Origin of the sequence: Streptomyces sp. NPDC102451 (assembly GCF_044765485.1) — a bacterium.
Taxonomy (GTDB): domain Bacteria; phylum Actinomycetota; class Actinomycetes; order Streptomycetales; family Streptomycetaceae; genus Streptomyces.
The window spans coordinates 55,141-109,961 of the sequence record NZ_JBIWKD010000023.1; the positions used below are offsets into that span (position 1 = coordinate 55,141).

A 54,821-nucleotide genomic window follows, 5' to 3' on the forward strand; every position below is an offset into this window, starting at 1 on the left:
GTAACGGGTCAAAGTTGAGCATGTCAAATGAATGCGGGTGCGTGGCGGACAGGGCCCGGGCCTCGGGACCACGCGCACCGATCGAAGGATGGCCGACCATGACGACGGAACCGGCACCCCGCGCCGTCCCTACTCCGGACGAACTGCTGGAACCCCTCGCAGTCGTCGTCCGTGGCCACCACGACGACCTCACCGCCGTCGCCGGCCGCCACGGCCTCAGCACCTCGCAGGCCCGGGCGCTGATCGCCCTCAACGAACCCATGCCCATGAGCGCGCTCGCCAGTCATCTGGTGTGCGACGCGTCCAACGCGACCGGACTCATCGGCCGCATGGAGGCCCGCGGCCTGGTGACGCGCACCCCGGCGCCCGGCGACCGCCGCTCCAAGGTGGCCGCCCGCACGGCGGAGGGCACCGAGCTGGCACACCGGATCCGCGCGGAGATGCGCGTGGTGCACGGCGCGCTGGAGGCCCTCACCCCCGAGGAGCGCACCGCCCTGCTGCCCCTGCTCGAACGGCTGGGGCGCCTGCTGTCCTCATGAACTCCCTGAACTCATGAACTCATGAGCTCATGGCCCGTCAGGTGGTGGGCGGGGTCGGGTCCTCGGGGCCGGAGCCGCTCTCGCGGCGCTTCAGCTCCTCCTCGCGGCGGCGCAGGTCGGCCTCCCGCTCGGCGAGGCGCGCCTCGCTGTCCTGCCTGTCGCCGTCCTTCTTGTCGCCGTCCTTGAGCGACTTCAGGAAGTCCGGGTTGTCGTCGGGCGCCACCCACGTCGAGCGGCGTCCGCGGGAGGGCGCGAGGCCCCCGGCGGGCGCGTGGCGCACCTTGCCCGCGGCCAGCCAGACGATCGGTCCGACGATCCAGAACAGCAGGATGATGAAGACCCAGGCGATCTTCGGCAGGTGCTTCGCCTCGTCCTCCGGGGTGTTCAGGCAGTCGATGAACGCGAAGATCGTCAGCGCCAGCGGCAGGATGTAGATCAGGGCCCTGAGCATCGTGGAGATCCCCCGAGGTGAGGTGACGGGGCGCACGGACCGCCCCCGGTGATGGGCCCAGGGTAGCGGGTGTCCGATACTGGGCCTTATGGCTTACGACGATCTTCGCTCCCTGCTCCGGGCTCTGGAGCGCGAGGGCGATCTCAAGCGCATCAAGGCCGAGGTCGACCCGTATCTGGAGGTCGGCGAGATCGTCGACCGGGTGAACAAGGCGGGCGGCCCCGCGCTGCTCTTCGAGAACGTCAAGGGGGCGTCCATGCCCCTGGCCATGAATGTCTTCGGGACCGACCGGCGGCTGCTCAAGGCCCTCGGGCTGAAGTCCTACGCCGAGATCAGCGACAAGATCGGCGGCCTCCTCAAGCCGGAGCTGCCGCAGGGCTTCGTCGGGATCCGGGAGGCGTTCGGGAAGCTCGGCGCGGTGACCCACCTGCCGCCGAAGAAGGTGAAGCCCGACAACGCCCCCGTCCAGGAAGTCGTCCTGACCGGCGACGACGTGGACCTGGAGCAGCTGCCCGCGCTCTTCACCTGGCCCGAGGACGGCGGCTCCTTCTTCAACCTCGGCCTCACCCACACCAAGGACCCCGAGACGGGCATCCGCAACCTCGGGCTCTACCGGCTGCAGCGCCACGACAAGCGCACCATCGGGATGCACTGGCAGATCCACAAGGACAGCCGCAACCACTACCAGGTGGCCGCCAGGCGCGGTGAGAAGCTGCCCGTCGCCATCGCGTTCGGGGCGCCGCCGGCGGTCACGTACGCCTCCACGGCACCGCTGCCCGGGGACATCGACGAGTACCTCTTCGCCGGCTTCGTCCAGGGCAAGCGGATCGAGATGGTCGACTGCAAGACCGTCCCGCTCCAGGTCCCGGCGCAGGCCGAGGTCGTCATCGAGGGGTGGCTGGAGCCGGGCGAGATGCTGCCCGAGGGGCCCTTCGGCGACCACACCGGCTTCTACACCCCGCAGGAGCCCTTCCCCGCGCTGAAGATCGACTGCGTGACGATGCGGAAGCGTCCGCTGCTCCAGTCGATCGTCGTGGGCCGGCCGCCCACCGAGGACGGTCCGCTGGGGCGGGCCACCGAGCGGTTCTTCCTGCCCCTGCTCAAGATCATCATTCCGGACATCGTGGACTACCACCTGCCGGAGGCGGGCGGTTTCCACAACTGTGCGATCGTGTCGATCGACAAGAAGTACCCCAAGCACGCCCAGAAGGTGATGAGTGCCGTCTGGGGGGCGCACATGATGTCGCTGACCAAGCTGATCGTCGTCGTGGACGCCGACTGCGATGTCCACGACCTCCACGAGGTGGCCTGGCGGGCGCTCGGCAACACCGACTACGCCCGTGACCTGCTGCTCACCGAGGGCCCGGTCGACCATCTCGACCACGCCTCCTACCAGCAGTTCTGGGGCGGCAAGGCCGGGATCGACGCGACCCGGAAGCTGCCCGAGGAGGGGTACACCCGGGACGGGGGCTGGCCGGCCATGGTCGAGTCCGACCCGGATACGGCGGCGACGGTCGACCGCCGCTGGAAGGAGTACGGCCTGTGAGTGCCTCCGCCGCCGCGGTGCCCCAGCCGCGCAGCAAGCCCCGCGCGTTCCTGCGGCTGGTGATGATCGAGCACTCGGTCTTCGCGCTGCCCTTCGCCTACATCGCCGCGCTGACCGCGATGTTCCAGCTGGACGGCACGTTCCACTGGGGCACGCTGCTGCTCGTGACCATCGCGATGGTCGGGCTGCGTACGTTCGCGATGGCCGCCAACCGGATCATCGACCGGGAGATCGACGCCCGTAATCCGCGTACGGAGGGCCGGGAGCTGGTGACCGGCGCGGTCACGGTGAAGTCCGCCTGGACCGGTGCGCTCGTGGCCCTCGTGTTCTTCCTGGGCGCCGCGGCGCTGCTGAACCCCCTCTGTCTGGCGCTGGCGCCGGTGGCCGTCGTGCCGATGGTCGTCTATCCGTACGGCAAGCGGTTCACGAACTTCCCCCACGCGATCCTGGGCCTCGCCCAGGCCATCGGGCCGGTCGGCGCCTGGCTGGCGGTGACCGGGAGCTGGTCGTGGGACGCGGTGATCCTGGGGCTGGCCGTCGGCATCTGGATCGGCGGCTTCGACCTGATCTTCGCCTGCCAGGACGTGCGGGCCGACCGGGCCCACGGTGTGCTCTCCTTCCCCGCGCGCTTCGGGATCCCGGCCGCGCTGTGGGGGGCCAGGGTCTGCCACGTGGTGACGACCGGGCTGCTGGTGTGGTTCGGCCTGGCGACCGACGCGGAGATCTTCTACTGGATCGGCATGGTGATCGTCGCCGTCGCCTTCGTGTACGAGCACCGGGTCGTGCGGCCGCACGACCTGTCCCGGCTGAACCGGGCCTTCTTCTCGGTCAACGGCTTCATCGGCATCGCGCTCTTCGCCTGCGCACTGCTCGACCTGCTGGTCCGCGGCCTCACACCGTGACGTAGCCCTGCCCCTGCGGGCGGCGGGGGCGGCGGAAGAAGAACGCCGCCGCCACCCCGCCCATGAGGCCGAAGAGATGGCCCTGCCAGCTGATGCCGGAGTCCGTCGGCAGCACGCCCCAGAGCAGGGAGCCGTAGACCGCGGCGATGATCACGCCTATGACGATGTCCAGCGGGCGCCGGTCCACGAAGCCGCGGACCAGCAGATAGCCGAAGAGGCCGAAGACCACGCCGGACGCGCCGAGCGTCACCGTGTTCGGCGGTGCGGTGAGCCAGACGCCGAGGCCGGCCGTCACGATCACGACGAGGACCACGGCGGCGAACCTGCGTATCCCGCCGAGCGCGGCGATGAAGCCGAGGACCAGCAGCGGGACGCTGTTGGACGCCACGTGCTCCCAGCCGCTGTGCAGGAACGCCGACGGCACGATGTCGGCCAGCTCGGCGGGCTCGCGCGGGCTGACGCCGTAGCTGTCGAGGGCGTTGTCCGTCGCCATGTCGATGCCTTCGAGCAGCCACAGGAGCGCGATCCAGGCGAGCATGACCGCGCCGGCCGTGACGGCCCGTGCGGTGGCGGTCGTCCGTGTGCCCGTCATGGTCACCCCCTGTCCATGGCTGTTCCCTCATCCGGTGCAACGTCCGGAGCCCCTGGCTCAGTTCCTGGAGCGGGGTGCCGGATAGGCTCGGCGGTGTGACAGCCAGGACTTCGATGACTCAGCAGGAACGCAGGCCTTGGATTGTCGGGGTGTCGGGCGCATCGGGCACGCCCTTCGCGGCCTCGGTGCTGCGCGGACTGCTGGCCGCCGGGGAGAGCGTCGATCTGGTGGTCAGCCGCGCCTCGCGGCTGACGCTCCTGGACGAGACGGGGATCGCCTTCCGCGACGCCCACTGGCAGGAGGACCTGGCGAGCTGGCTGGCGCGGGGCGCGGACGGGAAGCCGGACACCTTCCGGCCGGACATCGGCGGCGTACGCCACTGGGCGGCGGGCGACCTGGCGGCCGGGCCGTCCTCGGGGTCGTACCCGGCGAAGGGGATGCTGATCGTCCCGGCATCGACGGCGTGCGTGGCCGGGGTGGCGCTCGGGCTGTCGAAGGATCTGCTCCAGCGGGCCGCGAGCGTGACGCTCAAGGAGCGGCGGAAGCTGGTGGTCGCCGTGCGCGAGACGCCGCTCAGCGGTCAGACGCTGAAGCAGATGGTCGCGCTCGACGAGGCGGGCGCCGTGGTGCTGCCCGCCTCTCCGGCGTTCTACGCGGGCGCGACGCACATCCAGGACCTGGTGGACTTCGTCGCCGGGCGGGTGCTGGACGCGGCGGGGGTGCCGCACCAGCTGTACCGCAGGTGGGAGGGGGAGCTCGGTGGCGCCTCCCGGGGCTGAACCGGTGGGGTCAGCGCTTCTTCCTGCCGATGCGCGGGGCGCGGGCGCGGTCGACGCGGTGGGCGGCGGCGGGCTGGTGGGCACGCGAGCGGTTGGCCAGGTCCTGCAGCTCGCGCATCCGGGCGTAGGCCATCTCGATCGAGTACACGGTGAAGTTCACTCCTGAAGATTCGAAAGCGTTTCTTGGATGATGGAAAAGATTTACAGGGCCTGACCCCTGTTGTGCCTTAGATTCTACACGTAAACTCGCGGTACTGCTGAACAATGGAAGGTTTCAGTCACATGGACGCGGTGGACAGGCAGCTCATCCAGGCCCTCAGAGAGAACGGCAGGGCCTCGTATGCCGAGCTGGGACGGCTCGTAGGGCTCAGCGGGCCCAGCGTCACCGACCGCATCAACCGGCTGGAAACCGCCGGTGTCATCACCGGATACCGCGCGACCGTCGACGCGGCGTCGCTGGGGCTCGGTGTCACCGCGCTGATCGGCATCTCCCTCTCCGACGCCGCCGACCACGAGGACGTCGCGCACCGGCTGAAGGACCTCGCCGAGATCGAGGACTGCTGGTTCATCGCGGGCGACGACTCGTTCATGCTCAAGGTCCGGGTCGGCGACGTGGACGGGCTGGAGAAGACCATCAGGCGGCTCAGCGGCACCCGGGGGGTCTCGCGGACGCGCACGACGGTCGTCCTCTCCACCAAGTGGGAGAACAGGGTCGGGGAGCTCCCCGAGGAGGAGTGACGCGAGCGGCAGTGGGGGTGCCTCCGCCCGGAGGGCGGGGGAGTACCGTGGGCTGCCGGAACGACTGCACGGAGACATGGGAGGGGCACTGGTGGACGCGGGACTCAAGCGCGAGCTGGAGGAGAAGGTCCGGGCCGGCGAGCGGCTGACCCGCGAGGACGGGATCGCGCTCTACGAGTCCGACGACCTCGCATGGCTCGGCGGGCTGGCCCACGAGGTGCGCACGAGGAAGAACGGCGACGTCGTCCACTTCAACGTCAACCGTCACCTCAACATGACCAACGTGTGCACCGCGTCCTGCGCGTACTGCTCGTTCCAGCGCAAGCCGGGCGAGAAGGACGCGTACACGATGCGCATCGAGGAGGCCGTCCGGCTCGCGAAGGCGATGCAGGGCGAGAACCTCACCGAGCTGCACATCGTCAACGGGCTGCACCCCACCCTGCCGTGGCGCTACTACCCGCGCTCGCTCAGCGCGCTGAAGGAAGCCCTGCCGGAGGTGGCGCTCAAGGCGTTCACGGCGACGGAGATCCACCACTTCGAGACGATCTCGGGCCTCTCGGCCTCCGAGATCCTCGACGAGCTGATCGACGCCGGTCTGGAGTCGCTGACCGGCGGCGGCGCGGAGATCTTCGACTGGGAGGTCCGCCAGCACATCGTCGACCACAACACCCACTGGGAGGACTGGTCGCGCATCCACCGTCTCGCGCACGAGAAGGGTCTCAAGACCCCGGCGACGATGCTGTACGGGCACATCGAGGAGCCCCGTCACCGCGTCGACCACGTGCTGCGGCTGCGGGAGATGCAGGACGAGACCGGCGGCTTCCAGGTCTTCATCCCGCTGCGCTACCAGCACGACTTCGTGGACATGAAGGACGGCAAGGTCCGCAACACCCTCCAGGCGCGTACGTCGATGGCGACCGGTGCCGAGGCGCTCAAGACCTTCGCCGTCTCGCGGCTGCTCTTCGACAACGTCCCGCACGTCAAGGTCTTCTGGGTGATGCACGGCGTGCAGACCGCGCAGCTCGCGCTCCAGCACGGCGCCGACGACATGGACGGCTCGGTCGTCGAGTACAAGATCACGCATGACGCCGACGACTACGGCACGCCGAACAAGCTCGGCCGCGAGGACCTGCTGGACCTCATCCGCGACGCCGGCTTCCGGCCGGTGGAGCGCAACACCCGGTACGAGATCCTGCGCGAGTACCCGGGCCCGGACGCCGACCGCCGCGAGACGCCGCAGCCGATGCGCGTCTGAGGCCTTACGCCCGCCCGACGCCCCGCGCCCGTCGCGGGTGCCCCGGGTGCCCCGCTGTCCGAAAGCCCCGGCCTGCCGTCCCCCGGCCGGGGCTTTCTCGCGTGGTGGACGCAAGTTGAAGCACGCATTCCGTAATGGCTAATCTGCGGATATGGCACTTACATTCGAGGTGGATCCCGCATTCGACCGCGAGCTGCGGGACGGCATCACCGCGCTCTGGGTCGATGTCAGCAACGCGGGCGGGGCCGTCGGCTTCGTGCCGCCCGTCACCGGCGACGAGGTCAGGCCCGAGCTGGTCAAGCACCTCGCCGGGATGGCCGAGGGCCGCACCCACCTGGTCGTCGGCCGCGACGAGGACGGCGCCGTGGCCGCCACCGCCTTCCTCACCCACAACACCCACCGGCTCATGCGGCACTGGATCGGCGCCTACACGGTGATGGTGCACCCGCGCCACCAGGGCAGGGGCTTCGGGCGGGCGCTGATGGAGGCCACGGCCGACGCCGCGCTGGAGCTCGACGGCATCGACGCCATCCGGCTCACCTGCCGCGGCGGCACCGGGGCCGACCGCTTCTACTCCTCCTGCGGATACAAGGAGGTGGGCCGGGTCCCGAACGCCATCCGGGTCGCCGAGGACGACTACCGTGACGACGTGATCATGCTGCTCCCGCTCTTCCGCCGGTGACGCCGGGGAGGGGTGCCGGGCGCGCCTGGGACAACCCTGCGAACTGATCGAATTCGGGGCATGCTTCACTGGTCGGGCAGGACCCAGACTGCACGACCGCAGGAACGTCGGACGTAGAGAGAAGGCCAGCCGTGTCCGCTGCCAAGCCGAGCGCAACGATCCGGTACACCGCCATGCGCCTGCTGATTTTCGTCGGCTGCTTCTTCATCGCCGGTGTGGCCGTCCACTTCGGCGTGCTCCCCTCCGGTGTCGGCGGGTCCAACGTCGTCTGGGTCATCCTCCTCGGCCTGCTGCTCTCCGCGCCCCTCAGCTTCATACTGCTGCGGAAGCAGCGCGACGAGATGTCCGAGCAGATCATCACGAAGGTCGACCGGACCAAGGCCAGGCTCGAGGCCAACCGCACCCGCGAGGACAGCGTCACCCTGTAGGCGCCGCGTAAGGTTCCTCACACCCCGCACCCCGTACGCACGAAGCCCCGGACCGGAGCAGTCGCTCCAGTGCCGGGGTTTCCGTGTGTCCGGGGCGGATCCGGAGCGGGTCCGGAGTGGCTCTGGATCGGGTCCGGAGTGGGTCCGTCAAAAATGATCAAGAAGCGTACCTTTGAGGTTCTCAAAGTTGCAGTGTTAACGTATTCGACATGATTACTGCAGTGCGCACCCATCACGCCCTGGGCGTCCCGCTCGTGGTGCGCCTGCATGTCGATCTCTGCCGCTGTATGTCCGCGGTCTGTTGCCGCAACGTCTGAACCGGCATCATGCAGCGGCGCCGCCCCTGACGCGGGCGCCGCACCCCCGTCCCCCTGTTCGACCGCACGACCGTACGTCTGTCCCCGTACGTCCCGATGCGTCACATCTGGAGTGTGTCCGTGTCCGCGAATTCCGCGCCCACCGCAGAGACCGAAGCCGGTAAGCCGTCCGGTTCCGGCTTCCGCCTGCCCAGCATCCCCTTCTGGGTACAGATAGTCGCCGGTCTCGTCCTCGGTGTCCTGCTCGGCTGGATCACCCGCAGCTACGAGATCGCCTGGCTCTACACCACGCTCGACAAGGTCGGCCACATCTTCGTCCAGCTGCTGAAGCTGGCCGTCGCGCCCCTCGTCTTCTTCGCGATCCTGGTGTCGATCACCAACCTGCGGAAGGTCAACAACGCCGCCAGGCTGGCCACCCGCACCCTGCTCTGGTTCATGATCACCTCGCTGATCGCGGTCGCCATCGGCCTCGCGATCGGCCTGATCACCAACCCGGGCTCCGGCACCGGCCTCACCCCGAAGGACGGCGCCAAGCCGGAGCACGCCGGCTCCTGGCTCGACTTCCTCACCGGCATCATCCCGGAGAACGTCATCGCGCCGTTCACCGAGCTGAACGTCCTGCAGATCGTCTTCATGGCCGCCGTCGCCGGTATCGCCGCGCTCCAGCTCGGTGAGAAGGCCAAGCCGATCCTCACCCTCAGCGAGTCGATCCTGGAGCTCCTCCAGAAGGCCCTGTGGTGGGTCATCCGCCTCGCCCCGATCGGCACCGTCGGCCTCATCGGCTACGCCATCGCCGACTACGGCTGGGACCTGATCGGCAAGTACGCCACGTTCACCGCCGACGTCTACATCGGCTGCGCCCTGGTGATGTTCGGCGTCTACCCGCTGCTGCTCGCCACGGTCGCCAAGGTCAGCCCGATCCAGTTCTTCAAGGGCGCCTGGCCCGCGATCCAGCTGGCCTTCGTCTCCCGCTCCTCGGTCGGCACCATGCCGGTCACCCAGAAGGTCACCGAGCGCCTCGGCGTCCCGAAGGAGTACGCCTCCTTCGCCGTCCCGTTCGGCGCCACGACCAAGATGGACGGCTGCGCTGCGATCTACCCGGCGCTGGCCGCGATCTTCATCGCGCAGATCTTCGACGTCCAGCTGGGCATCGGTGACTACATCCTGATCGCGTTCGTCTCGGTCATCGGCTCGGCGGCCACCGCCGGCCTCACCGGCGCCACGGTCATGCTGACCCTCACCCTGTCGACGCTGGGCCTCCCGCTGGAGGGCGTGGGCCTGCTGCTCGCCATCGACCCGATCCTGGACATGATGCGCACCGCCACGAACGTGGCGGGCCAGGCGCTGGTCCCGGTGATCGTCTCGGCCCGCGAGAAGATCCTCGACCACGACGCGTACAACTCGGCGTCGGCCTCCCCGGTCGAGGAGCCCGAGGTGCGCGACGCGGAGCCGAAGGGCGTCCCCGTCACGGTGTGACACCCCCGCATGCACAGGAGCGCCCCCGGACCCCGTGTCCGGGGGCGCTCCTGTGCGCGGGGTGTCAGGGGTGCTGGAAGACGACCTCGGGGTTGCCCGGCGCGGGGCCGTCCAGCAGGTGCTGGTGGCGGCCGCGCAGGTGCTGGTCGAGGAAGGCGGCCACGTAGCCCCGGGTGATCTGCATCGAGCGGGTGCCGGAGAGCGGGGCCTCGGGGTCCACGGGCAGACCCAGCTGTTCGGCGAGTCCCGGGAGGTCCGTGAAGGTGAAGTGGCCCGAGCCCTTGACGGTCAGCCAGCGCTTCCAGCCGTCCAGGTTCTGCCAGCCCTCGGCCCAGGACGTGTCGAGGCTGCCGGGGTGGTGGCCGGTATCGGTTCCGAGCATCAGGAACGGGCGTCCGCCGATGCCCGAGGGGGGAAGCGGCTCGAAGAAGGTGCCGTCCATGTTGATCCCGGCGTCGACGCGTGGGTCGGCGAGCATCGTGGAGGCAGCGGCGCTGCCGCCGATGGAGTGGCCCACGGCGGCGACCCGGCGCCGGTCGATCATGCGGGAGTCCGCCCAGGCGGGGCGGGGGCCGGTCAGCCGGTCGAGCACGAAGGAGAGGTCGGCGGCCCGGCCGGTGGAGACGGCCCTCAGCACGGCCCGCTCGGCCTCCTCGTCCGGTGCGGCGTCAGCCACGTCGCAGGCCGCGCAGGTGAGGACCCGGCCGCCGGGGAAGGCGGTCCCGGTGGACTCGTAGGCGTGGTCGACGCTCGCCACGACGTAGCCGCGGCTCGCCAGGTCCTCCGCGAGGGAGGTCAAGGTGGCGCGGGGCGTGCCGAAGCCGGGGGAGAGCAGCACCAGGGGGAACCGGCCCCGGGCGGCGACCGCGCCCGTACGGGCATGGGTGGAGGTGGCGCTGACGACGGAGGCGGGCACGATGCCGTCCAGCCCGCGCCCCACCAGCATCAGCCGGGCCTCCTCGGTGCTCATGTACGGCGCGCGAGCGCTTCCGCTGCCGACGCGGGCCGGGTAGTGCACCGACACCATCAGCTCGCGGTCCCCGGCCTCCGGCACCCAGGGGTCGGCGCGGCTGTGGTCGGTGAGGTGCAGGACCTCCGTGCCGACGGCGTACGGGCCGGTCGGGCGGGGCAGTTCGGTCGTGGCGGCGGGTGCGGCCTGCGAGGGTGCGGGGCCGGACAATGCCTGGGCGGTGGCGGCGGGCGCGGCCAGCAGGAGTAAGGCCGACAGCGCGGCGACGGCCGTCCGTCTGCGGAGTCTCATCGTCATGCCAGGGACAGTAGGCGGCGGAATCGGACGGAAGCATCGGCCCGAGGGTTGATCCCAGGGGGGACCTGAGTCGTACGTGGTGCACCCCAGGGATGGTGGACGACTACCGGCCATCGTGGCCGGGCCGCTCCCGTTCCGTACGACGGCGGACAGGGGCGCGCCGTACTCTTACCGAGGAGTAGCGCAGAGGGGGCGGGAGGGATGTCTGACGTGAGTGCAGTGAAGAGCAAACGGATGCCGCGCGCGGTGCGCGAGCAGCAGATGATGGACGCGGCCGTGCGGACCTTCGGGCAGCGCGGATACCGGGCCGCCTCGATGGACGAGATCGCGGAACTGGCCGGTGTGTCGAAGCCCTTGGTCTATCTGTATCTGAATTCCAAGGAGGAGCTCTTCACCGCGTGCATTCGCCGCGAGGCAAAAGCGCTGGTGGAAGCTGTGCAGGCGGCGGTGGAGCCGGGGATTCCGGCTGACCGGCAACTATGGGCGGGGCTGCGGGCGTTCTTCACGCACACCGCGGAGAACCCGGACGGCTGGGCGGTGCTGCACCAGCAGGCGAGCTCGCACGGGGAGCCGTTCGTCAGCGAGGTCGGGGCGCTGCGCAAGGAGATCGTTGCGTTCGTGACGGGTCTGATCGGTGCGGCGGCACGTGAGGCGCACAGCGATCCGGCGCTGCCCGACCGGGATGTGGCGGGGCTCGCGCAGGCGCTGGTGGGGGCGGCGGAGGCGCTCGCCGGGTGGGCGAACGTCACCCCCGGCGTCTCGGCCAAGGAGGCCGCCTCCACCCTGATGAACTTCTCGTGGGCGGGCCTGGAGAACCTGATGCACGGGCGCGGCTGGCAGGCCCGGGGGGACTGAGCCGGAGCCGCTCAGCCCTCCCGGGTCATGCTGCCGGTGAGGTGGACGCGGCTGCCGCCGCGCACCTGGAAGGCGGCGCCGTCCGCGGCGTAGGTGACGGTGGAGGGCAGCAGGACGGGCGCCTTGAAGTCGGCCCGTACGGACCGGATCCGGCCGGGTCCGTCGGTGGCGGCCCCGCTGCCGGCCTCCGCCAGACAGCGGGCGACGGTCCACATGCCGTGCGCGATGTGGCGGGGGAAGCCGAAGAGCCGTGCCGTCACGGGGTGGAGGTGGATGGGGTTCCGGTCGCCCGAAGCGGACCCGTACCGCCGTCCGAGGTCGGCGGGCAGCCGCCATTCGGCCACGGCGGGCAGCTCGGGCGGCGGGGTCGGAGAGGGGGCCGAGGCGGTCCGCTCTCCGGTCGCGTGCCGGGACAGATACCCGCTGCGTGATTCCCATACGAGCTCGCCCGCGCGCCGCGCCTCGGTCACCATCGTGACCTCGGTGCCGCGCCGGTGGGCCGTCATCCCATCGGCGTACACGGTGAGTTCGAGCTCGTCCGCCGGGTGCAGCGCCCGGTGGCCGGTGATCTCGATCCAGGTGTGCACCAGGCCCAGCACCGGCAGCGGGAAGTCGCGGCCCGTCATCAGCCGCATGGCCAGGGGGAAGCCCAGGACGTGCGGGTAGGTGAGCGGCAGGGTGTCCGGCCCGGCGAAGCCGCAGATCCTGTTGTACGCGGCGAGGGGGCCGGGGGCGGCGCGGCCGGCCGGGAGCACCTCACGGGTGGCGGGCAGGGTGGCGCCGGGGCGTCCGGCCCGCTTGAACGGTGAGGTGACGGCTCCGCGGACGAGGGACAGGCTCAGGGCGGTCATCGCTCACGCCCCCAGCAGGCTCTGGCCGCAGACCCGGACGACCTGGCCGTTGACGGCGCCGGACGCGGGCTGGGCGAACCAGGCGGTGGTCTCGGCGACGTCGACCGGAAGGCCGCCCTGGGAAAGGGAGTTCATCCGGCGGCCGGCCTCGCGGATGAAGAGCGGCACGGCGGCGGTCATCTTCGTCTCGATGAACCCGGGGGCCACGGCGTTGACGGTGATGCCGTGCTCGGCGGCGGCGCGCGGGGCCAGGGAGCGGACCAGGCCGATGATGCCCGCCTTGCTGGCCGCGTAGTTGGTCTGGCCGTTGTTGCCCGCGATCCCGGCGATGGACGCGGTGGCGACGATCCGGCCGCCGCGGCGCAGGGTGCCCGACCCGATGAGGGCGTCCGTGGTGCGCAGGACGCTGTCGAGGTTGACGTCGATGACCGAGGCCCAGCGGTCGGCCGGCATGTTGGCGAGCCGGCGGTCCCGGGTGATGCCCGCGTTGTGGACGAGGACGTCGAGGCCGTCGGGGACGGCGGCGGCGATCAGCTCGGCGGCGTCGGGCGCCGTGATGTCCAGCGGCAGGGCGGTGGCGCCGAGGCGGTCCGCGGTGCGGACGAGCTCCTCCTGGGCCTGCGGGACGTCCAGGCAGATGACCCGGGCGCCGTCCCTGGCGAGGACGGAGGCGACGGCCGCGCCGATGCCGCGGGCCGAGCCGGTGACCAGGGCGGTGCGCCCGGTCAGCGGCGCCGCCCAGTCGGCGACCTCGCCGGGTGCGTCGGTGGTGAGTTCGACGACCTGGCCGCTGATGTAGGCGGAGCGGGGGGAGAGCAGGAAGCGCAGGGTGGACTCCGCCGAGCCGGCGTCCGCCCCGGGGGCGAGCCGCAGCAGCTGCGCGGTGGCGCCCCGGCCGATCTCCTTGCCGAGCGAGCGTACGAACCCTTCGAGGGCCTGCTGGGCGGCCGCCTGGTGGTGGTCGTCGGGGGACGGAGTGGTGCCGAGGACGACGACGCGGCCGCCGCCGGCCAGCGACCGTACGACGGGGTGGAGCGCCGCGTGTACGTCGGCGAGCCCGGCGGCCGTGGTGACGCCGGTGGCGTCCAGGACGACGGCGGCCGGGCGCTCGGCCCGGTCGGTGACCTTCAGGCCGGTCGCGGCGAGCACCGGGCCGAGCGTGGCCTGGTGGGCGGAGCTGCCCGCGGTGAGGTGGAGCAACGGCCCGTCGAGGGACGGGGTTTCCAGGGTCCAGCGGCGCAGGGGCGCGGGCTGGGGCAGGCCGAGCCTGCGGGTCAGGAAGCGGCCGGATGCCGTGCCGGTGAAGTGCAGATAGCGGTCGGCCATTGTCTGGACTCCTGCTCGGTCGTAGATTTACTCCTGAGTAAGGTTACTCAAGGGTCAGGAGTTGTCGAGATGAGCTGGTCGAGTTGATTCCCCTCGCACTTCCGCAGCCGCGCAGGGTCGCGGTCATCGGTGGCAGTCGTATTCCGTTCGCACGCTCCGACGGCCCGTACGCACGGGCGTCCAACCAGGACATGCTGACCGCCGCGCTGGACGGGCTCGTCGAGCGCTTCGGTCTTCAGGGGCAGCAGGTCGGGGAGTTCGTCGCCGGCGCGGTCCTCAAGCACAGCCGGGACTTCAATCTGGCCCGCGAGACCGTCCTGGGCTCCGCACTTGACCCGCGCACACCGGCGTACGACATCCAGCAGGCGTGCGGCACCGGGCTCCAGGCCGTCATCGCCGCGGCCAACAAGATCGCGCTCGGCGCGGTCGACTCGGCGATCGCGGGCGGCGCGGACACCACGAGCGACGCGCCCCTCGGCGTCAACGACAAGCTGCGCAGGATCCTGCTGGAGGCGCGCCGCGCCAGGTCGACGGGGGCCAGGCTGAAGGCGCTGGCCGCCGTCCGCCCCGGCCACCTCGTCCCGGACATCCCGCGCAACTCCGAGCCCCGCACCGGCCTCTCGATGGGCGAGCACGCCGCGCTCACCGCCCGGAAGTGGGGAGTGGCCCGCGCGGACCAGGACCTGCTGGCCGCCACCAGCCACCAGCGGCTGGCAGCGGCGTACGAACGCGGCTTCCTTGACGACCTCGTCGTCCCCTACCTCGGCCTGGACCGGGACCAGAACCTGCGCCCCGGCTCCACGGTGGAGAAACTCGCCACGCTGAAGCCGGTGTTCGGCGCGGACCACCCCGACGCGACGATGACGGCGGGCAATTCGACACCGCTCACCGACGGCGCGGCCACCGTGCTGCTGGCGAGCGAGGAGTGGGCCGAGGCGCACGGCCTGGAGCCGCTGGCCTACCTGTCGCTGTACGAGACGGCCGCCGTGGACTACGTGAACGGCGAGGACGGGCTGCTGATGGCGCCCGCGTACGCCGTGCCCCGCATGCTGGAGCGCGCCGGGCTGACCGTCGGGGACTTCGACCTCTTCGAGATCCACGAGGCCTTCGCCTCCCAGGTGCTCGCCACCCTGGCGTCCTGGGAGAAGCAGGGGCTCGCACCCGTCGACAGGGACCGGCTGAATGTGGTCGGATCATCCCTCGCCACCGGTCACCCCTTCGCCGCGACGGGCGCCCGGATCGTGGCGACCCTGGCCAAGCTCCTCGCGGAGCGGGACGCGCCCGGCCGGGGCCTGATCTCGGTCTGCGCCGCGGGCGGCCAGGGGGTCACCGCCATTCTCGAACGCCCCTGACCGCAGCCGGAATCCGCCCGCAGCCGGTACGGGCCCCACCCGCGGCCCGTACCGCACCCCCGCCCATCAGCACGTGAACGACCCGCGCACCCAGCAGCCGCCTCGGCGCCGGAACCCCAGGGACGGGGCCCGGCGCCGGCCCCCATGTCGAGGAGCCGCTCGTGACCACGCCCGCCCCCTCCGCCGTATCCACCGCGCCCACCGTTCCCGTCCTGGTCGAGCCGACCAAGGTCAGAGCGGCCGACGGCTCCGTACGGGAAGTCTCCGTGCCGCCGTTCGCGCCGGCCGTCCGGCGGGGCTCGCTCGCCGAGATCCCCTTCGACAACGCCCGGGAGGCCCCGTCCGAGCCGGTCCTCAGCCGCAAGCAGGCCGACGGCAGCTGGCGGGACGTGACCGCCGCCGAATTCGCCGCCGAGGTCCTGGCCGTCGCCAAGGGCCTGATAGCGGAGGGCCTGCGGAGCGGTGACCGGGTCGCGATCATGGCCCGTACGACCTACGAGTGGACGCTCCTGGACTTCGCGTCCTGGGCGGCCGGGCTGGTCACCGTGCCCGTCTACCCCACCTCGTCGGCGTTCCAGACGCGCTGGATCCTCCAGGACTCCGGGGCCGTCGGCTGCGCCGTGGAGACGAAGGAGCAGGGCCGGCTGGTCAGCCAGGAGCGGCAGCAGCTCGGGGACCTCGCGCACCTGTGGCAGTTCGACACCGGGGCGATCGGCCGGCTGAAGGCGGCCGGCAAGGACATACCCGACGCGGTCGTCGAGGCCCGTCGCGGCGCCCTGGAACCGGACAGCCCCGCCACCCTCATCTACACCTCCGGCACCACGGGCCGGCCCAAGGGCTGCGTCCTGACCCACGGGAACTTCTTCGCCGAGGTCGACAACGCCATAGAGCTGCTCCACCCGGTCTTCAAGTCGGTCTCGAAGGACCCCGCCTCCACCCTCCTGTTCCTCCCGCTCTCCCATGTCTTCGGCCGGATGGTGGCCATCGGATGCCTGCGCGCCCGGGTGCGGCTCGGGCACGCGCCGTCCATCCAGACCGAGGACCTGCTCGCGGACCTGGCGGGCTTCAGGCCGACGTTCCTGCTGGCCATCCCGTACGTCCTGGAGAAGGTCTTCAACACCGGCCGGGCCACCGCGGAGAAGATGGGCCGCGCCTCGTCCTTCGACCGTGCGGCCCGCATCGCGCGGCGTTACGGCGAGGCGGCCGAGGCCGCCGAGCACGGCACGGGCCCCGGCCCCGGCCTGGGGCTCCGCGCCGCCCGCGCCCTCTACGACCCACTGGTCTACCGCCGCATCCGGGCGGCCCTGGGCGGCCGCGTCCGGTACGCGATCTGCGGCGGCTCCCCGCTGGGGCGCAGGCTCGCCGCGTTCTACGCGGGGGCCGGCATCCAGATCTTCGAGGGCTACGGGCTGACCGAGACCACCGCCGCCGCCACGGTCACCCCGCCGCTCAAGCCCCGCCTGGGCACGGTGGGCTGGCCGCTGCCGGGCACCGCCGTGCGGATCGCGGACGACGGGGAGGTGCTGCTCAGCGGCGGCCAGGTCTTCGGGGGCTACTGGGACACCGAGCGCGGCGAGGCCGCCCCGTACCTGGAGGACGGCTGGTTCCCGACGGGCGACCTGGGGGCCCTGGACGAGGACGGCTACCTCACGATCACCGGCCGCAAGAAGGACATCATCATCACGTCCGGCGGCAAGAACGTCACCCCGGCCCCGCTGGAGGACTGGCTGCGCGCCCACCCGCTGGTCAGCCAGTGCATGGTCGTGGGCGACAACCGGTCGTTCATCAGCGCCCTGATCACCCTGGAGCCGGACGGCCTCGCCCACTGGCGCCGGATGCGGAAGAAGGAGGACGTGCCCCTGCGGGAGCTCGTCCACGACGAGGAGCTGCGCACCGCGCTCCAGCGCGCGGTCGACGAGGCCAACCGGCTGGTCTCGCGCGCCGAGTCCATCCGCAAGTTCACGGTCCTGCCCAAGGACTTCACCGAGGAGAGCGGTCACCTCACCCCGTCGCTGAAGCTGAAGCGGGAAGCGATCGCACGGGACTTCGACGCGGAGATCGAGGAGTTGTACCGCAAGCAGTGATCAGGGTCCGTCCAGGTCGGCTCCGTGGCGGCGGGAAATTTTTGAACCCGCACAAAGTGGACAGGGGTGCGATTCCCGTACGCTTCCCGGTCGCATTCAGGGGCATTGATTGAAAGGTTGCGTTCACTTGCAGCCTTCGATGCCTGGAGTCAACTGCCATACGACCGTGGTGATTCAAGGGTGAGACATTGGAGTCTCACCCTCCGGATATGGAAACCGCAGCGCATAGCGTCCTCTCCATGACTGAGCTGGACGCGCGGCCACGGGCCGGAGAGACGGTACCGGGAAGCGCCCCGGCCGACGGCGGCGTACGCGAGAAGGGGCTCGGCGGGAACTCCGTCGGCCTGATGGGCAGCGCCGTCCTCGGCATCTCCACCGTCGCCCCGGTGTACTGCCTGACCTCGACCCTCGGCTCCACCGCCGGCGAGGTCGGGGTGCAGATGCCCGCCGTGTTCCTGGCCGGGTTCCTCCCGATGCTGCTGGTCGCCTTCGCGTACCGGGAGCTCAACAAGGCCGTGCCGGACTGCGGCACCTCGTTCACCTGGACGGTGAAGGCCTTCGGGCCGCGCCTGGGCTGGATGTGCGGCTGGGGCCTGGTGATCGCCACGATCATCGTCCTGTCGAACCTCGCGGGCGTCGCCACCTCCTACTTCTGGCTGCTGGCCGGTGAGCTCTCCGGCAGCGACGCGGTCGCCGCCCTGGACGACAGCAAGCCGGTCCACATCCTCACGTGCCTCCTCCTGATCGCGGTCGCGACGGCGATCAGCTACCGGGGCATGACGGCCACCAAGGGCCTCCAGTACACCCTCGTGGCCCTCCAGCTCCTGGTCCTCGCGGTGTTCGTGGCGATGGCCGTGCAGAAGGCGGGCAGCGGCGAATTCGCCGCCACCTCCACGGACTTCTCCTGGTCCTGGCTCAACCCGTTCGCCGTCCGGTCCTTCGCCGCCTTCACGGCCGGACTGTCCCTCTCGATCTTCATGTTCTGGGGCTGGGACACCTGTCTCACCGCCAACGAGGAGACCACCGGAGCCGAGAAGACGCCCGGCCGCGCCGCCCTGATCGCCATGGTCGTCCTCGTCGGCTCCTACCTCGCCACCGGCATCGCCGCCCAGATGGCCGTGGGCACCGGCGGATCGGGTCTTGGCCTCGCCAACCCGGACACCTCCGACAACGTCTTCGCCGCCCTGGCCGGCCCGGTCATGGGCCCCGGCCTCGGCATCCTGCTCTTCGTGGCGGTGCTGGCCTCGGCCGCCGCGAGCCTCCAGACCACCTTCATCCCGGTGGCGCGCACGGTCCTGGCGATGGCGGCGTACGAGGCCCTGCCCGCCGAGTACGCCGAGGTGCACCCGCGGTTCCGTACGCCCGGGAGGGCCACGGTCGTCGCGGGCGTCGCGACCGGCGTGTTCTACACGGTGATGACCCTGGTCAGCGAGCACGTCCTGGTCGACACCATCTACGCGCTCGGACTGATGATCTGCTTCTACTACGCGCTGACGGCCTTCGCCTGCGCCTGGTACTTCCGCGCCGAACTCACCCGGTCCGCCCGCGACCTCGTCTTCAAGGGCCTCTTCCCCGTGGTGGGCGGCCTCCTGCTCACGGCGGTCTTCGGCAAGACGCTGTACGACATGTGGGACCCGGCCTACGGCTCGGGGTCGTCCGTGCTCGGCGTCGGCTCCGTCTTCGTCATCGGCGTCGGGCTGCTGCTGCTCGGTGCGGTGCTGATGGAGGCCATGCGCCGCCGCAGCCCGGCGTTCTTCCGCGGTGAGGTGCTGACGAAGGAGACCCCGGCGTTCGTGGTGGACGACTGACCGGTTCCGGCCGGGGGATCAGTCGGCGCGCCAGTAACCCAGCGCGTTCACCCGCTCCTTGGGTACGGCCAGCTCCTTACGGGCGTACGAGGCCAGGGTCCGGGTCGTCGCCGTGTCGCAGGCGATCCAGACGTACGCGTCCGAGGTGTCCTCGCCGAGCAGGCCGGGCAGGGCGGCCTTCACCTCGGAGACCAGGTGGGCGCCCCCGTCGCGGCGCGGGACGGTGTGCAGGGTGTGGTGGTCCGCCTCCAGCCGGAACGGCAGCTTCTCGTCCGAGGCGTGCGACGGGTCCGAGGAGTGCGCGGTGTCCGAGGTCTCGCACCAGATCGTGGCCGGGGTGCCGGGGAGCGCCTCCAGCAGCGAGTTGACGGCGGGCAGCGACGCCGCGTCGCCGACCACGAAGAGCCGCGCGGGCCGTGGTTCGGGCAGGGCGAAGCGGGTGCCCTGGAGCGTCGCGTCGATCGTGTCGCCCGGCTGCGCGGTGCGGGCCCAGTCGCTCGCGGTCCCGTCGTGGAGGGCGAATTCCAGGGCGAACGTCCCGGCGTCCGGGTCCGGGCCGACGAGGGTGTAGCCGCGCTGGTGCGGCTTGCCGTCCCGCTCGAACCAGAGCCTGACCCACATGGTCGGATGCGCGCCGCCCGTGGCCGCGAGCAGGCCGCCGTCGGTCACCGTCACCCGCCGGAAGTCCTCGGTGACCTGTTCCGCGCCGGTGACGGTGAACGTGAAGTCCCGCCCCCGGAAGAGCTTGAGGACGACGCCCTCCCAGCCGTGACCCATGAAAGCCTCCCGTGTGCGGCGGAGCAGAATGAAACTTAGGCTAACCTAACTTTTGCCTTTCGGGTGGTGCGGCAAGGGAGTTACGGCCGAATCGGGGCGCCGGTCGCCACGGAGTGGCCCCGTGGAGCGGTCCACCGCATACCGTGGAGCCGTCACGGACGACGACGGAGGTGCCTCGCATGCGGATCGCCACAACGATCTTCCTCACCGACGGGACGATCACGCCGGTCAGGCTGGCCCGGGAGCTGGAGCAGCGGGGGTTCGCCGGGCTCTATCTGCCCGAGCACACCCACATCCCCGTGAGCCGGGAGTCCCCGTACCCGGCGGGCGGTGAGCTGCCGGCCGAGTACGGCCGCACCCTCGACCCGTTCGTCGCCCTGGCGCAGGCCGCCGCCGTCACCGAGCGGCTGGCCCTCGGCACCGGCATCACGCTGATCGCCCAGCACGACCCCATCGACCTGGCGAAGCAGGCCGCCACCCTCGACCACCTCTCCGGCGGCCGGTTCACGCTCGGCATCGGCTACGGCTGGAACGTCGAGGAGGCCGCCGACCACGGCGTGGAGTGGTCGACGCGGCGCGCGCTGGGCAGTGAGCGGCTGGCGCTGATGCGCGCCCTGTGGGCCGACGAACCGACGGCGTACAAGGGTGAGTTCGGCTCGGTCCGGGCGAGTCACGCCTACCCGAAGCCGGTGCAGCGGCCGCGCGGCCCGGTGAACGGCCCGCGCACCCTGATCGGCGGGGCGGCCGGTCCGAAGCTGTTCGCGCGGATCGCCCGTGAGGCGGACGGCTGGCTGCCGATCGGCGGGCGAGGCCTCTCGGAGTCCGTACCGAAGCTGCGTGCCGCCTGGGAGGAGGCGGGCCGCGACCCGGAGCAGCTCCATGTGGTGCCGTACGCCGTCCAGCCCTCCCCGGGGAAACTGGCGCACTTCGCGGAGCTCGGCATCGACGAGGTCGTCGTCCAACTGCCCCCGGCCGGGGAGGCCGAGGTGCTGCGCGCGCTGGACGCGTACGCCGCGCATTTGTGAGGGAACTGTGTCCGGCGGCCTGCCCGGGTGTGATCTTTCGATGCAACCATCGACGCTAAAATCGCATCTATCACCTCCGGACATCGATGGTGCGGCCCGTGTGCGTGTGTGCCCGGCTGCCTGGGAGCGGGAGCACGATGAACAGGCCGTTGCGGCACATAGCCATATTCTGCGGGCTGCTGATGCTGGCCCTGCTGATACGGGCCAACTGGCTCCAGTACGCCAAGAGCCAGGAGCTGGCCACGCATGAGCACAACCGGCGGGTGAAGATAACCCAGTTCGCCACCCCGCGCGGCGACATCATCGTGGGCGCCAAGGCGGTCACGGGGTCGAAGGAGGTCGAGGGGACCGACTTCAAGTACCAGCGCACCTTCAAGCAGGGCCCGATGTACGCCCCCGTCACCGGCTACGCCTCCCAGGCGCAGGGCATGTCCCTCCTGGAGAAGACGTACGACAGCATCCTCAGCGGGCAGGACGAGCGCTTCGCCTTCCAGAACGCCAAGGGCATCCTCACCGGCGAGGAGCGGCGCGGCGGCGATGTGGTCACCACCATCGACCCGAAGGCGCAGGAGGTGGCCTACAAGGGCCTGACCGACCTCGACGCACGGGGCGCGGTCGTCGCCCTCGACCCGGCGACCGGCAAGGTCCTCGCCCTGGTCTCGACACCCTCGTACGACCCCTCGGTCTTCGCCGGCAACTCCTTCAAGGAGGGCGACAAGTTCCAGGCGCTGGTCGACGACAAGGGCAAGCCGCTGGCCAACCGCCCGCTGCGCGAGACCTTCCCGCCCGGTTCCACCTTCAAGATCCTGACGGCCGCCGCGGCTCTGGAGCACGGCGTCGTCACGGACGTCGACGCCCACACCGACGCGGTCTCCCCCTACCAGCTGCCGCAGTCGTCCAGCACGATCAGCAGTGAGGCCGGGGACGCGACCTGCAGCAAGGCGTCGATGAAGACGGCCATGCAGTACTCCTGCAACAACGTCTTCCTGGACGCGGCCCTCAAGGTGGGGGACAAGGGGATGCGTGAGACGGCCGAGAAGTTCGGCTTCAACGAGGACGTCTACTCCGAGGCGTTCGGCGACATGCTCGCCACCAAGAGCCTCTACCCGCAGGAGCTCGACAAGCCCGGCACCGCCCTCACCGGCATGGGCCAGGGCAGCCTGACGAGCACCCCGATGCAGATGGCGATGGTCACCGCCGCCCTCGCCAACGACGGCAAGCTGATGCAGCCGTACATCGTCGACGAGCTGCGCGGCCCGGACGTGTCGACCCTCGAGAAGCACGAGCCGCAGCTCAAGAGCCAGGCTGTCTCCGAGGAGACGGCGAAGAAGGTCCAGGAGATGATGGAGTTCACCGCCAAGGAGGGCAGCGCGAAGCGCGCCCTGATCGACGGCGTGACGGTGGGCGGCAAGACGGGTACGGCTCAGCGCGGCAACGACGTGAGCAAGGAAGTGCCGTACGGCTGGTTCGTCTCGTACGGCAAGGCGCCCGACGGCCGGTCGGTGGCGGTCGCGGTGTTCATCGACCCGACGGCCATGGACATCTCCCGCTCGGACATCTCCGGCGGTGGCCTGGGCGGCCCGATCGCCAGGGAAGTCATGAAGGCGGTGCTCGGCAAGTAGGCCGGGCTCCGGACGCACCACGGCCCCCGCCCGGGGCGAATCACCGGGCGGGGGCCGTGGTGCGTCACGCCGGGGTGGTGATCTCCGTCGGTACGGGCTCGGGCGTCTCCGCGCGGCCTCCGGCCAGGCGCAGGGTCACGACGGTGGTGAGGCCCGCCAGCAGGCCCCAGGTCAGGGCGGCCGGGACGTGGCCGCCGAGCGCGCCGGTCAGGTACTGCCAGCCCCACCGCAGGCCCGAGTCGGCCCCGGTCACCACGAACTGGAACAGCTGGGAGGCCAGCAGTCCGACGACGGTCGCGCACACCCCGCCGACCGCCATCGCCGGCACGGTGGCCCGGGTCAGCAGGACGGGCAGCAGCCGCAGTGCCCACCACACCACGGCGAGCAGCAGCGCGTCGGCGAGGCGGTAGAGGAGCCAGTGGCCGAGGAAGCCGTCCGTCGGCGCGTTCCAGCCGCCGAGCAGCAGCCATGCGCGCAGCAGGTCGCCCGGCTCGGAGAGCAGCCGGCCGGACAGGGAGACCGTCTGGATGGACGCGGCCACGGACTGGTACGAGAGGACCACCAGGGACACCGCGACCACGGCGGTCCCGGCGGTCGCCGCCAGACGGGCGGCCCGTACGGGAACGGCCGCCGGCGGCAGCGGGCCCGCACCCTTGGTGGTGATCCGGGCGGTGAGCACGGTGACCACCGCCGTGACGAGCGCGGCCACCGCGACGATCTGCTGCCCGGAGGACGCCATGCCCGCCAGCTGGGGCAGGAAGCGGTAACTGCCGCGCCCGGTCGAGGCGATCAGCCACGGCGCGGAGACCGCCGACGCCAGCATGCCGGCCACCATGCCCCAGGCCCACACCGCGGCCAGCGTGGCCGGCATCCGGCGGTTCACCGGAGGCAGCCTGCGCACCAGGAGCAGCGCGCCCGGTACGAAGAAGGCGAAGACCGCGGCGAACCGGATCTGCATGCCCGTCTCGTGCAGCGAGAGGTAGCGGGCGGGGTCCGCCGAGCCCGGGTCCCCGATGTCTCCCAGGGTCCCGGTGCCGAACCGGACGGAGTCCGGGGGATCGTACGACCACGGCGAGAGCCAGTTCTGGAGATCGGCGACCATCCGGCCCCCGAGCGTGTTCGTCGCGCCCTGGAGGTGCAGCGCGTCCACGCTCGCCCCCGCCCACCACAGCAGCGCCGTGAGCAGCAGTCCTCCGGCCAGTGCCGGTATCGCCGCGCGTCTGTATGTCATGTGCCGCCCGCCCCCATGTGATCGCACCCCGCGATTCCCCTGTCCGGTGGGAGATTACGGGCTGTCGATCACATGGAGATCACGGTCGGCGGGAAGGCGCGGAGCCGCGGTCAGCGGTGGGCGGCGGACACCGCCGCGTGCGTCTCGGCCCGCAGGGCCTCGGCCCCGGGCTGCTCGCTCGCCCAGGCGACATGCCCGTCGGGGCGGATGAGCGCGGCACGCACGGCGGACCAGGCGGGGCGTGGGTCGGGTCCGGGCGCGGTGTGCGTGATGGCGTACGGGGCGGAGGGCGGCGCCGGGGTGCCGGTGAAGTGCAGGAGGACGTGGCGGCCGGTACGGAGCAGGGCGAAGAGGCCTGTGCGGTCGGCGAGTTGGAGGTCGGGTGCGCGGTGGCCGGTCAGGGGGTGATGGGGTGCCGGGGCCGGGTAGGTGACGGCCAGCCCGGAGAGGCGTTCGGCCAGGCTGCGGGAGAACTCGGGCACGGTGGCGATGAGTTGGCTGAGCAAGGTGCGCAGGTCCCGGCCCTCCGCCGTGTGGGCGTTCATCAGCGCCGTCTGGGCCCGGGTGCTGAGCAGCAGGTCGGCGCCGACCGGGTGGCGTTCGGTGTGGTAGCTGTCCAGGAGGCCCTCGGGGGCGGTGCCCGCCACCGCCGCTGCCAGCTTCCAGCCCAGGTTGGTGGCGTCCTGGAAGCCGACGTTGAGGCCGACGCCTCCGGCCGGGTAGTGCATGTGCGCGGCGTCGCCCGCGAGCAGGACGCGGCCCTTGCGGTACGCGGCGGCCTGGCGGGTGGCGTTGCCGAAGCGGGAGAGCCAGCTCGGGTCGCGCATGCCGAAGTCGGTGCCGGCGATCCGGGTCACCTTGGCGCGGAGCGCGTCGAGGGTCAGCTCACCCGGGTGGTCGGGGCCGTTGCTGCCGGGGTCGCCGCCGACGATCCGGTGCACACCGCCCGGCATCGGGACGACCATGACGCCGCCCGCCGGGCCCGACGCGGCGTACACCGCGCCCTCGGGCGGGGCGTCCAGGACGACATCGCCGAGCCAGCCCCAGGTCGTGGCGTCGGTGCCGGGGAAGGTGATGCCGGCGGCCTCGCGCACGGTGCTCCGGGTGCCGTCGCAGCCGACGACGTACGCGGCGCGCAGGGTGTACGAGCCGTCGGGACCGGCCGCCTCCACGGTCACCCCGTCCTCGTCCTGGGTGAGACCGGTGACCCGGTGCCCGCGCCGCAGGTCGGCACCCGACGCCACCGCGTGCGCCTCCAGCAGCTCCTCGGTCCGGGCCTGCGGCAGGGCGAGCGTGAAGGGGTACGGGGTGTCGAGGGCGCCGAAGTCCATCCGGTCGTCCAGCCCGCCGAAGTGGCCGCTGGGGATGCGCCTCCCCTCGGTGAGGAAGGGCTCCGCCACGCCCCGGAAGGCCAGGATCTCCAGCGTGCGGGGGTGCAGGGTGAGGGCCTTCGAGTGGGGGTCGCGCGCCTCGCGCGCCTCCAGGACGGTGACGGATGTCCCGGCCAGACGCAGCTCGGCGGCCAGCCACAGGCCGGTCGGTCCGCCTCCCGCGATGACGACGTGTTCCATGAACGCTGCTCCTCGATCTCTGGGCATCTCTTGGTCAGTGACCAAGGGTGATGAGGTTCAGTAGACTAGGTCGGTGACCAAGAAGCAAGTGCGGGCGGAGGCGTCCGAACCGGGGCAGACGCGGCTCGGCCCCGGCGCCGTGGTGCGCGCGGGGCTGGAGCTGCTGGACGAGAAGGGCGCGGACGGGCTCTCGATCCGGGGCATCGCCGACCGGCTCGGCGTACGGATGAACACCGTGCTCTGGCACGCCAAGACCAAGGCGCGGCTGCTGGAGCTGATGGCGGACGCGATCCTGGCCGAGGTCCCGGTGGAGGGGCTGCCCGAACCGTGGGAGCCGCGCGTCCGCGAGCTGTTCCACCGCTACCGCCGCGCCCTGCTCGCCCACCGCGACGGGGCCAGGATCGTGGCCGGCACGTACGCCGCCGAGCCCGCCACCCTCCGCTTCGCCGAGCTGCTGGTCGAGGCGCTGCTGGCCGGCGGGCTGCCGGAGCGCGAGGCGGTCTGGACGTGCTGGGCGCTGGTCTACTTCACCCTCGGGCTGGCCCAGGAGGAGCAGGCACTGCCGGACGCGAGGGGTCCGGCGTTCGCCCGGCGGCTGGGCGCGGGGGAGTACCCGGCACTCTCCCGGGCCGCCGAGCACTTCGAGGACACCTCCTTCGACGAGCGCTTCGACTACGGGATCTCGCGCATCCTCGGCTCGTGAGGGGCGTGGGCATGCGAAGGGCCGGGCCCTCCACCCCTGATGGAGGGCCCGGCCCGTTTTCGCGGGACCTGAGCGGTGGCGCCGGTGGTCAGGACCGGGTCAGCGCTTGATCTCCTTGATCTTGAGCATCCGCGTGATGACCTTGTCGAGCTCGTCGTCCTCGAAGACGTTCTTCCAGTCGTCGCGGACGATCGACTCACGGCCGTAGTCCATCGCGATCAGGCACGCGTCGGAGAACGGGTTCGACCCCTTGAGGGTGTTGGCCAGCGCGACCTGCGTGTGGCCGAGCAGCATGGCGCGGGCCGCCTTCTCCGGGACGCCCACCGTGTGGACGGTCTCGTGGAGGGCCTCGGTCAGCAGGGCGCCGACCATGCAGGCGATCGTCTCGACGAGCGTCGGCTCCAGGACCGCGAGCTGCTTGACGGTCACCCAGTGCACCTCGACGACCGGCGCGTACATGGTGGAGATGACGGCCTCGGCCAGCTCCTGGGCCGCCGGGTCGGGGGACTCGGAACCGGGCTCGAAGGAGGCGACGACCTCCTGCGGGGCGGCGATGCCGCCGAAGGTGTCCGCCCACTCCTCCTTCGTCGTGCGCTCCAGGAACACCGACGGGTGACAGGGGTGCGCCACCGCGTTGTGCACGTCCGCGCGGCGGGTCAGCAGACCGGCGTACGCGGCGGCCGGGTCCAGGGTCAGCAGGATCGCGCCGGGCTTCATGACCGGGACGAGCTGCTCGGAGACCGTGCCGAGGACGACGTCCGGGACGGCGAGGATCACGACGTCGGCCTGCGCGGCGGCGTCGGCGCTGTCCGTCAGCTCGCGGCCGAGCTCGCGGATCAGCTCCTGGCCCTTGGGGGAGTTCTCGGCGAACAGGGTGGTGAAGTCGCTCTTGACCAGGTTGTTGGAGACGCGCCGGCCCATCTTGCCTGCGGCCCCGATGACGGCGACGGTCCTGGATTCGGTGGCCATTACTTGCTCCTCAGAAGGGTGTTGATGCTGTGCCGGGTCCACCGGTCCTCCAGGCGGGCGGTCTCCTCGAAACCGCCCTGCCAGGGGAGCCAGTGCTCCACGATCTGGTTGATGCCACGCTCGCCGGGACCGACCTTGCGGATCATGTCGTCGTAGTCGAGCAGGCCCTCGCCGAGAAGGCAGCCGGCGAAGGTGAAGCCGACCCAGCCGTCGCGGCGGGAGAACGAGAAGTCCTTGACGTGGATGTTCACCACGTAGGGGGCGGTGGCGTCGACGACGTCCACCGGGCGCTCCAGCCGGGCGACGCTGTTGCCCGGGTCCAGGACCACGCCCAGGTGCGGGCTGTCCACACCGCGTACGACGGCCAACAGGTCGTCGGTGGAGACCTGTTCGTAGGTCTCCAGGCCGAGCGTGACACCCGCCGCCGCGTACGCGGGGACGGTGTCGCGCAGGAGCGCGGTGGCCTCCGCGACGGACGGCCGGTGGTCCGCCGTGTTCAGCATCGAGCGGACCAGCGTCACGCCCAGGCGCCGCGCGATGCGGAGATAGGCGGCGAGGTGCTCCGTGCGTACGCCCCGGGTGCCCAGCTCCAGCGTGATGCCGTGGCCGGCCGCCGTGGCGCGCAGGGCGTCGAGCCGGTCGTCGTCGTACGTCTCGATGGGCGGGTAGTCGCAGATCTGGAAGACCTCGCCGCCCATCTCCCGGGTCTGCGCCAGCATCTCGTCGAGCGTGAGGGGACGCGGGGCCCGGTCGGAGATGCGCCAGAAGAAGGCGTAGGTGCTCAGGCCGTACACGCGGCGGCCCCTTCCCGCGCCTCGTCGAGAATGCGTTCCACGGCTGCCGGGTCGTGGGCGAAGCGGCCGAGGAACAGTCCGTCGACGCACCCGCCCAGCTCGGTCAGCAGGCCGGGGCCGGCGCTGCCGCCGTAGATCACGCGGCTGCCGGACAGGGCGGGCTGGGTGACGAGCCAGGCGGTGAGGGCCTCGCAGACCGCCCGGATGTGGTCGGGCGAGGCGGGCCGGGGGGCGCCGATGGCCCACTGCGGTTCGTACGCGAGGACGACCGGGCCGAGGGGGCCTTCGTGCGCCGCCGTGGCCAGGACGCGTTCGGCCTCGGCGACCGTGCGGGCGGCGGCCTCGGCGGGCGCCACCCGGTCGAGTTCGCCGACGCAGAGCACCGGGGTCAGCCCGTTGCGCAGGGCGGCGGCCGTCTTGGCGGCGACGACCGTGTCGCCCTCGCCGAAGAGCCGGCGGCGCTCGGCGTGGCCGACCTCGGCGTAGCGGGCACCGATCTCGTGCAGATGCGCGCCGCTGACCTCGCCGGTGTACGGACCGGAGTCCTCGGACGCCAGGTCCTGGGCCCCGGTCCGTACCTCCGTACCGGCGAGGATGCCGGTCACCGGGACGAGCGCGGGGAAGGCGGGCAGCACGAACAGCTCGGCCGTGCCGTCGGTGACGGCCGGGTGCCGGGCGGCCAGATCCGCGATGCTGCGGGCCCAGTTGAGGGTCTCGTGGTGGCCGAAGTACATCTTCAGGCTCACCCCGACGGTGACCCGGGGGCCCCGGGGGTTCTGCGCGGCGGGCATCAGGCTGCGGCTTCCTGCTGGTTCTCGTGGTCGCTCTGGTTCTCGTCGTTCTTGTTCTCGTAGTCGTCCATCAGCGCGACCTTGGCCGCGGACGCCGACGCCTCGTCGAAGCGGTACGTCAGCCACTCGGAGGCCAGCCGGCGGGCCAGCTCCAGGCCGACGACGCGCTGGCCGAAGGTGAGGACCTGGGCGTTGTTGGAGAGGACCGCGCGCTCGACGGAGAAGGAGTCATGGGCGGTGACGGCCCGGATCCCCTTGACCTTGTTCGCGGCGATGGCCACCCCGAGTCCCGTGCCGCAGACCAGCAGGGCGCGGTCGGCCTCGCCGCGGGCGACCATCTCGGCGGCGGCGATGGCGACCTTCGGGTAGGCGGTGTGCCCGTCCGCGTCGACCCCGACGTCGGTGACGGTGGCGACGAGGCCGCTGGCCTCCAGGTCCTGCTTGAGGGCTTCCTTGTACGCGTGGCCGGCGTCGTCGGAGCCGACGACGACGCGGAGCTTCTCGGACGGGTTCTCAGACGGCTTCTCGGACCGCTTCTCGGACATCAGTGGTTCTCCAGGGTGGGTACGAACACGCCGTGCACGGCACGGACGATCAGGGCGAGCGAGTGGGCTCCGGCGTCCGGCGTGCCGAGGCTCTTCTCGGCGTGCGGGCGGGCGCGGCCCATCCGGGGGAGCAGGTCCGCGGTGGCCTCGGCGGCGGCGGTCGCGGAGTGCGCGGCCGCGTCCCAGGCGGTGGCCAGGGGCTGCCCGGCCTCGGTGGCTGCCATCAGCGCGTACGAGAACGGGACGAGGACGTCGACCATCGTCTTGTCGCCGACCTCCGCCTTCCCGAGCTCCATCACGTCCGCCGCCGCCTGGGCGACCCCTGCGGCGACCGCCTGGGCGGTGGGCCGCTCGGTGTCGCCGAGCGCGGTGCCGACGGCGCGGAGCATGACGCCCCACAGAGCGCCGGAGGTGCCGCCGGCGCGGTCCGCCCAGGCGTCGGCGGCCCGGTGCAGAACCGTTTCTGCACCGGCGCCGAGCGTCTCGGCGCGGACCGCGGCCTCGTAGGCCCCGGTGGAGCCCCGCTGCATGCCGATGCCGTGGTCGCCGTCCCCGGCGACCGCGTCGATCCGGCCGAGCTCCTCGGCGTGGACGCCGACGGTGTCCTTGAGGACGCGCAGGGCGGCGAGGACCGTGCGGGCCGCCGCACGGGAGTCGTCGGTGGCGGGCGGGACGGTCTTCTCGGCGGCCTCCGCCGACGGGACGGCCCCCGCCGACGGGTCCGGGACGAACAGGTCCGCCGCCTCCACCGTGCCCTTGCGGTACGCGGGGGCGTCGGCCGGGGCCGTCCACAGGGGCTCCAGCTCGTCGGTGAGCCAGCACAGGGTGAGCGAGACGCCCGCCATGTCGAAGCTGGTGACCAGCTCGCCGACCTCGGGGTCGACGGCCTCCACCCCGGCCTCGGCGAGCAGCTGGGCGACCCGGCGGTAGACGACGAACAGCTCCTCGTACTTCACCGAGCCGAGGCCGTTGAGGATCACCGCGGCCCGCTGCCCGCGCGGGGAGGCCACCCCGTCGGGGAGCTCGCCGAGGACGGTGGCGACCAGGAGCTCGGCCGCCTCGTCGGCGGTCGGTACGGGCCGCTCGCCCATGCCGGGCTCACCGTGGATCCCCAGGCCGACGGCCATCCGGCCCTCGGGCACGGTGAACAGGGGGCTGCCCGCGCCAGGCAGGGTGCAGCCGGAGAACGCGACGCCGAAGGAGCGCGTACGGGCGTTCGCCAGCTCGGCGATCCTGGTGACCTCGTCCAGCGGCTGCCCGGCCTCGGCGGCCGCCGCGGCCGTCTTGAAGACGATCAGGTCACCGGCGACACCGCGGCGCTTGTGGGCCTCGTCCGCCGAGGCGCTGGACATGTCGTCCGTGACGCCGAGCGTGCGGGTGGGTATGCCCTCGGCGGTCAGCAGCGCGGCCGCCTGCCCGAAGTGCAGGACGTCGCCGGCGTAGTTCCCGTACGCGAGGAGGACGCCGCCGCCGGTCTCGGCGGCCCGCGCGACCTGGCGCACCTGGTGGGCGGAGGGGGAGGCGAAGACGTTGCCGACCGCAGCGCCGTGGGCGAGGCCCTGGCCGACCAGCCCGGAGAAGGCCGGGTAGTGGCCGGAGCCGCCGCCGACCACCACGGCGACCTGGCCGGGGGCGGTGCGGGTGGCCCGGACCACGCCGCCGGGGACCTGGCGGACCCTGCGGGGGTGGGCGGCGGCGAAGCCTTCGAGCGCTTCGTCGGCGAAGGCGGCGGGGTCGTTGGACAGGCGGGTCATCAGCGGACCTCTGCGAGGGGCCGGCCGTGGTGCGCGCCCCGGCCCTTGGACCGGTTGGCGAGCCACAGCATCAGCGCGGCGGACATGAGCATGAAGGCCCCGACGAGGAACAGCGGCAGGTAGTAGGCGCCGCTGAAGTCCTTCAGCCAGCCGGTGACGTAACCGGCGGCGAAGCCGGCCACGTTGCCCGCCGTGTTGATCAGGGCGATACCGGCGGCGGCTGTCGCGCCGGTCAGGAACTGCGAGGGGACGGACCAGAAGACCGGCAGCGCGGCGAAGATCGCACAGGCGGTGACGGTGATGACGGCGACCGTGGCGGCCGGTGACCCCATGTAGAGGGCGACCGGGATGGAGACCCCGCCGACGACGGCCGGGCCCGCGATGTGCCAGGTGTGGACGCCGTGCCTGGTGGCGTGGCGGGACCAGAAGAAGAGGACGATCGCGGCCGGGAGGTACGGGATGGCCGTGATCAGGGCCTTGTCCATCACGCTGAACGTCGTGCCGAACTGTTCCTGGAAGCCGTTGATGATCGTCGGCAGGAAGAACGCCAGGGCGTACAGGCCGTAGATGAAGCCGAAGTAGATGAGGGCGAGCGTCCAGACGCGGCTGTTGGTGAAGGCGGCCTTCAGCGCGGCCTTGCCGTGGCCGGTCTTCTCGTCGGCGCCGGTCTTTCCCGCGTTCTCGGCGGCGAGCTCCGTGGTCAGCCAGTCCCGTTCCTCGGGGGTCAGCCACTTCGCGTCGGCCGGCTTGTCGATCAGGTAGAACCAGGCGACGACGCCCAGCAGGATCGCCGGGATGGACACCCCGAGGAACATCACGCGCCAGCCTTCGAGACCGAAGAGCCCGTGCTGGTTGATGAACCAGCCGGCCAGCGGGGCGCCGATGACGGTGGTCAGGGGCTGCGCCAGGTAGAAGAGGCCGAGGACCTTCGTACGGTGCCGGGAGGGCACCCACTGGCTGAGGAAGAGGATCGCGCCGGGGAAGAAGCCCGCCTCGGCGACACCGAGCAGGAAGCGGAGCGTGTACAGCTGCTCGCTGTTCTGCACCCAGGTGAAGAGGAGGGCGACGATGCCCCAGCTCACCATGATCCTGGCCAGCCACCGCCGGGCGCCGAACTTGTGCAGCGCCATGTTGCTGGGCACTTCGAGAATGATGTAACCGATGAAGAAGACGCCGGAGGCGAAGCCGAACTGCGCCGCGGTGAGGGCGAGGTCCTGCCCCATGCCGTTGGGTTCCGCGAAGGAGACGGCCGTGCGGTCCAGATAGTTCACGAAGAACATCAGGGCCACGAAGGGGACGAGCCGGACCGAGACCTTCCTGATGGCTGATCTCTCGATCACTGAATGCGCAGTGGCGCCCATGGAGACTCCTCGCTCGCGGACCGCTCTGTCCGGGTTCCGTGTCTGCTCCGGCAGGCGAAGGCGAACCGTGGAAGGTCGTGTTTCCGGCCGGTGAACAACTCCAAGCTAGCTCTGGATCCTAAATTGGTCACCAATTTACCAAAGTGACGTAGGTCGCTCCCCTGAGCTCTTCTCCTGGACCGATGAGCGCGTTATCGTCCGCCCGCTCCGGGGATCCGCCACCCCGTCTGATGTACTGGTCAGCGTGTCCACGCAGCCCGAAGCGCCCGATTTCACGTCACTTCTGCGCCCCGTCGTACGGGAGTCCTCGGTCAGTGAGGTGGCCAAGCGGCTCCTTGATCATCTGTCCGAGGGCAACCTGAAGCCGGGCACGCGCCTGCCCGCCGAGCGCCAGCTCGCCGACGCCCTCGGCGTCGCGCGCTCCAGCGTGCGCGGGGCGCTGTCCGCGCTGGACGTCCTCGGCATCATCGAGATCAGGCCGGGCTCGGGCTCGTACGTCCGGGAGGGGACCTCGGAGTTCCTGCCGCGGGCCATCAACTGGGGCCTGATGCTCGGTCAGCGGCGTACGCAGGACCTGGTCGAGGTCCGCACCTTCATGGAGGGCATGTCGGCGCGGCTCGCCGCGGACCGGGCCTCGCAGGAGGACGTCGAACGGCTGGAGCAGCACCTGGAGCGGATGCGGGAGGCGGGGACGGACGTCAAGGCGTTCATCGAGGCCGATATCGCCTTCCACCTGGAGACGGCGCACATCGCCCGCAACACGGTGCTCAGCGACATCCTGCACTCCATCCGGGCGCTGCTCCAGGTGTGGATGGAGCGGGCGGGGGACATCGAGGGCACGGTCAGCGGGACGCTGCACGAGCACGGGGCCGTGCTCGACGCGATCCGGGCGGGCGACCCGGAGGGGGCGGACGCGGCGATGGCCGAGCACATGAGGCTGGCGAGCGACCGGCTCCGGCTCTCGCTGAGCGGGACCCACGAACAGGCCGCGGGGGCGTAGTCACCGCTCAGGCGCGCGCCTGTTCGGGCGGGGTCTCCTCCTCCTCCTCCTGCGGCGGCGCTGTCTCCTCCTGCGGTGGTGCCGCCTGCACCGGCGGCGAGGCGAGCGCCAGCCGTCGCTTCGTGCCGCCCAGCAGCGCCGGCAGTTCGGTCAGGGCGCTGACGCGCCAGTCCGCCGTCTCCATGACGTCGGGGTGGTCCGCCCACCAATGGCCGTACGGGCCACGGCGGATGTGGGCCGCCCGCAGCCCGAAGGACTTCGCCGGGAACAGGTCGTCGCCCGGGTGGTCGCCCACGTACAGGGTGGCCTCCGGCGACGCGCCCGACACCTCCAGTACGCGGGCGAAGAACTCCCGGTCCGGTTTGGTGACGCCCCACTCCTCCGAGGTGACGACCAGGTCCGCCGGCAGGTCCAGCGCCCGCAGCAGCTGCCCGGCCCGCGCCGTCCGGTCACCCGCGACGACGACCCGCAGGCCGAGCGCGCGCAGCTCGGCCAAGGCGGGGCGGACGTCGGGGTAGAGGTCCGTCTCGTCCAGGTGCTCGCCGCGCCCGGCCGCCGCCCGGGCCTGGTACGCCTCGGCGACGTCCATCCCGGGGCGCAGGATGCGCAGCGCGTCACTGCTGTCGCGGCCCTGTGCGGCGGAGGCGCCGACCAGCGCGCTGACGGTGTGCCGGGGCACCCCGAGCCAGTCGGCCCACGCGGCCCAGTGGCGGTCGTCGCGGACGAGGGTTTCTCCGATGTCGAAGACGATCGTTTCCATCACCTCTCCGAGCCTACGGGGCAAGTAGGACATAACGGACAAGGCGCCAGTGCCGGAGGGGCGGTTACGCACGGAAGAGGCCCTGGTCCGGACGGAGTGACGCGCTCGTATGCTCGGTTCATGACCGTTCCTCAGCGCCCCACGACCAACGCCATGCGGCGCGCCCTCCGGCGGGCCCGCGACGGTGTCGCCCTCGACGTGGCCGAGGCCGCCGTCCTGCTCCAGGCGCGGGGGGATGACCTGACCGACCTCGCCGCGTCCGCCGCCCGGGTCCGGGACGCGGGTCTCGACGCCGCGGGCCGGCCGGGAGTGATCACGTACTCCCGCAAGGTCTTCATCCCGCTGACCCGGCTCTGCCGTGACACCTGCCACTACTGCACCTTCGTCACCGTGCCCGGGAAGCTCAAGCGGGCCGGCCACGGGATGTTCCTGTCGCCGGACGAGGTCCTCGACATCGCCCGGAAGGGCGCCGAAATGGGCTGCAAGGAAGCCCTGTTCACGCTCGGCGACCGGCCCGAGGACCGCTGGCCCGAGGCGCGGGAGTGGCTGGAGGCCGAGGGCTACGACGACACCCTGGCGTACGTACGGGCCATGGCGGTCCGGGTGCTGGAGGAGACGGGGCTGCTGCCGCACCTGAACCCCGGTGTGATGACCTGGACGGACCTGCAGCGGCTGAAGCCCGTCGCCCCGTCGATGGGCATGATGCTGGAGACGACCGCGACCCGCCTCTGGTCGGAGAAGGGCGGCCCGCACTACGGCTCCCCCGACAAGGAGCCGGCGGTCAGGCTGCGCGTGCTGGAGGACGCGGGCCGGTCCAACGTGCCGTTCACCACCGGCATCCTGATCGGGATCGGCGAGTCGTACGAGGAGCGCGCCGACTCCCTCTTCGAGCTGCGCAAGACGGCCCGCGCCTACCACGGCATCCAGGAGGTCATCGTCCAGAACTTCCGCGCCAAGCCGGACACCGCGATGCGCGGGATGCCGGACGCGGAGCTGGAGGAACTGGCCGCGGCCATCGCCGTCGCCCGCCACATTCTGGGCCCCTCGGCCCGCATCCAGGCCCCGCCGAACCTCGTCGACGCGGAGTACGCCCTGCTGATCGGCGCGGGCATCGACGACTGGGGCGGCGTCTCGCCCCTCACCCCGGACCATGTGAACCCCGAGCGCCCCTGGCCGCACATCGACGAACTCGCGTCCCGCACCGCCGAGTCCGGCTTCCAGCTCCGTGAACGGCTCACCATCTACCCGGAGTTCATCCAGCGCGGCGAGCCCTGGCTCGACCCGCGCCTCCTGCCGCACGTGCGGGCGCTCGCCGACCCGGAGACCGGCCTCGCGAAGGAGGGCGCGATCCCCGCCGGGCTGCCCTGGCAGGAGCCCGACGAGGGCTTCAACGCCTCCGGCCGCACCGACCTGCACCGAACCATCGACACCGAGGGCCGCACCGGCGACCGACGGAACGACTTCGACGAGGTGTACGGCGACTGGGAGGCCCTGCGCGAGGCCGCCGCCCCCGGCATGGTCCCGTCCCGCATCGACGCCGACGTACGCCAGGCGCTGAGCCAGGCCGCCGACGACCCGACGAAGCTCACCGACGACCAGGCGCTCGCCCTGCTCCACGCGGACGGGCCGGCGCTGGACGAGCTGTGCCGGATCGCGGACACCCTGCGCCGGGACGTGGTCGGTGACGACGTCACCTACATCGTCACCAGGAACATCAACTTCACCAACGTCTGCTACACCGGCTGCCGCTTCTGCGCCTTCGCCCAGCGGCGTACGGACGCCGACGCCTACACCCTCTCCCTGGACCAGGTCGCCGACCGCGCGGCGCAGGCCTGGGACGTTGGCGCGGTCGAGGTCTGCATGCAGGGCGGCATCCACCCGGACCTGCCCGGCACCGCGTACTTCGACATCGCGCGGGCCGTGAAGGAACGCGTCCCCGGCATGCACGTCCACGCCTTCTCGCCGATGGAGGTCGTCAACGGCGCGTCCCGCACCGGCATGTCCGTCCGCGACTGGCTGACCGCCGCCAAGGACGCCGGCCTCGACTCGATCCCGGGCACGGCGGCGGAGATCCTCGACGACGAGGTCCGCTGGATCCTCACCAAGGGCAAGCTGCCGACGGCCGACTGGCTGAACGTCATCAAAACGGCGCATGAGACGGGCCTGCGCTCCTCGTCCACGATGATGTACGGCCATGTCGACCAGCCCCGCCACTGGCTCGGCCACTTCAGGACGCTGGCCCGCCTCCAGCAGGAGACGGGCGGCTTCACGGAGTTCGTCACGCTCCCCTTCATCCACACCAACGCCCCGGTCTACCTGGCGGGCATCGCCCGCCCGGGCCCGACGGACCGGGACAACCGGGCGGTGACGGCGATGGCGCGGCTCCTCCTCCACCCGCACATCACCAACATCCAGACCAGCTGGGTGAAGCTCGGCGCGGAGGGGGCGGCGGAGATGCTCCGCTCGGGCGCCAACGACCTGGGCGGGACGCTGATGGAGGAGACCATCTCCCGCATGGCGGGCTCCAGTTACGGCTCGTACCGCTCGATCCAGGACCTCGTCGCCATCGCCGACCTGGCGGGCCGCCCGGCGAAGCCGCGTACGACGCTGTACGGCGAGGTGCCCGAGGAACGCGTCACGGCAGCGACGGCCTCGGACGGCCACCTTCCGGAGCTGCTGCCGGTGCTGGAGGCCTGAGCGGGGTGCGGACTGCTTCCGGAGCCGCGCGGCCGGGCTCCGGAAGCAACCACTCGCAACTGCCGCTCTGCATACGTCACTCACATGGGTGAGTCGCGTTATTCGGGCGGGTCTGGGCGAGCCTGCGGACATATGCTCCCGGCAAGAGCGGCCCCTCGGTATGCGGGGGCCGCTTCGAGCGTCACGCCACTCGCAGGAGTCCGCATGGTCAGTTCGCCCCACGAGGCGATGCACCGCATCTTCCAGGAGTGCCCGGGACTGTTCTCCCGCGTCTCGGAATTACTGGGGATCACGATCGCCCCACCCGTCTCGGTCACCGTGATGCCTACCGACCTGACCGAGAACCGTCCACTCGAACGGCGTGTGGACACCCTGCTGCGGCTGGACACGGAGAATGACGAGCCGCTTCTCCTGGCCATCGAGGCCCAAGGAAAGAAGGACACGGACAAGCCGGCGAGCTGGGCCTATTACCTCTCCTACCTGTACACGAAATACCGGCTACCGTCGCTGCTGCTGGTTGTCTGCCAGGACCGTGCAACCGCGGAATGGGCCTCCCGCCCGGTCCCGATCGGTCCTCGCCAGTGGCCTGCGCTGACCCTGCACCCGCTCGTCGCGGGCCCGCACAACATGCCGGTGATCACCGATGTCGCCGAGGCCCGCAAGGACCTGGCGCTCACCACACTGGCGGCGATCACACATGCCGCCGATCCGGACATCGGTGCCATACTGAAAACGCTGTCCACCGCTCTGCGGGACGTACCGGAAATCATCGCCGATCCCCTTGTCGAACTCACCGCACAAGGCCTGGGTAACCGCCCGGCCGCACAACAGTGGAGGAACCTGGTGGCCGTGGACCTCTCTTTCTACAAGTCCTTCATGGCAGAGGAAATCCGGGACGAGGGCCGGACTGAGGGCCGGGCTGAGGGCCGGACGGAAGGCATCGCGCAGGGCATCCTGCTCTTCCTCGCGCAAGCGGGCGTCGACGTATCGGACGAGGCGCGTGAACGGATCACCACCTGTGGCGACCTCGACACCCTGAACCGCTGGCTTCTGCGGGCCCCCACCGCCCGGTCAGCCGAGGACGTCTTCGCCGAGGAGTAGCCGGCTCCTCAGCCGAAGTGACCTTCCCGTCAGGCACGGCGCCCGGGGTCCCTCACCGGTACCCCGTCGCGTCGGCCGGCTTGCCCGCGCCCTCGACCTCGTCCAGGTAGCGCCAGCAGTCGGGGCGGGAACCGTCGAGGTCGGTGAAGCCGTACTCCTGGGCGAGCTGCCCGCTGGAGAGCGACCCTCCGTTCCGGCGGGAGACGCCTGGGTCACCGGCCAGGGCGGCGACCGCGCGGCCCACGTACGCAGGGCTCTCCGGCCCCGGGTGGCGCCTGCGACCAGGGCGATCTTTCCGTGGAGCGCGGGTTTCGATGTGTCGGGCATGAATCTCCTCAGGTTCTGTCCGGCTGTGCGACCCGGTCCATGAATGTCATCGCTGACGACCGGTGAAACCACGCTTGGCGCAATACCCGACAACCTGTGTCGCATTTCTTTCCCGGCGCAGGGTGGTACACGAGCTGTACTATCGACACATGGCTCTGAAACGGACAAACGTGTACGCCGACGATGAGGACCTTGCGCTGATCAAGGAGGCGGCGACTCGGGACGGCGTGTCCGAGGCGGAATTGATCCGCGAAGGCATCCACCGCATAGCGCTCGCCCGGCGGATCTGGGATCAGCCGTTCGTGGAGGACGGGGAGACCTTCGACCTCGGCGGGCCGCTCACCCGGGAGGCTGTCCGCGACGCGGTGACCGAGGGATTCGACGAGCGTGAATCCCGTAACCGGGGGCGTGCGGCTTGATCGCCGTTGTCGATACGTCCGGACTTCTGGTCCTGTACAACCGCGCGGACCCCGATCACCTTGCCGCGCGTAAGGCAGCTGACCGGTGCGGGCTCCTCGTGGCGAGCCCCCTCGCGCTCACAGAGGTGCACCAGGTGGCCACGAGCCGGGCCGGACGCCGTGCTGCCGACGGTATTCTCCGGTCGCTGTCGGCCCGCATCAGAGAGCTGCGTCTGGTGCTCGCACCCCCGACCCCGGACATCCTCGACGCGGCGCTGGCCGTACGGGCCCGGTACAGCTCGCTGGATCTGGACCTCGTGGATGCGGTGAACGTGGCACTGGCAGCCGAGTACGACACGGACGTCGTCCTCACGAGAGATCTTCGGGACTTCCGTGCCCTGCGGCCGCTCGCCGGCCGATACGCACACTTCCGGATCCTGCCCGACGACCTCTGAGCGGCGACGGGGGACCGGGTCCGTAGCGCGGCTCAGCCGCCGCCCGTGCCCTCGCCCGCCGCCGTGGCGATCACGTCGTCCAGGACCTCGCGGGAGCGGCGCAGTTCGTCGATCTGCCGGTCGATGCGGTCGCGCTCCACGGAGAGGTCGCTGACCAGGCGCGGGGTGGCGATCGCGGAGGGGCCGCCGTCCGTGTCCCGTACGCAGGGCAGCAGTTCGGCGATCTTCGAGCTGCACAGCCCGGCGGCGTAGAACTCCTGGATGCGGATCACGCGGTCGACCGCGCCCTCCGGGTAGTCGCGGTGGCCGCCGGGGGTACGGTCGGCCTTCAGGATCCCCTGGGTCTCGTAGTAGCGCAGGGAGCGTTCGCTCACGCCCGTACGCCGGGCCAGCTCGCCGATCCGCATGGAATTCCTCGTCTCCGGGGCTTGAACCTGACACCGGTGTCAATTCTTACCGTTCCGGCATGACGAACGCAGCCACTTCCTCGCAGAAGCTCTTCGAGGCCGTCGAGCTCGGCCCGCTGACCCTTCCCCATCGCCTCGTGATGGCCCCGCTCACCCGGAACCGCGCCACGGCCGAGGGCGTACCCACCCCGCTCATGGCCACGTACTACGCGCAGCGCGCCTCGGCCGGGCTGATCATCGCGGAGGCGTCGACGCCGAACCCCGTGGGGCAGACGTACCCGAACATCACGGCCATCCACAGCCCGGCCCAGGTCGAGGGCTGGCGCCGGGTCACCGAGGCCGTACGGGCGGAGGGCGGGCAGATGTTCCTCCAGATCCAGCACGGCGGGCGCGCCGGCCACCCCGACACCAGCGGGCTGACGCCCGTCGCCCCCTCGCCGATCGCGCTGCCGGAGACCATCCACACCCCGGCCGGACGCGTGCCCTCGGTCGTCCCCCGCGAGATGACCACGGAGGACATCCGCACCACGGTGGCGGACTTCGCCTCAGCCGCCCGCAACGCCATCGAGGCGGGCTTCGAGGGCGTCGAGGTGCACAGCGCCAACGGGCATCTGCTCCACCAGTTCCTGGGCCAGGGGACCAACCGGCGTACCGACGCCTACGGCGGGCCCGTGGCCCACCGCATCCGCTTCGTCGTGGAGGTGGCCGAGGCCGTGGCGGCGGAGATCGGGCCTGAGCGGGTGGGGCTGCGGATCTCGCCCTGGAGCACGGTCAACGGCATGGTGGAGGGTGACACCGAGGAGATCTACCCGGCGCTCCTGGCGGCCCTGGCGGGCACCGGCCTGGCCTATCTGCACGTGGGTTACGCCGACCCGGAGGACCCCGTCTTCCAGCGGATCCGGAAGGACTGGGCGGGCACGCTGATCGCCAACCCCGTACTGCCGAAGGACCGCATCCCGGAGGACGGCGGCCTCGCCCACGCCGAGCGGCTGCTGGCCGCCGGGGCCGAGGTGATCGCGCTCGGCCGCCCCTTCCTCGCCAACCCGGACCTGATCCGCCGGATGCGTACGGGCGCCCCGGTCAACCAGGTCCGGGACGCGTACATGATGTACGTGGGCGGGGAGACGGGCTACACGGACTACCCGACGCTGGACGCCGTGGGGTGAGCCACGTGGGCGACGAATGCGGCCCAGGCGGGGGCGGTGACGAGGAGGGTGGGGCCGGTGGAGGTCTTGCTGTCCCGGACGGGGACGAGGCCGGGGAAGCCGTCGGCGACTTCGAGGCAGTTGTTGTCTCCGCCGTCGCTGTAGCTGGACTTGCGCCAGGTTGCGGCTGAGAGGTCGGGTGCGGCCGTCACAGGGCCTCTGTCCGTACGCCGTCGACGAATGCGGCCCAGGCGGATGCGGCGACGATGAGGATGGGACCGGCCGCGACCTTGCTGTCCCGGACGGGGACGAGGCCGGGGAAGTCGTCGGCCACCTCAAGGCAGTTGTTGGGCCCTCCGTCGCTGAAGGTGGACTTGCGCCAGGTCGCAGCCATGAGGTCGAGCGTGCGAGTCATGCTGTGTGCTCCTTCAGGACGCCCCTGATGAACGCGAGGGAGTCCGGCGGGGGCAGCGCCAGATCTCGCAACCGATCGTAGGACAGCCGGGCGCGGGTCACATCACTTGCGTCTTCCAGCAGTTCGCCGCATCGGTAGCCCTCTGTGTAGGCAACCGCGCTGCCGTCCTCCTGCCAGAGCACCGTAAGGGCTCCGTCCATCAGGTGATGGGCGCCGGCAGACAGCGGAAGCACTTGGAGGGTGGTCGCGGCCAGTTCGGCCACCTCAACCAGGTGTTCCAACTGTGTGCCCCACACTTTGGGGCCTCCTACCGGGCGCCGGAGCCCGTACTCGTCCATGATGATGCGGACCGACGGCGACGGGTTGCGGTACAACAGCTGCTGACGGTCCATACGGGCCACCACCTGCTCTTCTACCGACTCCACGTCTCTCGCTGTTTCCTGGGCGCCCGACAACAGCGTGCGGGCGACGTCCTCGGTCTGGAGCAGCCCTGGGATTCCAAGGGCGAACACGTGCATGATGCTGGCCGTCGGCTCCAGCCGCATGAACTCCTTGTACCGGTCCTTGAACACCTCCCGGCGGGCCACCTTCCACAGCTGCACCAGCAGGCCACCCGACGCGTAGTGCCGGTCCAGGTCCTCCATCACCGCCAGTTTCGAGAGCCGCTGGCCGACCTCCAGCCGGTACAGGTAGCTCTTGTCGTACCGCGTCTCCCCGGCGAGCTCGCTCAGCGACTTCCCCGAGCGTTCCCGGAGGTACCGCAGGGCTCGCCCGAGTGCGGCGCGCCCCGATTCCTCGTCCACGTCGGCCGATGGGTCGGTCATCGTGGCCCTCCCGTTGTCCCGTGCGCCGGCAATCGGGCGCCTCTTCCGAGGCTACGGGCGGACGGTGATCATCGGAGTACGAACGGTGAGCATCACCCGATGGAAGACACCCCACACTGCGAGGCGCCCCCATGGCCGATACCCCCCTTCGCCTGCTGCCCTGGAACTCCCCCGAGGGGAGGCCCTGTTACCTGAGTACGGACGACCCCGGCAGCAGGCTGTCGCGTCTGGCCGACGAGGTGGAGGCCGAGCTGATCGCCTGCGGCGAGGAGGTGCTCGGCGGGGCCGAGTCCGTGCTCGCCGACCGGGCCGCGGGGGAGCGGGCGGTGCGGTTCGCGCTCGTACGGACGACCGAGTCCCTGCGGGATGTGCTGCGGGTCGCGGAGTGCAGGGAGCGCCAGGAGTGAGAGCCGTGTGAGACCCAGGTCACACGGCACCGTGTCACATCCCTCCAGGGCTCGTCCGTCGAGGGGGTGTAAGCAACGCGCGACACCTCAGGAGCTGATCATGAACGCTCGACTCGACCTCTTCGGCAACAAGGCCGCCGCCGCCTTCCTGAAGCACCTCAACATGGCCGGGAGGGTGGCCGCCGACCTGGATCTGCCCGCCGCGACCCAGGAGCTGGTCAAGATCCGGGCCAGCCAGATCAACGGGTGCGGGTTCTGCACCGACATGCACACCAAGGAGGCCACGGAGGCGGGCGAGACGGCGGTCCGGCTCAACCTGATCGCGGTGTGGCGCGAGGCCAACGTCTTCACCGACGCCGAGCGCGCCGCCCTGGAACTGGCGGAGCAGGGGACCCGGATCGCGGACACGGCCGGCGGGGTGCCGGACGAGGTGTGGGCGAACGCCGCCACGTACTACGACGAGGACCAGCTCGTCGCCCTGGTGGCCCTGATCGCCGTCATCAACGCGTACAACCGGCTGAACGTCATCGTCCAGCAGCCGGCGGGGGACTACCGTCCCGGCATGTTCGGCTGACCTCACCTCCCGTGGAACCGTCCCGGGAATCCGGGCCGGAAACCATCAGGAATGCCGCGCACACGGGCTCTCGCGTACCAGTCCGTACATTCCGTTCCGCCCCTGAACCGCTCCTTCCGTTCGATTACAGTGCTTGCGCAGTCGCACACGGTAAGACGGACGGAAGGGGCACGGTGAGCACAGGGACCACAGCTGTCTGGGGCCGTGTCCAGCAGCAGGACTTCCGTGGGCGGGTTCGGGGGTCCCTGCTCGGTGGAGCCATCGGGGACGCGCTCGGGGCGGGCGTCTCGGGGCTCACCCTGGAGGCGATACGCGCGGCCCACGGGGTGGACGGGGTGGCCGACTTCGTCCCCGCGCACGGCAGACGGGGCGCCGTCACCGCCGTCACCCAGCTCACCCTCTTCACCGTCGACGGGCTGATCCGCGCCCAGGTCCGCCGTGACACCGGTGCCTGGCACCCGCCGACCGATGTGCACCGCGCGCATCTGCGCTGGGCGGCCACCCAGAGCGCCTGGGGGCCCGACGAACGCCGTAAGGACAACGGCTGGCTGGCCAGGGAGGAGTGGCTGTACGCCCGCCGCGCCCCGACCCGGGAGTGCCTCGTCGGCTTCGGTGACGCCACGATGGGCACCCTCGCCGTGCCCAAGAACCCCGCGGCACGGGACTCGGCCGCGCTCACCCGCTCCGCGCCCTTCGGGCTGCTCGTGGGCTGGGAGCCCCAGCTCGTCCTTCAGCTGGCCGTCGAGTGCGCCGCGCACACCCACGGCCACGCCACCGCGCAGCTCGCGGCCGGAGCCCTCGCCGTCATGGTGCACGGGCTGGCCCGCGGGGAGACCCTGGACGGCTCGGTGCAGCACACCCTGGCCCTGCTCGCCGAACGCCCGGGCAACGAGCAGGTCTCCGAGGCGCTCCGGCAGGCCCTCGGCTCCGTACGGCAGGGGATCCCCGGGCCGGCGCTCATCGAGGCGCTCGGGGACACCGACTCCGCTGAGGAGGTCCTCGCCGTGGCGCTGTACTGCGCACTGGTCGGTGAGGACATACGCCACGGGCTGCGGCTCGCCGTGAACCACTCCGGGCCGTCCGCGGCCACCGGAGCCGTCTGCGGGGCCCTTCTCGGTGCGCTGCACGGGGAGACGGCGCTGCCGCCGGCCTGGCTGGCGGAGCTGGAGGGGCGCTCGACGCTCCTCGAACTCTCCGACGACTTCGCGATGGAGATGACCCAGGGCCCCGCCCTGCACAGCCCGGCCGCCGTCGCCCCGGGCTGGCTGGCCCGCTACCCGCGGGACTAGGGCCTCCCCTCCGGGACGGTCCGGAGTACGGAGACAGAGATGGGCGGGCGCCGCCGCGCCCGCCCACCGTTCATGTGTCCCCTCCGCGCGGGGCGGTCAGTCCTTCACGCCCTCCGGGACTCCCGTGTTCTCGGGGCCGGGCTTCTGCAGCGGGACGGCCGTGGCCACGGCTCCGCCCGCAGGCCCCCCGTCGTCCGAGTTGATCTTGTCGATCAGCGCGTCGCGCTCCGGGGTGTCCTCGGGCTTGAGGTAGCCGATGACGATGTAGAGCACCAGCGAGATCGCGAGCGGCAGCGCCACCTGGTACTGCAGGGCGACATCCGTCTTCACCGAACCGTCGAAGTTGTAGTTGGTGAAGTAGAAGGCGAGCAGCCCCGCCGCCCAGCTGGTGAGGGCCGCCGTCGGGCCGGACCGGCGGAACCTGCGCAGCAGGCCGAGCATGAACGGGATGGCGATCGGACCCATCAGGCCGGCCACCCACTTGATGACGACCGAGATGATGTCCTTGAACGTCGGCGAGTTGATCTGGGTCGCCAGTGCCATCGACAGTCCGAGGAACGCGAGCGTGGAGAGCCGCGCGGCCAGCAGACCGCTGCGGTTGCTCCAGTTCCGGGCCGCCTTGGAGAAGACCGGTGCGATGTCCCGGGTGAAGACCGCGGAGATGGCGTTGGCGTCGGAGGAGCACATGGCCATCGTGTGCGAGAAGAAGCCGACGACGACCAGGCCGAGCAGACCGTGCGGCAGCAGCTGCTCGGTCATCAGGGCGTAACTGTCGGAGGCGTCGGGCTTCTTGGCCTCGACGAGCAGCGGGGCGACCCACATCGGGAAGAAGAGCACGGTCGGCCAGACCAGCCACAGCACGGCGGAGAGCCGGGCCGAACGGGTCGCGGAGCGGGCGGAGTCCGTGGCCATGTAGCGCTGGGCCTGGTTCCACATGCCGCCGTTGTACTCGAAGGTCTTGATGAAGAGGTACGCCAGCAGGAACGTCACCGTGTACGGGCCGGCCGTCGGGCTCGTGTGGCCCTCGGGCAGCTTGTCCCAGACCGTCCACAGCGAGCTGAAGCCGCCCAGCTTGCTCATCGCGATGACCAGCATGGCCAGGCCGGCGAAGAGCTGGATGATGAACTGCCCGAGCTCCGTGAGCGCGTCGGCCCACAGCCCGCCGACCGTGCAGTAGACGGCGGTGATGGCACCCGTGATGAAGATGCCCTGGGTCAGGGTGATGCCCGTGAAGACGGAGAGCAGCGTGGCGATGGCGGCCCACTTGGCGCCGACGTCCACGATCTTCAGCAGCAGTCCGGACCAGGCCAGGGCCTGCTGGGTCTGGATGTTGTAGCGGTTCTTCAGATATTCGAGCGGCGACGCGACGTGCAGCCGCGACCGCAGCCGGTTGAGCCGGGGCGCGAAGAGCTTCGCGCCGATGCCGATACCGATCGCGATCGGCAGCGACCAGGTCACGAAGGACGTGACGCCGTACTGGTACGCGATGCCCGCGTAGCCGGTGAACATCACCGCGCTGTAGCCGGACATGTGGTGCGAGATGCCTGACAGCCACCACGGCATCTTGCCGCCGGCCGTGAAGAAGTCGCTGACGTTGTCGACGCGCTTGTGCGACCAGAGTCCGATCGCGACCATCACACCGAAGTAGCCGATGAGCACGGCCCAGTCGAGACTGTTCATGTGCCCCCTCCAGGGGTCCGCCTTGTGAACGGGAACGCACTTCGTCAGTACGGCCGTTCAGCGGGGCCCCGTGCGGGAACGGGGACTTCCGGGATTGAACCGCTTGTCCGGGTCCTCGGTCAAGGTTTTCTCGGTCAGAGATGTGAACGCGGATCAGCAAGGCGAACAATTTTGCTTGTTCTTGACCTTGCGGGGCGTTGTTGTGAACGTGACCGCGGCCACACGATGAGCGAGCACTTCGTCAGGCTGTGCAGAGAACGACGTAAGCAGGAACGCCCGAGAACGCAGAACGACCGCACGGGATGCGGGTCCCGTGCGGCCGGAGAAAGGGGAAAGCTGTACGACGTGTTGTACGCGCGCCGACGGCGTCGATTCCGGTGGCGGGCCGAGCCCCCTCGGCCAGGACGGCGGACCAGTCGAGAGGGCTCCTGGCAGTCATGTGCGATGACCTGCCACGGTACGGCGCGCGAGGACCGGCGTGCCGGTCGGGCGTGCCGGTCAGGCGTTGATGGAACCCGACGCGACGTCGTGCACGAAGGTGTTCCACGCTCCGGACACGAAGGAGAGCGAGGGGCCTTCGGGCGCCTTCGAGTCACGCACGGCGATGGCCTGCGTGACGGGCGACTTCACTTCGACGCACGCCCCGTTACCGCCGGAGTACGACGACTTCGTCCAGTTTTCCGTAGCACCCTGAAGAATGGCCATGTTCACTCCGGTTCAGAGAGTTGATGTGAGTGGCACCAACTTCGTTCCTGTTGGCGTGATCGACGCTACTCGCCAACATCGCCCGGTGGTGGGGCCGTTCACTCGACCGGATGGCATATTCCATGCGGGTCTTCCGCTGTGAGGTGGTGGCGGTGTATCTTCCCGCCCCCACCCCACTTACATCACAGCATTCCCGGCAGAACGGTCCTTGTCGGGCTGGCCTGTTCCGGCGGGTGCCGGGGGAGGGTGCGGGGCCGGATCAGCGCGTGTAGCCCTTGGCGATGTCGCCGATGAACTGGCGGGTCTGGTCCACGTTCAGCGCCTGCGCCCGCAGGTGCTCGTACATGACGCTGTAGCGCTGCACGTCGTTCGCCTTCTCCAGGTAGAGGTCGCTGGTGACCCCCTCGATGTACACCACGCTGGAGTCCGCGGCGTCGGGGAACTCCAGGATGGCGTACTGGCCGTTGATGCCGGGGTGGGCACCCATGTCGAAGGGCAGCACCTGCACGGTCACATGGGGCAGCTGGGACTGCTCGATGAGGTGCTCCAGCTGTTCGATCATGACCTGCTTGCCGCCGACGAGCCGGCGCAGGGCGGACTCGTCGATGACGGCCCAGAGGCGCAGGGGGTGCTCGGGGGCGTTGACCCGGTCCTGGCGGCGGGCCCGGACGTTCACCCGCTTCTCGATGTCGGACGGCGGTGCCTCGGGGAGGGCGCCGTTGATCAGGGCCTCCGCGTAACCCCGGGTCTGCAGCAGCCCGGGGACGACCTGGGGTTCGTACACCCGGAGGGACTCGGCGTCGGTCTCCAGCCCGATGTACACGCTGTACGGGATGTCGCCGAAGGCGTGCCACCAGCCCTGCTGGCGGGAGTCCTTCGCCATCTGCATCAGGGAGTCGACGACGCGGTGGTCCTCGACCTCGTACACCCCGCAGAGATCGCGTACGTCGCGCTGGCTGATCGAACGGCGGCCGTTCTCCAGCCGGCTGATCTTCGACTGCGAGACCAGCAGCCGCTCCGCCACCTCCTCCGCCGTCATGCCCTTGATCTCGCGGAGGCGGCGCAGTTCCTGGCCCAGCCGGCGTCGCCTGACAGTGGGATTGACGTTGGTCGGCACGGGAACGGCACCTCCGGCTATGCAGCTGTTGTAGCTGTGCGTATCTGCTTGCTCAGCAGATTGCCACCCGGGGCCCCGGCCGCGCTGGGAAATGGCCACACCGAAATGACCACGCGCAAGAGCGCGGGGCAGCCGGTGGATCCGGCTGCCCCGCGCCTGGTGCGGCTCCCGAACCGGGTCATGGGGACGTCGGTGCGGCGATATGGCGGTATCTCGGTACTCCGCGCAACTGTCCGCGCGGTCGTGCTGTCAGTGGACGGAGGTGTGCGCCATGCTGCCGCGGCGCGCTTGCGCTTGCGGCTGCAACGGCACGCTCGCCGTCTGCTGATTACGGCGTGGCTGGACGGCCACACCGTTCTGGACGTCCATCACGGCATGCGCCACGAGACCGCCCATCGGGTCGTGTCTGATCAGGTCCCGGAGCCGGGAGCGCGACGAGCGCCCCTCGTTCCCGGGGTACAGGTGCTTGCCGAGTCCGACCGCGTGGGCCAGTGCGGCGAGCGCCGCGGTCCGCGGGTCCGGCGGTACGCCGGTGCGGATCGCGTTGTCCAGCCGGGCCTTGATGTCCCGGCTGATTGCCGTGTCCGTCGCCTGGTAGCGAGTCGTCGGCAGCACTCCGCACATCTGGCCCGCCACGGCATGAACCATGCCGCACCGCTCCAGATGAGCGAGGTAGATCTGGCGAAGTCCCAGCCGGGGCCCGCCGATCCAGTGGACCGCCCGTACCGGACTGCCACGACGGCGCAGCAGTTCCAGTGCGGAGTCCAGAGTCGGATCTCCTGTCGGCCGTGGCATCACCACGGCGATACGATCCCCGTCAGGGGCTATCCGTCCTGCCAGAGCCAGCTCCACTAGCTGTGCCCCGGCCAGGCCGAGGTCGAGCGACTGCGGCTGCGCTGTGGTACCCGTGGTCGGGTCCAGAGCGAGCAACAGAAGCTCCTCCGGAATTGTTCTGCGGCTCCTGCCCATCCATGCCTCCCCGCGTGGATGTCTGACAGGGTGACCCCTCTCACATTGGTCTGTCGAGGGTGCCTGGGTGCTTTGTGAGGGAACCGTTAGGTATGTCGTTCTCGTCTAGCGGCTCGGTCAAGGGTTCACACAGGACACTGGTAGATGGTTCGGACAGTGCGGGCATGTCCCCGCGGCGCATCAAGGAGGTATCGGTGGCGGGCGAGTCCCCCGACAAGTCGGAGCAGCGGAAGTCGTCGGGGACGGCTTCGGGGACGGCTGAGGAACGCGATCCGCGTCTCGCCGTTTTCCGTGAACCGGTCGCTGCGGCAGGCGGGAACACGGCGGGCGGGACGGCGGACGCCGCGACGGACAGCGAGACGGCGGTCTTCCGGCTGCCGCGGTCCGCGGAGGCCGACGCGTCCGAGGGTGTCTCGGAGCCCCGCGAGGGCGCGGACGCTCCTGAGGGGGCCGAGGGCTCACAGGGCTCGGAGGGCCCTGAGGAGGCCTCCACGCCTCGTGGGGAGGCCGAGGAGCCCGCGGAGGCGGAGGACGCGGCCGGGGAGGCCACGAAGGCGTCTGAGGCGCCTGTGGACGCGGTCGGGCCCGTTCCGGGCGGTACGGAGGCGGATGCGGGCTCCTCGGCCGAGGAAGGGGCCGGTGCGGGCTCCGAGGCCGGGACCGGCGATGCCGACCGCCCTGGAGCCGAGGCCGGCTCCGGAGCTGACGCCGAGGCCGAGGGTCCTGACGCCGACGAGCGGCCCGAGGCCGCTCCGGCGGACGCGCCGGCGTCCCGCGCCGGTGCGGATGCGGACGCGGATGCCGACGCCGGTCCGGAAGCCGACACGGACGCCGATGCTGACGCCGACGCGGACGCCGATGCCGACGAGCAGCCCGAGGGTGCTTCCGGTTCCGGCTCCGGCGCCGAGCCGACGCCGACCGATGCCCGCCTCCGTGCCGCCGTAGCGGCCTGGGTGGCGACCGGACCTGACGAGGAAGCCGCAGCTCAGGGCGGTAGCGCCGAGGGCCGTGGCAAGGCGTCCGAGGACGCCGGCGAGGCGGCCGCCGACGGCGACGCCGCTCCCGCCCCCGCCGACGGGAAGGCCGCGGCCACCGACGACGGGAAGGCCGCGGCCACCACCGACGAGGCGCCCGCGGACGCCGACGAGTCGCCGGACGGCGACGACGAGGCACAGGGGGCGGACACCGCCGACGCCTCCGCCGACACCCCGGCCGACGCACCGTCCGACGACACCCCGTCCGACGACGCACCGTCCGACGACGCCCCCCGCGTCCCGAAGACCCGCGAGGAGGCCGACCCGGCGAAGGACGCGGCCCCCGCGCCCGACGAGCGAGGAATCGATCATCCGACCGCCGTCTTCAAGGCACCGCGCGCCGAGCGGGTCGACCAGCCGACGACCGCGCTGAAGCTCCCGCCGAAGGAGAAGGAGGCCGCGCGGAAGCCCGCCACCTGGGCCGCCAAGCCCTCCGGTGCCCCCGCCACGGCCCCCGAGGCGCCCGCCGAGCGGACCAGCAAGTTCGTACCGCTGCGCTCGGACGACGTACGCCCCGAGCCCGTGGTCGGTCCCACGATCACCCCGGACGTCGCGGCGGGTCCCGGCACCCCCGCGAGCCCCGGGGCCGGTTTCGCCGAGGCCGAGCGGACCCGGCAGCAGCCGATGCCGCCCAGGCCGCCGCTCGATCTGCTCGCCGAGCTGACGAACACCCCGCCGCCCCCGGAGACCCCGGTCCGCACCGCGGTCCGGCGGGTCAAGATCTGGACGCCGCTCGTCCTGCTCGCCCTGATCGTCTTTGCGATCGCGCAGGCGGTGCGCCCGCTTCCCGACCCGGCGCTGACGCTGACCGCCTCCCCGACGTACACCTTCGGCGGCGAGAAGCTGGACATGCCGTGGCCGGAGGACGGACAGGGCGCCGTCGAGGTCGAGGGCGTCGGCACCATCGGCACGTACGGCAAGGAGAAGTCCGCGCCGATCGCGAGCGTCGCGAAGATCATGACCGCGTACGTCGTCCTCCAGGGCCACCCGATCACCGGCAAGGAGGCGGGTGACCAGATCGTGGTCGACGCGAAGGCCGGTGAGGAGGCGAACCGGCCGGACGAGTCGACGGCGCCCATCCAGGAGGGCCAGAAGTACACGGAGCGTCAGATGCTCCAGCTCCTGATGATCCCGTCCGGCAACAACGTGGCGCGTCTTCTCGCCCGCTGGGACGCCACCACCGAGAAGGCGTTCGTCGAGAAGATGAACGCGGCGGCGGAGGACCTCGGGATGACGAACTCGGTGTACACGGACCCGAGCGGTCTCGAGTCCACCACCCGGTCCACCCCCGCGGACCAGCTCAAGCTGGCCAAGGCGGTCATGCAGAACGACGTCTTCCGCGAGATCGTGAACATGCCCCAGGCCGAGATCCCGGGCATCGGCAAGATGATCTACAACAACAACAACATCCTGCTGGAGCCCGGCGTCAGCGGCATCAAGACCGGTTCGTCGACCCCCGCCGGCGGCAACCTGATCTGGACGGCCGAGACGGTCATCGACGGCAAGACCCGGCGGATCATCGGCGCGGTGATGGGTGCCGATGTCGACGGGACCCTGGACGCCAAGCTGCAACGCGCCCTGCAGAGCAGCCTGGCGCTGATCCAGACCGCCCAGGAAGGTGTCGACTCCGCGGCCGTCGTCAAGAAGGGCCAGGTCGTCGGCTACGTCGACAACGGCTTCGGCACGCAGACCCCCGTGGTCGCCACCAAGGACCTCAAGGCCGTCGGCTGGGGCGGTCTCGAGGTCGACCTCAAGCTGACGGACGGTGGCACGACACCCGCCCACGCGGCGAAGGCGGGCACCGTCGTCGGCGAGGTGACCGTCGGCACCGGCACGGGCAAGGTGTCGGTCCCGGTCGCCCTGCAGAGCGAGATGACGGAAGCGGGCTTCGGCGACAAGCTCACCCGCATCACCTGACGGGCCGGCCCCCTGCCCCGCTCCGGCGGGGACAGGGGGCCCGTCCGCCGATAGGGCAGCGCGGTGAAAATGCCGCGTGCTAGCGTCCCAAAAGCAACGGAAGGGCGCCGGGACGCGTCCTTCCGCAGACAGATGAGGCCCGTGCGGTACAAGGACGGTTCGGCAGGCCCGGGCAAGGACGGGGAGAGTCGCAGTGACCACCGCTGAGCCGACACGGGCCGACGCCCACAGACCGGCCGAGGACGCCCCGGTCCGGATCCCGGCCCAGGCGGCCGGGGACGGTGACGGCGCCGACAGCTCGATACGGAGCCGTCTGCGGCGCCATCCGGTACTGCTGACGACCGCGGTGGCCGCGGCCGTGCACCTCCTCTGGTTCTTCTTCTTCGCGAACAGCGGCGGTGACATCGCCGCCCAGGACGCCTGGGCCGAGTTCGTCGGCCGCCACCCCGGCACCGCGTACAACCTCGCCTGGTACGGGGGCATGCACCCGGTCTCGTACAGCGTGGTGTCGCCGTATCTGATGTCGGTGCTCGGCGTCCGGTCGACGATGATGGTCGTCGGCACGGTGTCCTCGGCGCTCACCGCCCTGATCCTGGTGCGGGTGCCCGCCGTCCGTAACCCCCTCGCGTGCGCGCTCGCCGGGGTCTTCGCGTACCTGTGCAACGCCCTGTCGGGCCGGGTGACGTTCGGGCTCGGCATGATGTTCGCGCTCGGTGCGGTCGCCGCCGTCTTCTGCTGGCCCCACCGCTGGCGGTACAAGCGCTGGGCGAAGGCCGGTGTCGCCGCGCCGCTGGCCGGGCTCGCGACGGCGGGCAGCCCGGTCGCCGGGCTCTTCCTCGGCGTGGTCGCCGCGGCGCTCTTCCTGAACAAACGGCGCCCCGGGGCGTACGCGCTGGGCCTGGCCCCCGTCGCGGTGGTGGTCCTCTCCGCGTGGCTGTTCCCGTTCTCGGGCACCCAGCCGATGGCCCTGGGCACCCTGTCGCTGCCCTTCCTGTACTCGGTGTTCGTCTTCTTCCTGGTGCCCCGCGACTGGCACACCGTGCGGACGGCCGCCGCGGTCTACGGCGCCGGGACGCTGCTGACCTACGTGGTCGACTCGCAGATCGGCTCGAACGTGTCGCGCATGGCGATGCTGTTCGCCGGTGTCGTCCTGCTCGCCGCACTCCCGTACACCGCGCCGCGCACCCGGCGCTGGTACGCCCTCGTCATCGTCTTCGCCGGGCTGAACTTCTGGATCGGTTTCAAGGGCGTCGACGACATCGTCCGTACCGCCCCCACCGCGTCCTGGAACCGTTCGCTGGCCCCGCTGGTCAACCAGCTCCAGCGGGTCGGGGCCGAGAGGGGCCGGGTCGAGGTCGTGCCCCCCAGCAGCCACCGGGAGGCCTCGGCGCTCCTGCCGCACGTGAATCTGGCCCGCGGCTGGAACCGCCAGGCCGACATGAAGCGCAACCCCCTCTTCTACGACGACACCCTCAACGCGGTGAACTACCGCGAGTGGCTGGACCGCTGGGCGGTGCACTACGTGGTGCTGCCGACGGGGAAGCCGGACTCGGGGGCCCTGCAGGAGACGGCGCTAGTCGAGAAGGGGCTGCCGTATCTGAAGGCGGTGTGGCGCGACGCCAACTGGAAGCTGTTCCGGGTCGTCGACCCGGTGCCGCTCGCCGACCCGCCCGCGACGGTGGAGCGGGCCGGCGAGGACCGGCTGACGATCCGTGTGCAGTCGGCGGGCCGGGTCCTGATCCGGATCCCGTACTCCCGGTGGCTGGCGGTCGTCGACGACGAGGGCAAGGGCGTGGAGCGGCCGCAGGAGACCGAGGCGTCCAAGAAGCGTTCGGCGGAGGACGGGGACGCCCCGAAGGAGTTCACCAACGACCACGGCTGCCTGATCAAGGTGGAGGAGGACGGGGACGGCGACGAGTGGACCGAACTCCTCGCACCGCGCCCGGGGGTCTACCGCCTGGCGGGGCCCTACCAGTTCCAGCCGGGCACGCCGTGCCCGGAGGAACTGCGCCAATAGTGCGGGAACTCTCCCTACGGAGGCGCAGCACTGGCATGGTGTGCTGCCATGAGGTGCCAACATTGCGGCGGCGAACACATAGGTCCGCTGCCGGGCATGGTCTGCCCCCGGTGCGGTTCGGTGGCGCGCTCGCCTCGCGGGAGCGGTTCCTGGATCGCCCAGGAGACACTGATGGGCCGGGTCTCCACGCTGCCCCGACGGCGGAAGGCGCTGCTGGCGGCGGGGGTCGTGGTCGCCGCGGGCAGTCTGGCCACCGCGGTGTCGCTGCTCGCCACCGGGTCCGGCAGCGCACGTCCTGAGCCCGCGGGCCGGGCGGGCGCCGTACCGGCTCCGATCGGCGGCGGCGCCCCGACCCGGATCGGACCGACGGGATCCGAGAGCCCCGGACCGACGGGATCCGGAAGCACCGGACCGAGCGGATCCGGGAGCGCGGAACCGCCCGATGACGCCACCCCGGAACCCTCCACCGGTACGGACCGCTACCGCTACACGGCGTGGGCCGGCCCTGGCTGTACGACGGGCGAGTACGCGGAGTACGGGCGCTTCGAGCGCGGCGACGCCGGCTGGTACACCGTCGAGTCGGGTGGTTTCTCGGGCGGCTCGTGCGACGGCCGGTTCAGCGCCGTCCCGATGTCGGGGAGCCCGGTCCAGGACCGGGGGAGCAGCGCCGTCTGGTCCTGGCACCTCGGTGCCGGCTTCCGCGAGTGCGCGCTGACGGTCTTCGTGCCGAGGAGCGTCCGCGACCGGGACGTGGCGGGCGACCCGACGGTCTACCGGGTCCTGTCCGACCCGCGCGACACGGACTCGGCCTATACGGGCTTCGCCGTGCACCAGCCGGAGCACCGGGGCACCGCCGTCGACGTACGGAGCTACCCCGTCAAGGGGGACACCTTCGCCGTGCAGCTGGTCGACCGGGGCCGGGACTGGGGCGACGCGGCGCTGGTGGGCGCGCACCATGGGGCGGCGCAGCTGAAGGCCTCCTGCCGGTGACGCGCCTGAGGGCTCACCGGACGAAGGCCCTGTCCCGTTCCGCGAGGTGCCCGGCGGGACCGGCGGCCCTGAGCACCACATCCAGTGCACGGTCCGGGTCGGAGGCGTAACAGCCGCTGGCCCAGGCGGCGTTGGCCTCGATCACCGCCCACTGCCCCGCGTCGGTGGAACCGACGTCGACGACGATCGCGGACGGCAGCGT

Annotated in this window: 53 protein-coding genes and 1 pseudogene (1 of these 54 running past the window's edge); 28 read left to right on the top strand and 26 right to left on the bottom strand. The window is 71.1% G+C overall.

What is annotated here, in order from left to right; genetic code table 11:
- Positions 1-98 precede the first annotated feature (98 nt).
- Positions 99-539, top strand: a complete 441-nt coding sequence (locus ACIRD8_RS33670; RefSeq protein ID WP_404000222.1) for a MarR family winged helix-turn-helix transcriptional regulator — start codon at positions 99-101, stop codon at positions 537-539.
- A gap of 37 nt (positions 540-576) precedes the next feature.
- Here ACIRD8_RS33670 and ACIRD8_RS33675 read toward each other — a convergent pair whose 3' ends face one another.
- A complete protein-coding gene (locus tag ACIRD8_RS33675) occupies positions 577-990 on the bottom strand; it encodes a PLD nuclease N-terminal domain-containing protein (protein WP_404000225.1) in 414 nt (137 codons plus the stop codon).
- A gap of 88 nt (positions 991-1,078) precedes the next feature.
- Between ACIRD8_RS33675 and ACIRD8_RS33680 the strand changes: the two genes are divergently transcribed.
- Positions 1,079-2,536 carry a menaquinone biosynthesis decarboxylase gene (locus ACIRD8_RS33680; RefSeq protein WP_404000228.1) on the top strand — a complete coding sequence of 486 codons (1,458 nt, stop codon included), beginning with the start codon at positions 1,079-1,081 and terminating at the stop codon, positions 2,534-2,536.
- Positions 2,533-3,438: a menaquinone biosynthesis prenyltransferase MqnP gene (gene mqnP, locus ACIRD8_RS33685; protein WP_404000230.1), complete on the top strand. Its 906-nt coding sequence runs from the start codon at positions 2,533-2,535 to the stop codon at positions 3,436-3,438. Before ACIRD8_RS33680 ends, mqnP begins: the two co-directional genes overlap by 4 nt.
- Here the strand turns inward: mqnP and ACIRD8_RS33690 are convergent.
- Positions 3,428-4,030, bottom strand: coding sequence for a rhomboid family intramembrane serine protease (locus tag ACIRD8_RS33690; RefSeq protein ID WP_404000233.1), 603 nt, complete (start codon positions 4,028-4,030; stop codon positions 3,428-3,430). The genes mqnP and ACIRD8_RS33690 overlap by 11 nt on opposite strands.
- Positions 4,031-4,143: 113 nt before the next feature.
- Between ACIRD8_RS33690 and ACIRD8_RS33695 the strand changes: the two genes are divergently transcribed.
- Entirely contained in the window at positions 4,144-4,809 is a 666-nt protein-coding gene (locus ACIRD8_RS33695; RefSeq protein ID WP_404000364.1) for a UbiX family flavin prenyltransferase, read from the top strand.
- Positions 4,810-4,819: 10 nt separating this feature from the next.
- On the opposite strand, the gene ACIRD8_RS33700 is transcribed toward ACIRD8_RS33695, so the two are convergent.
- Complete coding sequence (locus ACIRD8_RS33700) at positions 4,820-4,969, bottom strand: hypothetical protein (RefSeq protein WP_393758489.1); 150 nt, start codon at positions 4,967-4,969, stop codon at positions 4,820-4,822.
- Positions 4,970-5,091: 122 nt separating this feature from the next.
- On the opposite strand from ACIRD8_RS33700, the gene ACIRD8_RS33705 reads away from it, so the two are divergent.
- The 5 genes from ACIRD8_RS33705 (at position 5,092) to ACIRD8_RS33725 (ending at position 9,705) form a co-directional block, all read left to right on the top strand.
- Positions 5,092-5,547: an Lrp/AsnC family transcriptional regulator gene (locus ACIRD8_RS33705; RefSeq protein WP_104786757.1), complete on the top strand. Its 456-nt coding sequence runs from the start codon at positions 5,092-5,094 to the stop codon at positions 5,545-5,547.
- A gap of 91 nt (positions 5,548-5,638) precedes the next feature.
- Positions 5,639-6,802 (top strand): aminofutalosine synthase MqnE, encoded by a 1,164-nt coding sequence (gene mqnE / locus ACIRD8_RS33710; RefSeq protein WP_329038325.1) that lies wholly within the window; start codon positions 5,639-5,641, stop codon positions 6,800-6,802.
- Between the two features lie 151 nt (positions 6,803-6,953).
- The gene (locus ACIRD8_RS33715; protein ID WP_404000237.1) at positions 6,954-7,484 is read left to right on the top strand and encodes a GNAT family N-acetyltransferase; all 531 of its coding nucleotides are present in this window, start codon (positions 6,954-6,956) and stop codon (positions 7,482-7,484) included.
- Between the two features lie 131 nt (positions 7,485-7,615).
- Positions 7,616-7,912, top strand: coding sequence for a DUF4229 domain-containing protein (locus tag ACIRD8_RS33720; RefSeq protein WP_404000240.1), 297 nt, complete (start codon positions 7,616-7,618; stop codon positions 7,910-7,912).
- A 437-nt stretch (positions 7,913-8,349) separates the two neighbouring features.
- A complete protein-coding gene (locus ACIRD8_RS33725; RefSeq protein ID WP_404000243.1) occupies positions 8,350-9,705 on the top strand; it encodes a dicarboxylate/amino acid:cation symporter in 1,356 nt (451 codons plus the stop codon).
- Positions 9,706-9,769: 64 nt separating this feature from the next.
- On the opposite strand, the gene ACIRD8_RS33730 is transcribed toward ACIRD8_RS33725, so the two are convergent.
- Positions 9,770-10,972, bottom strand: a complete 1,203-nt coding sequence (locus ACIRD8_RS33730; RefSeq protein WP_404000246.1) for an alpha/beta hydrolase family protein — start codon at positions 10,970-10,972, stop codon at positions 9,770-9,772.
- Between the two features lie 234 nt (positions 10,973-11,206).
- On the opposite strand from ACIRD8_RS33730, the gene ACIRD8_RS33735 reads away from it, so the two are divergent.
- Complete coding sequence (locus tag ACIRD8_RS33735) at positions 11,207-11,827, top strand: TetR/AcrR family transcriptional regulator (RefSeq protein WP_404000367.1); 621 nt, start codon at positions 11,207-11,209, stop codon at positions 11,825-11,827.
- Positions 11,828-11,838: 11 nt separating this feature from the next.
- On the opposite strand, the gene ACIRD8_RS33740 is transcribed toward ACIRD8_RS33735, so the two are convergent.
- Together ACIRD8_RS33740 and ACIRD8_RS33745 are read right to left on the bottom strand one after the other, a co-directional pair.
- Positions 11,839-12,678, bottom strand: a complete 840-nt coding sequence (locus tag ACIRD8_RS33740; RefSeq protein WP_404000248.1) for a MaoC family dehydratase — start codon at positions 12,676-12,678, stop codon at positions 11,839-11,841.
- A 3-nt stretch (positions 12,679-12,681) separates the two neighbouring features.
- Positions 12,682-14,004, bottom strand: coding sequence for a 3-oxoacyl-ACP reductase (locus ACIRD8_RS33745; protein ID WP_404000251.1), 1,323 nt, complete (start codon positions 14,002-14,004; stop codon positions 12,682-12,684).
- Between the two features lie 74 nt (positions 14,005-14,078).
- Between ACIRD8_RS33745 and ACIRD8_RS33750 the strand changes: the two genes are divergently transcribed.
- The 3 genes from ACIRD8_RS33750 to ACIRD8_RS33760 all read left to right on the top strand — a co-directional run bounded on the left by ACIRD8_RS33750 (position 14,079) and on the right by ACIRD8_RS33760 (position 19,248).
- Positions 14,079-15,356, top strand: a complete 1,278-nt coding sequence (locus ACIRD8_RS33750) for an acetyl-CoA C-acetyltransferase (RefSeq protein ID WP_404000370.1) — start codon at positions 14,079-14,081, stop codon at positions 15,354-15,356.
- Between the two features lie 161 nt (positions 15,357-15,517).
- Complete coding sequence (locus ACIRD8_RS33755) at positions 15,518-17,440, top strand: AMP-dependent synthetase/ligase (protein WP_404000254.1); 1,923 nt, start codon at positions 15,518-15,520, stop codon at positions 17,438-17,440.
- A 239-nt stretch (positions 17,441-17,679) separates the two neighbouring features.
- Positions 17,680-19,248: an APC family permease gene (locus tag ACIRD8_RS33760; RefSeq protein ID WP_404000257.1), complete on the top strand. Its 1,569-nt coding sequence runs from the start codon at positions 17,680-17,682 to the stop codon at positions 19,246-19,248.
- A gap of 18 nt (positions 19,249-19,266) precedes the next feature.
- Here the strand turns inward: ACIRD8_RS33760 and ACIRD8_RS33765 are convergent, their stop codons facing one another.
- A complete protein-coding gene (locus tag ACIRD8_RS33765) occupies positions 19,267-20,025 on the bottom strand; it encodes a siderophore-interacting protein (RefSeq protein ID WP_404000259.1) in 759 nt (252 codons plus the stop codon).
- Between the two features lie 179 nt (positions 20,026-20,204).
- Here ACIRD8_RS33765 and ACIRD8_RS33770 point away from each other — a divergent pair, with 179 nt between their 5' ends.
- Positions 20,205-21,050, top strand: coding sequence for an LLM class F420-dependent oxidoreductase (locus tag ACIRD8_RS33770; RefSeq protein ID WP_404000262.1), 846 nt, complete (start codon positions 20,205-20,207; stop codon positions 21,048-21,050).
- Positions 21,051-21,187: 137 nt separating this feature from the next.
- On the top strand, positions 21,188-22,672 hold the full coding sequence (locus tag ACIRD8_RS33775) for a peptidoglycan D,D-transpeptidase FtsI family protein (RefSeq protein WP_404000265.1): 1,485 nt from the start codon (positions 21,188-21,190) through the stop codon (positions 22,670-22,672).
- A 64-nt stretch (positions 22,673-22,736) separates the two neighbouring features.
- On the opposite strand, the gene ACIRD8_RS33780 is transcribed toward ACIRD8_RS33775, so the two are convergent.
- Both ACIRD8_RS33780 and ACIRD8_RS33785 read right to left on the bottom strand, forming a co-directional pair.
- On the bottom strand, positions 22,737-23,903 hold the full coding sequence (locus tag ACIRD8_RS33780; protein WP_404000268.1) for a hypothetical protein: 1,167 nt from the start codon (positions 23,901-23,903) through the stop codon (positions 22,737-22,739).
- 110 nt (positions 23,904-24,013) lie between these two features.
- A complete protein-coding gene (locus tag ACIRD8_RS33785; RefSeq protein ID WP_404000271.1) occupies positions 24,014-25,474 on the bottom strand; it encodes an FAD-dependent monooxygenase in 1,461 nt (486 codons plus the stop codon).
- A 73-nt stretch (positions 25,475-25,547) separates the two neighbouring features.
- Here ACIRD8_RS33785 and ACIRD8_RS33790 point away from each other — a divergent pair, with 73 nt between their 5' ends.
- Positions 25,548-26,177 (top strand): TetR/AcrR family transcriptional regulator C-terminal domain-containing protein, encoded by a 630-nt coding sequence (locus ACIRD8_RS33790; RefSeq protein ID WP_404000274.1) that lies wholly within the window; start codon positions 25,548-25,550, stop codon positions 26,175-26,177.
- Positions 26,178-26,276: 99 nt separating this feature from the next.
- On the opposite strand, the gene ACIRD8_RS33795 is transcribed toward ACIRD8_RS33790, so the two are convergent.
- From ACIRD8_RS33795 to ACIRD8_RS33820, 6 genes are read right to left on the bottom strand one after another with little or no spacing between them, the layout of a single operon-like run.
- The gene (locus ACIRD8_RS33795) at positions 26,277-27,146 is read right to left on the bottom strand and encodes a phosphogluconate dehydrogenase C-terminal domain-containing protein (protein ID WP_404000277.1); all 870 of its coding nucleotides are present in this window, start codon (positions 27,144-27,146) and stop codon (positions 26,277-26,279) included.
- On the bottom strand, positions 27,146-27,940 hold the full coding sequence (locus tag ACIRD8_RS33800) for a sugar phosphate isomerase/epimerase family protein (protein ID WP_404000280.1): 795 nt from the start codon (positions 27,938-27,940) through the stop codon (positions 27,146-27,148). The genes ACIRD8_RS33795 and ACIRD8_RS33800 overlap by 1 nt, the downstream gene beginning before the upstream one ends.
- On the bottom strand, positions 27,928-28,731 hold the full coding sequence (locus tag ACIRD8_RS33805) for a triose-phosphate isomerase family protein (protein WP_404000283.1): 804 nt from the start codon (positions 28,729-28,731) through the stop codon (positions 27,928-27,930). The genes ACIRD8_RS33800 and ACIRD8_RS33805 overlap by 13 nt, the downstream gene beginning before the upstream one ends.
- Entirely contained in the window at positions 28,731-29,276 is a 546-nt protein-coding gene (locus tag ACIRD8_RS33810; protein ID WP_404000286.1) for a ribose-5-phosphate isomerase, read from the bottom strand. The genes ACIRD8_RS33805 and ACIRD8_RS33810 overlap by 1 nt, the downstream gene beginning before the upstream one ends.
- Positions 29,276-31,030, bottom strand: a complete 1,755-nt coding sequence (locus tag ACIRD8_RS33815) for a dihydroxyacetone kinase family protein (RefSeq protein ID WP_404000288.1) — start codon at positions 31,028-31,030, stop codon at positions 29,276-29,278. Before ACIRD8_RS33815 ends, ACIRD8_RS33810 begins: the two co-directional genes overlap by 1 nt.
- The gene (locus ACIRD8_RS33820) at positions 31,030-32,391 is read right to left on the bottom strand and encodes an MFS transporter (RefSeq protein WP_404000291.1); all 1,362 of its coding nucleotides are present in this window, start codon (positions 32,389-32,391) and stop codon (positions 31,030-31,032) included. The genes ACIRD8_RS33815 and ACIRD8_RS33820 overlap by 1 nt, the downstream gene beginning before the upstream one ends.
- Before the next feature lie 244 nt (positions 32,392-32,635).
- Between ACIRD8_RS33820 and ACIRD8_RS33825 the strand changes: the two genes are divergently transcribed.
- Positions 32,636-33,391, top strand: a complete 756-nt coding sequence (locus tag ACIRD8_RS33825; protein WP_404000293.1) for a FadR/GntR family transcriptional regulator — start codon at positions 32,636-32,638, stop codon at positions 33,389-33,391.
- A 7-nt stretch (positions 33,392-33,398) separates the two neighbouring features.
- On the opposite strand, the gene ACIRD8_RS33830 is transcribed toward ACIRD8_RS33825, so the two are convergent.
- Positions 33,399-34,151, bottom strand: coding sequence for an HAD family hydrolase (locus ACIRD8_RS33830; protein ID WP_404000373.1), 753 nt, complete (start codon positions 34,149-34,151; stop codon positions 33,399-33,401).
- Positions 34,152-34,271: 120 nt separating this feature from the next.
- Between ACIRD8_RS33830 and ACIRD8_RS33835 the strand changes: the two genes are divergently transcribed.
- Together ACIRD8_RS33835 and ACIRD8_RS33840 are read left to right on the top strand one after the other, a co-directional pair.
- The gene (locus ACIRD8_RS33835; RefSeq protein ID WP_404000296.1) at positions 34,272-36,848 is read left to right on the top strand and encodes a bifunctional FO biosynthesis protein CofGH; all 2,577 of its coding nucleotides are present in this window, start codon (positions 34,272-34,274) and stop codon (positions 36,846-36,848) included.
- Positions 36,849-37,052: 204 nt separating this feature from the next.
- Positions 37,053-37,949 (top strand): hypothetical protein, encoded by an 897-nt coding sequence (locus tag ACIRD8_RS33840; RefSeq protein ID WP_404000299.1) that lies wholly within the window; start codon positions 37,053-37,055, stop codon positions 37,947-37,949.
- A 52-nt stretch (positions 37,950-38,001) separates the two neighbouring features.
- Here ACIRD8_RS33840 and ACIRD8_RS33845 read toward each other — a convergent pair.
- Positions 38,002-38,208, bottom strand: a pseudogene (locus tag ACIRD8_RS33845) (short-chain dehydrogenase); the annotation flags it as partial.
- A gap of 217 nt (positions 38,209-38,425) precedes the next feature.
- Between ACIRD8_RS33845 and ACIRD8_RS33850 the strand changes: the two are divergent.
- Entirely contained in the window at positions 38,426-38,695 is a 270-nt protein-coding gene (locus ACIRD8_RS33850) for a CopG family transcriptional regulator (protein WP_404000302.1), read from the top strand.
- Positions 38,692-39,129, top strand: a complete 438-nt coding sequence (locus ACIRD8_RS33855; protein WP_404000305.1) for a type II toxin-antitoxin system VapC family toxin — start codon at positions 38,692-38,694, stop codon at positions 39,127-39,129. Before ACIRD8_RS33850 ends, ACIRD8_RS33855 begins: the two co-directional genes overlap by 4 nt.
- Positions 39,130-39,161: 32 nt before the next feature.
- Here ACIRD8_RS33855 and ACIRD8_RS33860 read toward each other — a convergent pair whose 3' ends face one another.
- Positions 39,162-39,536: a MerR family transcriptional regulator gene (locus ACIRD8_RS33860; protein WP_404000307.1), complete on the bottom strand. Its 375-nt coding sequence runs from the start codon at positions 39,534-39,536 to the stop codon at positions 39,162-39,164.
- Between the two features lie 59 nt (positions 39,537-39,595).
- Between ACIRD8_RS33860 and ACIRD8_RS33865 the strand changes: the two genes are divergently transcribed.
- Entirely contained in the window at positions 39,596-40,702 is a 1,107-nt protein-coding gene (locus ACIRD8_RS33865) for an alkene reductase (RefSeq protein WP_404000310.1), read from the top strand.
- On the opposite strand, the gene ACIRD8_RS33870 is transcribed toward ACIRD8_RS33865, so the two are convergent.
- From ACIRD8_RS33870 to ACIRD8_RS33880, 3 genes are read right to left on the bottom strand one after another with little or no spacing between them, the layout of a single operon-like run.
- Positions 40,675-40,893 carry a DUF397 domain-containing protein gene (locus ACIRD8_RS33870; RefSeq protein ID WP_404000313.1) on the bottom strand — a complete coding sequence of 73 codons (219 nt, stop codon included), beginning with the start codon at positions 40,891-40,893 and terminating at the stop codon, positions 40,675-40,677. The genes ACIRD8_RS33865 and ACIRD8_RS33870 overlap by 28 nt on opposite strands.
- A complete protein-coding gene (locus ACIRD8_RS33875) occupies positions 40,890-41,096 on the bottom strand; it encodes a DUF397 domain-containing protein (protein ID WP_404000316.1) in 207 nt (68 codons plus the stop codon). Before ACIRD8_RS33875 ends, ACIRD8_RS33870 begins: the two co-directional genes overlap by 4 nt.
- Entirely contained in the window at positions 41,093-41,920 is an 828-nt protein-coding gene (locus tag ACIRD8_RS33880; RefSeq protein WP_404000319.1) for a helix-turn-helix domain-containing protein, read from the bottom strand. The genes ACIRD8_RS33875 and ACIRD8_RS33880 overlap by 4 nt, the downstream gene beginning before the upstream one ends.
- A gap of 131 nt (positions 41,921-42,051) precedes the next feature.
- Between ACIRD8_RS33880 and ACIRD8_RS33885 the strand changes: the two genes are divergently transcribed.
- The 3 genes from ACIRD8_RS33885 to ACIRD8_RS33895 all read left to right on the top strand — a co-directional run bounded on the left by ACIRD8_RS33885 (position 42,052) and on the right by ACIRD8_RS33895 (position 44,190).
- The gene (locus ACIRD8_RS33885) at positions 42,052-42,327 is read left to right on the top strand and encodes a hypothetical protein (protein ID WP_404000322.1); all 276 of its coding nucleotides are present in this window, start codon (positions 42,052-42,054) and stop codon (positions 42,325-42,327) included.
- Positions 42,328-42,427: 100 nt separating this feature from the next.
- On the top strand, positions 42,428-42,901 hold the full coding sequence (locus tag ACIRD8_RS33890) for a carboxymuconolactone decarboxylase family protein (protein ID WP_404000325.1): 474 nt from the start codon (positions 42,428-42,430) through the stop codon (positions 42,899-42,901).
- Positions 42,902-43,074: 173 nt separating this feature from the next.
- Positions 43,075-44,190, top strand: a complete 1,116-nt coding sequence (locus ACIRD8_RS33895; protein ID WP_404000328.1) for an ADP-ribosylglycohydrolase family protein — start codon at positions 43,075-43,077, stop codon at positions 44,188-44,190.
- Positions 44,191-44,286: 96 nt separating this feature from the next.
- Here the strand turns inward: ACIRD8_RS33895 and ACIRD8_RS33900 are convergent, their stop codons facing one another.
- From ACIRD8_RS33900 to ACIRD8_RS33915, 4 genes are all read right to left on the bottom strand, one after another.
- Entirely contained in the window at positions 44,287-45,870 is a 1,584-nt protein-coding gene (locus ACIRD8_RS33900) for a sodium:solute symporter family protein (protein WP_404000331.1), read from the bottom strand.
- Positions 45,871-46,368: 498 nt separating this feature from the next.
- Entirely contained in the window at positions 46,369-46,575 is a 207-nt protein-coding gene (locus ACIRD8_RS33905) for a DUF397 domain-containing protein (RefSeq protein WP_404000334.1), read from the bottom strand.
- A 259-nt stretch (positions 46,576-46,834) separates the two neighbouring features.
- Positions 46,835-47,692 (bottom strand): helix-turn-helix domain-containing protein, encoded by an 858-nt coding sequence (locus ACIRD8_RS33910; protein WP_404000337.1) that lies wholly within the window; start codon positions 47,690-47,692, stop codon positions 46,835-46,837.
- A 249-nt stretch (positions 47,693-47,941) separates the two neighbouring features.
- A complete protein-coding gene (locus ACIRD8_RS33915) occupies positions 47,942-48,661 on the bottom strand; it encodes a GPP34 family phosphoprotein (protein WP_099177736.1) in 720 nt (239 codons plus the stop codon).
- A gap of 164 nt (positions 48,662-48,825) precedes the next feature.
- Here ACIRD8_RS33915 and ACIRD8_RS33920 point away from each other — a divergent pair, with 164 nt between their 5' ends.
- The 3 genes from ACIRD8_RS33920 (at position 48,826) to ACIRD8_RS33930 (ending at position 54,619) form a co-directional block, all read left to right on the top strand.
- A complete protein-coding gene (locus ACIRD8_RS33920; RefSeq protein ID WP_404000339.1) occupies positions 48,826-51,612 on the top strand; it encodes a serine hydrolase in 2,787 nt (928 codons plus the stop codon).
- A 193-nt stretch (positions 51,613-51,805) separates the two neighbouring features.
- Complete coding sequence (locus tag ACIRD8_RS33925) at positions 51,806-53,629, top strand: MFS transporter (protein ID WP_404000342.1); 1,824 nt, start codon at positions 51,806-51,808, stop codon at positions 53,627-53,629.
- 96 nt (positions 53,630-53,725) lie between these two features.
- Positions 53,726-54,619 (top strand): adhesin, encoded by an 894-nt coding sequence (locus ACIRD8_RS33930; RefSeq protein ID WP_404000344.1) that lies wholly within the window; start codon positions 53,726-53,728, stop codon positions 54,617-54,619.
- Positions 54,620-54,632: 13 nt separating this feature from the next.
- Here the strand turns inward: ACIRD8_RS33930 and ACIRD8_RS33935 are convergent, their stop codons facing one another.
- Positions 54,633-54,821: the end of an ATP-grasp domain-containing protein gene (locus tag ACIRD8_RS33935; protein ID WP_404000347.1), read on the bottom strand. Its footprint extends 561 nt past the window's final position; the window shows 189 of its 750 coding nt (coding positions 562-750); the start codon falls outside the window, past its right edge; it ends in the stop codon at positions 54,633-54,635.

What these genes read in the sequence shown, in the direction of transcription:
- ACIRD8_RS33915 (WP_099177736.1), bottom strand. Translation starts at nt 48,661, where the DNA reads ATGGGCAGGAGCCGCAGAACAATTCCGGAGGAGCTTCTGTTGCTCGCT.
- ACIRD8_RS33675 (WP_404000225.1), bottom strand. Translation starts at nt 990, where the DNA reads ATGCTCAGGGCCCTGATCTACATCCTGCCGCTGGCGCTGACGATCTTC.
- ACIRD8_RS33880 (WP_404000319.1), bottom strand. Translation starts at nt 41,920, where the DNA reads ATGACCGACCCATCGGCCGACGTGGACGAGGAATCGGGGCGCGCCGCA.
- ACIRD8_RS33930 (WP_404000344.1), top strand. Translation starts at nt 53,726, where the DNA reads ATGGTCTGCCCCCGGTGCGGTTCGGTGGCGCGCTCGCCTCGCGGGAGC.
- ACIRD8_RS33775 (WP_404000265.1), top strand. Translation starts at nt 21,188, where the DNA reads ATGAACAGGCCGTTGCGGCACATAGCCATATTCTGCGGGCTGCTGATG.
- ACIRD8_RS33760 (WP_404000257.1), top strand. Translation starts at nt 17,680, where the DNA reads ATGACTGAGCTGGACGCGCGGCCACGGGCCGGAGAGACGGTACCGGGA.
- ACIRD8_RS33920 (WP_404000339.1), top strand. Translation starts at nt 48,826, where the DNA reads ATGTCCCCGCGGCGCATCAAGGAGGTATCGGTGGCGGGCGAGTCCCCC.
- ACIRD8_RS33715 (WP_404000237.1), top strand. Translation starts at nt 6,954, where the DNA reads ATGGCACTTACATTCGAGGTGGATCCCGCATTCGACCGCGAGCTGCGG.
- ACIRD8_RS33905 (WP_404000334.1), bottom strand. Translation starts at nt 46,575, where the DNA reads ATGGCCATTCTTCAGGGTGCTACGGAAAACTGGACGAAGTCGTCGTAC.
- ACIRD8_RS33835 (WP_404000296.1), top strand. Translation starts at nt 34,272, where the DNA reads ATGACCGTTCCTCAGCGCCCCACGACCAACGCCATGCGGCGCGCCCTC.
- ACIRD8_RS33695 (WP_404000364.1), top strand. Translation starts at nt 4,144, where the DNA reads ATGACTCAGCAGGAACGCAGGCCTTGGATTGTCGGGGTGTCGGGCGCA.
- ACIRD8_RS33680 (WP_404000228.1), top strand. Translation starts at nt 1,079, where the DNA reads ATGGCTTACGACGATCTTCGCTCCCTGCTCCGGGCTCTGGAGCGCGAG.
- ACIRD8_RS33745 (WP_404000251.1), bottom strand. Translation starts at nt 14,004, where the DNA reads ATGGCCGACCGCTATCTGCACTTCACCGGCACGGCATCCGGCCGCTTC.
- ACIRD8_RS33785 (WP_404000271.1), bottom strand. Translation starts at nt 25,474, where the DNA reads ATGGAACACGTCGTCATCGCGGGAGGCGGACCGACCGGCCTGTGGCTG.
- ACIRD8_RS33770 (WP_404000262.1), top strand. Translation starts at nt 20,205, where the DNA reads ATGCGGATCGCCACAACGATCTTCCTCACCGACGGGACGATCACGCCG.
- ACIRD8_RS33780 (WP_404000268.1), bottom strand. Translation starts at nt 23,903, where the DNA reads ATGACATACAGACGCGCGGCGATACCGGCACTGGCCGGAGGACTGCTG.
- ACIRD8_RS33840 (WP_404000299.1), top strand. Translation starts at nt 37,053, where the DNA reads ATGGTCAGTTCGCCCCACGAGGCGATGCACCGCATCTTCCAGGAGTGC.
- ACIRD8_RS33815 (WP_404000288.1), bottom strand. Translation starts at nt 31,030, where the DNA reads ATGACCCGCCTGTCCAACGACCCCGCCGCCTTCGCCGACGAAGCGCTC.
- ACIRD8_RS33850 (WP_404000302.1), top strand. Translation starts at nt 38,426, where the DNA reads ATGGCTCTGAAACGGACAAACGTGTACGCCGACGATGAGGACCTTGCG.
- ACIRD8_RS33810 (WP_404000286.1), bottom strand. Translation starts at nt 29,276, where the DNA reads ATGTCCGAGAAGCGGTCCGAGAAGCCGTCTGAGAACCCGTCCGAGAAG.
- ACIRD8_RS33690 (WP_404000233.1), bottom strand. Translation starts at nt 4,030, where the DNA reads ATGACGGGCACACGGACGACCGCCACCGCACGGGCCGTCACGGCCGGC.
- ACIRD8_RS33795 (WP_404000277.1), bottom strand. Translation starts at nt 27,146, where the DNA reads ATGGCCACCGAATCCAGGACCGTCGCCGTCATCGGGGCCGCAGGCAAG.
- ACIRD8_RS33885 (WP_404000322.1), top strand. Translation starts at nt 42,052, where the DNA reads ATGGCCGATACCCCCCTTCGCCTGCTGCCCTGGAACTCCCCCGAGGGG.
- ACIRD8_RS33765 (WP_404000259.1), bottom strand. Translation starts at nt 20,025, where the DNA reads ATGGGTCACGGCTGGGAGGGCGTCGTCCTCAAGCTCTTCCGGGGGCGG.
- ACIRD8_RS33740 (WP_404000248.1), bottom strand. Translation starts at nt 12,678, where the DNA reads ATGACCGCCCTGAGCCTGTCCCTCGTCCGCGGAGCCGTCACCTCACCG.
- ACIRD8_RS33805 (WP_404000283.1), bottom strand. Translation starts at nt 28,731, where the DNA reads ATGCCCGCCGCGCAGAACCCCCGGGGCCCCCGGGTCACCGTCGGGGTG.
- ACIRD8_RS33830 (WP_404000373.1), bottom strand. Translation starts at nt 34,151, where the DNA reads ATGGAAACGATCGTCTTCGACATCGGAGAAACCCTCGTCCGCGACGAC.
- ACIRD8_RS33670 (WP_404000222.1), top strand. Translation starts at nt 99, where the DNA reads ATGACGACGGAACCGGCACCCCGCGCCGTCCCTACTCCGGACGAACTG.
- ACIRD8_RS33735 (WP_404000367.1), top strand. Translation starts at nt 11,207, where the DNA reads ATGCCGCGCGCGGTGCGCGAGCAGCAGATGATGGACGCGGCCGTGCGG.
- ACIRD8_RS33865 (WP_404000310.1), top strand. Translation starts at nt 39,596, where the DNA reads ATGACGAACGCAGCCACTTCCTCGCAGAAGCTCTTCGAGGCCGTCGAG.
- ACIRD8_RS33900 (WP_404000331.1), bottom strand. Translation starts at nt 45,870, where the DNA reads ATGAACAGTCTCGACTGGGCCGTGCTCATCGGCTACTTCGGTGTGATG.
- ACIRD8_RS33890 (WP_404000325.1), top strand. Translation starts at nt 42,428, where the DNA reads ATGAACGCTCGACTCGACCTCTTCGGCAACAAGGCCGCCGCCGCCTTC.
- ACIRD8_RS33820 (WP_404000291.1), bottom strand. Translation starts at nt 32,391, where the DNA reads ATGGGCGCCACTGCGCATTCAGTGATCGAGAGATCAGCCATCAGGAAG.
- ACIRD8_RS33875 (WP_404000316.1), bottom strand. Translation starts at nt 41,096, where the DNA reads ATGACTCGCACGCTCGACCTCATGGCTGCGACCTGGCGCAAGTCCACC.
- ACIRD8_RS33705 (WP_104786757.1), top strand. Translation starts at nt 5,092, where the DNA reads ATGGACGCGGTGGACAGGCAGCTCATCCAGGCCCTCAGAGAGAACGGC.
- ACIRD8_RS33730 (WP_404000246.1), bottom strand. Translation starts at nt 10,972, where the DNA reads ATGACGATGAGACTCCGCAGACGGACGGCCGTCGCCGCGCTGTCGGCC.
- ACIRD8_RS33860 (WP_404000307.1), bottom strand. Translation starts at nt 39,536, where the DNA reads ATGCGGATCGGCGAGCTGGCCCGGCGTACGGGCGTGAGCGAACGCTCC.